The organism is Zobellia nedashkovskayae, assembly GCF_015330125.1.
Lineage (GTDB): Bacteria > Bacteroidota > Bacteroidia > Flavobacteriales > Flavobacteriaceae > Zobellia > Zobellia nedashkovskayae.
This window is the reverse complement of the sequence record NZ_JADDXR010000002.1, coordinates 3,863,993-3,921,663: the sequence shown is the minus strand read 5'-3', so window position 1 is coordinate 3,921,663 and position 57,671 is coordinate 3,863,993. Positions and strand designations below refer to the sequence as shown.

Annotated in this window: 54 protein-coding genes (2 of these 54 running past the window's edge); 33 read left to right on the top strand and 21 right to left on the bottom strand. The window is 35.7% G+C overall.

Features of this window, described 5'->3' with window-relative positions; genetic code table 11:
- The 3 genes from IWB64_RS16110 to IWB64_RS16100 form a co-directional block, all read right to left on the bottom strand.
- Positions 1 to 86, bottom strand: the beginning of a protein-coding gene (locus IWB64_RS16110; RefSeq protein ID WP_226975915.1) for an alpha/beta fold hydrolase. 739 nt of this gene lie to the left of the window's left edge; only the first 86 of its 825 coding nucleotides appear in the window; its start codon is at positions 84 to 86; its stop codon lies off the left edge, out of view.
- A gap of 343 nt (positions 87 to 429) precedes the next feature.
- Positions 430 to 810: a hypothetical protein gene (locus IWB64_RS16105; RefSeq protein ID WP_194534979.1), complete on the bottom strand. Its 381-nt coding sequence runs from the start codon at positions 808 to 810 to the stop codon at positions 430 to 432.
- Positions 811 to 1,094: 284 nt separating this feature from the next.
- Positions 1,095 to 1,865, bottom strand: coding sequence for a hypothetical protein (locus tag IWB64_RS16100; RefSeq protein WP_194534978.1), 771 nt, complete (start codon positions 1,863 to 1,865; stop codon positions 1,095 to 1,097).
- Between the two features lie 315 nt (positions 1,866 to 2,180).
- On the opposite strand from IWB64_RS16100, the gene IWB64_RS16095 reads away from it, so the two are divergent.
- Together IWB64_RS16095 and IWB64_RS16090 are read left to right on the top strand one after the other, a co-directional pair.
- Positions 2,181 to 2,741: a DUF4494 domain-containing protein gene (locus IWB64_RS16095; RefSeq protein ID WP_194534977.1), complete on the top strand. Its 561-nt coding sequence runs from the start codon at positions 2,181 to 2,183 to the stop codon at positions 2,739 to 2,741.
- Between the two features lie 286 nt (positions 2,742 to 3,027).
- Positions 3,028 to 3,369, top strand: a complete 342-nt coding sequence (locus IWB64_RS16090) for a DoxX family protein (RefSeq protein WP_194534976.1) — start codon at positions 3,028 to 3,030, stop codon at positions 3,367 to 3,369.
- 6 nt (positions 3,370 to 3,375) lie between these two features.
- On the opposite strand, the gene IWB64_RS16085 is transcribed toward IWB64_RS16090, so the two are convergent.
- From IWB64_RS16085 to IWB64_RS16070, 4 genes are all read right to left on the bottom strand, one after another.
- Positions 3,376 to 3,744, bottom strand: a complete 369-nt coding sequence (locus IWB64_RS16085; protein ID WP_194534975.1) for a DoxX family protein — start codon at positions 3,742 to 3,744, stop codon at positions 3,376 to 3,378.
- Between the two features lie 200 nt (positions 3,745 to 3,944).
- A complete protein-coding gene (locus IWB64_RS16080; protein ID WP_194534974.1) occupies positions 3,945 to 4,787 on the bottom strand; it encodes a transglutaminase family protein in 843 nt (280 codons plus the stop codon).
- A 52-nt stretch (positions 4,788 to 4,839) separates the two neighbouring features.
- A complete protein-coding gene (locus IWB64_RS16075) occupies positions 4,840 to 5,793 on the bottom strand; it encodes an alpha-E domain-containing protein (RefSeq protein WP_194534973.1) in 954 nt (317 codons plus the stop codon).
- A 10-nt stretch (positions 5,794 to 5,803) separates the two neighbouring features.
- Positions 5,804 to 7,240: a circularly permuted type 2 ATP-grasp protein gene (locus IWB64_RS16070; RefSeq protein WP_194535921.1), complete on the bottom strand. Its 1,437-nt coding sequence runs from the start codon at positions 7,238 to 7,240 to the stop codon at positions 5,804 to 5,806.
- A 479-nt stretch (positions 7,241 to 7,719) separates the two neighbouring features.
- Between IWB64_RS16070 and IWB64_RS16065 the strand changes: the two genes are divergently transcribed.
- The gene (locus IWB64_RS16065; protein WP_194534972.1) at positions 7,720 to 8,580 is read left to right on the top strand and encodes a sigma-70 family RNA polymerase sigma factor; all 861 of its coding nucleotides are present in this window, start codon (positions 7,720 to 7,722) and stop codon (positions 8,578 to 8,580) included.
- A gap of 68 nt (positions 8,581 to 8,648) precedes the next feature.
- Here IWB64_RS16065 and IWB64_RS16060 read toward each other — a convergent pair whose 3' ends face one another.
- From IWB64_RS16060 to IWB64_RS16035, 6 genes are all read right to left on the bottom strand, one after another.
- Positions 8,649 to 9,359 (bottom strand): glutamine amidotransferase, encoded by a 711-nt coding sequence (locus IWB64_RS16060; protein WP_194534971.1) that lies wholly within the window; start codon positions 9,357 to 9,359, stop codon positions 8,649 to 8,651.
- A 48-nt stretch (positions 9,360 to 9,407) separates the two neighbouring features.
- Positions 9,408 to 10,301, bottom strand: coding sequence for a transglutaminase family protein (locus IWB64_RS16055; protein WP_194534970.1), 894 nt, complete (start codon positions 10,299 to 10,301; stop codon positions 9,408 to 9,410).
- Between the two features lie 2 nt (positions 10,302 to 10,303).
- Entirely contained in the window at positions 10,304 to 12,859 is a 2,556-nt protein-coding gene (locus tag IWB64_RS16050) for a circularly permuted type 2 ATP-grasp protein (RefSeq protein ID WP_317171986.1), read from the bottom strand.
- Positions 12,860 to 12,877: 18 nt separating this feature from the next.
- A complete protein-coding gene (locus IWB64_RS16045; RefSeq protein WP_194534969.1) occupies positions 12,878 to 16,210 on the bottom strand; it encodes a transglutaminase family protein in 3,333 nt (1,110 codons plus the stop codon).
- Between the two features lie 407 nt (positions 16,211 to 16,617).
- Positions 16,618 to 17,496 carry a helix-turn-helix domain-containing protein gene (locus tag IWB64_RS16040; RefSeq protein WP_194534968.1) on the bottom strand — a complete coding sequence of 293 codons (879 nt, stop codon included), beginning with the start codon at positions 17,494 to 17,496 and terminating at the stop codon, positions 16,618 to 16,620.
- A gap of 211 nt (positions 17,497 to 17,707) precedes the next feature.
- On the bottom strand, positions 17,708 to 18,508 hold the full coding sequence (locus tag IWB64_RS16035; RefSeq protein ID WP_194534967.1) for a DUF6503 family protein: 801 nt from the start codon (positions 18,506 to 18,508) through the stop codon (positions 17,708 to 17,710).
- A gap of 206 nt (positions 18,509 to 18,714) precedes the next feature.
- Here IWB64_RS16035 and IWB64_RS16030 point away from each other — a divergent pair, with 206 nt between their 5' ends.
- From IWB64_RS16030 to IWB64_RS16000, 7 genes are read left to right on the top strand one after another with little or no spacing between them, the layout of a single operon-like run.
- The gene (locus tag IWB64_RS16030; RefSeq protein ID WP_194534966.1) at positions 18,715 to 19,329 is read left to right on the top strand and encodes a TetR/AcrR family transcriptional regulator; all 615 of its coding nucleotides are present in this window, start codon (positions 18,715 to 18,717) and stop codon (positions 19,327 to 19,329) included.
- 1 nt (position 19,330) lies between these two features.
- The gene (locus IWB64_RS16025) at positions 19,331 to 20,572 is read left to right on the top strand and encodes a TolC family protein (protein ID WP_194534965.1); all 1,242 of its coding nucleotides are present in this window, start codon (positions 19,331 to 19,333) and stop codon (positions 20,570 to 20,572) included.
- A gap of 13 nt (positions 20,573 to 20,585) precedes the next feature.
- Positions 20,586 to 21,479, top strand: coding sequence for an HlyD family secretion protein (locus IWB64_RS16020; RefSeq protein ID WP_194534964.1), 894 nt, complete (start codon positions 20,586 to 20,588; stop codon positions 21,477 to 21,479).
- Positions 21,479 to 22,381 (top strand): ABC transporter ATP-binding protein, encoded by a 903-nt coding sequence (locus IWB64_RS16015; RefSeq protein WP_194535919.1) that lies wholly within the window; start codon positions 21,479 to 21,481, stop codon positions 22,379 to 22,381. Before IWB64_RS16020 ends, IWB64_RS16015 begins: the two co-directional genes overlap by 1 nt.
- Positions 22,381 to 23,109 (top strand): ABC transporter ATP-binding protein, encoded by a 729-nt coding sequence (locus tag IWB64_RS16010; RefSeq protein WP_194534963.1) that lies wholly within the window; start codon positions 22,381 to 22,383, stop codon positions 23,107 to 23,109. Before IWB64_RS16015 ends, IWB64_RS16010 begins: the two co-directional genes overlap by 1 nt.
- Entirely contained in the window at positions 23,106 to 24,212 is a 1,107-nt protein-coding gene (locus IWB64_RS16005; protein WP_194534962.1) for an ABC transporter permease, read from the top strand. Before IWB64_RS16010 ends, IWB64_RS16005 begins: the two co-directional genes overlap by 4 nt.
- Positions 24,212 to 25,333: an ABC transporter permease gene (locus IWB64_RS16000; protein WP_194534961.1), complete on the top strand. Its 1,122-nt coding sequence runs from the start codon at positions 24,212 to 24,214 to the stop codon at positions 25,331 to 25,333. The genes IWB64_RS16005 and IWB64_RS16000 overlap by 1 nt, the downstream gene beginning before the upstream one ends.
- Before the next feature lie 39 nt (positions 25,334 to 25,372).
- Here the strand turns inward: IWB64_RS16000 and IWB64_RS15995 are convergent, their stop codons facing one another.
- Positions 25,373 to 25,786: a hypothetical protein gene (locus tag IWB64_RS15995; RefSeq protein ID WP_194534960.1), complete on the bottom strand. Its 414-nt coding sequence runs from the start codon at positions 25,784 to 25,786 to the stop codon at positions 25,373 to 25,375.
- A gap of 491 nt (positions 25,787 to 26,277) precedes the next feature.
- Here IWB64_RS15995 and IWB64_RS15990 point away from each other — a divergent pair, with 491 nt between their 5' ends.
- The 13 genes from IWB64_RS15990 (at position 26,278) to IWB64_RS15930 (ending at position 38,423) form a co-directional block, all read left to right on the top strand.
- Entirely contained in the window at positions 26,278 to 27,237 is a 960-nt protein-coding gene (locus IWB64_RS15990; RefSeq protein ID WP_194534959.1) for an NADH-quinone oxidoreductase subunit B family protein, read from the top strand.
- A gap of 18 nt (positions 27,238 to 27,255) precedes the next feature.
- Positions 27,256 to 28,848 (top strand): nickel-dependent hydrogenase large subunit, encoded by a 1,593-nt coding sequence (locus IWB64_RS15985; RefSeq protein WP_194534958.1) that lies wholly within the window; start codon positions 27,256 to 27,258, stop codon positions 28,846 to 28,848.
- A gap of 79 nt (positions 28,849 to 28,927) precedes the next feature.
- Positions 28,928 to 29,407 (top strand): hydrogenase maturation protease, encoded by a 480-nt coding sequence (locus IWB64_RS15980; RefSeq protein ID WP_194534957.1) that lies wholly within the window; start codon positions 28,928 to 28,930, stop codon positions 29,405 to 29,407.
- The gene (locus tag IWB64_RS15975) at positions 29,404 to 29,724 is read left to right on the top strand and encodes a hypothetical protein (RefSeq protein ID WP_194534956.1); all 321 of its coding nucleotides are present in this window, start codon (positions 29,404 to 29,406) and stop codon (positions 29,722 to 29,724) included. Before IWB64_RS15980 ends, IWB64_RS15975 begins: the two co-directional genes overlap by 4 nt.
- Positions 29,721 to 29,978, top strand: a complete 258-nt coding sequence (locus IWB64_RS15970; RefSeq protein WP_194534955.1) for a hypothetical protein — start codon at positions 29,721 to 29,723, stop codon at positions 29,976 to 29,978. The genes IWB64_RS15975 and IWB64_RS15970 overlap by 4 nt, the downstream gene beginning before the upstream one ends.
- Positions 29,953 to 31,434 carry a hypothetical protein gene (locus tag IWB64_RS15965; RefSeq protein WP_194534954.1) on the top strand — a complete coding sequence of 494 codons (1,482 nt, stop codon included), beginning with the start codon at positions 29,953 to 29,955 and terminating at the stop codon, positions 31,432 to 31,434. The genes IWB64_RS15970 and IWB64_RS15965 overlap by 26 nt, the downstream gene beginning before the upstream one ends.
- Complete coding sequence (locus tag IWB64_RS15960; protein WP_194534953.1) at positions 31,434 to 31,781, top strand: hydrogenase maturation nickel metallochaperone HypA/HybF; 348 nt, start codon at positions 31,434 to 31,436, stop codon at positions 31,779 to 31,781. Before IWB64_RS15965 ends, IWB64_RS15960 begins: the two co-directional genes overlap by 1 nt.
- A 78-nt stretch (positions 31,782 to 31,859) precedes the next feature.
- The gene (gene hypB / locus IWB64_RS15955; protein WP_194534952.1) at positions 31,860 to 32,555 is read left to right on the top strand and encodes a hydrogenase nickel incorporation protein HypB; all 696 of its coding nucleotides are present in this window, start codon (positions 31,860 to 31,862) and stop codon (positions 32,553 to 32,555) included.
- Between the two features lie 56 nt (positions 32,556 to 32,611).
- Positions 32,612 to 34,873: a carbamoyltransferase HypF gene (gene hypF / locus IWB64_RS15950; RefSeq protein WP_194534951.1), complete on the top strand. Its 2,262-nt coding sequence runs from the start codon at positions 32,612 to 32,614 to the stop codon at positions 34,871 to 34,873.
- Between the two features lie 3 nt (positions 34,874 to 34,876).
- Positions 34,877 to 35,155 (top strand): HypC/HybG/HupF family hydrogenase formation chaperone, encoded by a 279-nt coding sequence (locus IWB64_RS15945; protein WP_194534950.1) that lies wholly within the window; start codon positions 34,877 to 34,879, stop codon positions 35,153 to 35,155.
- 6 nt (positions 35,156 to 35,161) lie between these two features.
- Positions 35,162 to 36,256 carry a hydrogenase formation protein HypD gene (gene hypD / locus IWB64_RS15940; protein ID WP_194534949.1) on the top strand — a complete coding sequence of 365 codons (1,095 nt, stop codon included), beginning with the start codon at positions 35,162 to 35,164 and terminating at the stop codon, positions 36,254 to 36,256.
- Positions 36,257 to 36,265: 9 nt separating this feature from the next.
- Positions 36,266 to 37,327: a hydrogenase expression/formation protein HypE gene (gene hypE / locus IWB64_RS15935; RefSeq protein WP_226975914.1), complete on the top strand. Its 1,062-nt coding sequence runs from the start codon at positions 36,266 to 36,268 to the stop codon at positions 37,325 to 37,327.
- A 1-nt stretch (position 37,328) separates the two neighbouring features.
- Positions 37,329 to 38,423 carry an NHL repeat-containing protein gene (locus IWB64_RS15930; RefSeq protein ID WP_194534948.1) on the top strand — a complete coding sequence of 365 codons (1,095 nt, stop codon included), beginning with the start codon at positions 37,329 to 37,331 and terminating at the stop codon, positions 38,421 to 38,423.
- Here the strand turns inward: IWB64_RS15930 and IWB64_RS15925 are convergent.
- Positions 38,420 to 39,124: an urease accessory protein UreH domain-containing protein gene (locus tag IWB64_RS15925; RefSeq protein ID WP_194534947.1), complete on the bottom strand. Its 705-nt coding sequence runs from the start codon at positions 39,122 to 39,124 to the stop codon at positions 38,420 to 38,422. The two genes, IWB64_RS15930 and IWB64_RS15925, sit on opposite strands and share 4 nt — an antisense overlap.
- Before the next feature lie 351 nt (positions 39,125 to 39,475).
- Between IWB64_RS15925 and IWB64_RS20460 the strand changes: the two genes are divergently transcribed.
- Positions 39,476 to 39,736 (top strand): hypothetical protein, encoded by a 261-nt coding sequence (locus tag IWB64_RS20460; protein WP_226975913.1) that lies wholly within the window; start codon positions 39,476 to 39,478, stop codon positions 39,734 to 39,736.
- Positions 39,737 to 39,943: 207 nt separating this feature from the next.
- Here the strand turns inward: IWB64_RS20460 and IWB64_RS15915 are convergent, their stop codons facing one another.
- A complete protein-coding gene (locus tag IWB64_RS15915; protein WP_194534946.1) occupies positions 39,944 to 41,104 on the bottom strand; it encodes a hypothetical protein in 1,161 nt (386 codons plus the stop codon).
- A 549-nt stretch (positions 41,105 to 41,653) separates the two neighbouring features.
- Here IWB64_RS15915 and IWB64_RS15910 point away from each other — a divergent pair.
- Together IWB64_RS15910 and IWB64_RS15905 are read left to right on the top strand one after the other, a co-directional pair.
- The gene (locus IWB64_RS15910) at positions 41,654 to 43,684 is read left to right on the top strand and encodes a tetratricopeptide repeat-containing sensor histidine kinase (RefSeq protein ID WP_194534945.1); all 2,031 of its coding nucleotides are present in this window, start codon (positions 41,654 to 41,656) and stop codon (positions 43,682 to 43,684) included.
- Between the two features lie 289 nt (positions 43,685 to 43,973).
- Positions 43,974 to 45,494 carry a sulfatase family protein gene (locus IWB64_RS15905; protein ID WP_194534944.1) on the top strand — a complete coding sequence of 507 codons (1,521 nt, stop codon included), beginning with the start codon at positions 43,974 to 43,976 and terminating at the stop codon, positions 45,492 to 45,494.
- Between the two features lie 412 nt (positions 45,495 to 45,906).
- Here IWB64_RS15905 and IWB64_RS15900 read toward each other — a convergent pair whose 3' ends face one another.
- Positions 45,907 to 47,163 (bottom strand): aryl-sulfate sulfotransferase, encoded by a 1,257-nt coding sequence (locus tag IWB64_RS15900; RefSeq protein ID WP_194534943.1) that lies wholly within the window; start codon positions 47,161 to 47,163, stop codon positions 45,907 to 45,909.
- Positions 47,164 to 47,446: 283 nt separating this feature from the next.
- On the opposite strand from IWB64_RS15900, the gene IWB64_RS15895 reads away from it, so the two are divergent.
- Both IWB64_RS15895 and IWB64_RS15890 read left to right on the top strand, forming a co-directional pair.
- Positions 47,447 to 48,139: a nitroreductase family protein gene (locus IWB64_RS15895; protein WP_194534942.1), complete on the top strand. Its 693-nt coding sequence runs from the start codon at positions 47,447 to 47,449 to the stop codon at positions 48,137 to 48,139.
- A gap of 136 nt (positions 48,140 to 48,275) precedes the next feature.
- On the top strand, positions 48,276 to 48,638 hold the full coding sequence (locus IWB64_RS15890; protein WP_194534941.1) for a hypothetical protein: 363 nt from the start codon (positions 48,276 to 48,278) through the stop codon (positions 48,636 to 48,638).
- Between the two features lie 286 nt (positions 48,639 to 48,924).
- On the opposite strand, the gene IWB64_RS15885 is transcribed toward IWB64_RS15890, so the two are convergent.
- Complete coding sequence (locus tag IWB64_RS15885) at positions 48,925 to 49,380, bottom strand: MarR family winged helix-turn-helix transcriptional regulator (RefSeq protein WP_226975912.1); 456 nt, start codon at positions 49,378 to 49,380, stop codon at positions 48,925 to 48,927.
- Between the two features lie 105 nt (positions 49,381 to 49,485).
- On the opposite strand from IWB64_RS15885, the gene IWB64_RS15880 reads away from it, so the two are divergent.
- The 5 genes from IWB64_RS15880 (at position 49,486) to IWB64_RS15860 (ending at position 53,826) form a co-directional block, all read left to right on the top strand.
- Positions 49,486 to 50,460, top strand: coding sequence for a quinone oxidoreductase family protein (locus tag IWB64_RS15880; RefSeq protein ID WP_194534940.1), 975 nt, complete (start codon positions 49,486 to 49,488; stop codon positions 50,458 to 50,460).
- A gap of 9 nt (positions 50,461 to 50,469) precedes the next feature.
- Positions 50,470 to 51,531: a Glu/Leu/Phe/Val dehydrogenase gene (locus tag IWB64_RS15875; protein WP_194534939.1), complete on the top strand. Its 1,062-nt coding sequence runs from the start codon at positions 50,470 to 50,472 to the stop codon at positions 51,529 to 51,531.
- Between the two features lie 6 nt (positions 51,532 to 51,537).
- Positions 51,538 to 51,858: a DUF1330 domain-containing protein gene (locus IWB64_RS15870; RefSeq protein WP_194530527.1), complete on the top strand. Its 321-nt coding sequence runs from the start codon at positions 51,538 to 51,540 to the stop codon at positions 51,856 to 51,858.
- A gap of 301 nt (positions 51,859 to 52,159) precedes the next feature.
- Positions 52,160 to 52,780 carry a hypothetical protein gene (locus IWB64_RS15865; RefSeq protein WP_194534938.1) on the top strand — a complete coding sequence of 207 codons (621 nt, stop codon included), beginning with the start codon at positions 52,160 to 52,162 and terminating at the stop codon, positions 52,778 to 52,780.
- Positions 52,780 to 53,826 carry an alpha/beta fold hydrolase gene (locus IWB64_RS15860; RefSeq protein ID WP_194534937.1) on the top strand — a complete coding sequence of 349 codons (1,047 nt, stop codon included), beginning with the start codon at positions 52,780 to 52,782 and terminating at the stop codon, positions 53,824 to 53,826. The genes IWB64_RS15865 and IWB64_RS15860 overlap by 1 nt, the downstream gene beginning before the upstream one ends.
- Before the next feature lie 168 nt (positions 53,827 to 53,994).
- On the opposite strand, the gene IWB64_RS15855 is transcribed toward IWB64_RS15860, so the two are convergent.
- The 3 genes from IWB64_RS15855 to IWB64_RS15845 form a co-directional block, all read right to left on the bottom strand.
- Positions 53,995 to 55,257, bottom strand: coding sequence for a DUF2130 domain-containing protein (locus IWB64_RS15855; RefSeq protein WP_194534936.1), 1,263 nt, complete (start codon positions 55,255 to 55,257; stop codon positions 53,995 to 53,997).
- Between the two features lie 214 nt (positions 55,258 to 55,471).
- Positions 55,472 to 56,551, bottom strand: a complete 1,080-nt coding sequence (locus IWB64_RS15850) for an HpaII family restriction endonuclease (protein ID WP_194534935.1) — start codon at positions 56,549 to 56,551, stop codon at positions 55,472 to 55,474.
- Positions 56,538 to 57,671 carry the 3' portion of a DNA cytosine methyltransferase gene (locus tag IWB64_RS15845; protein ID WP_194534934.1) on the bottom strand. Its footprint extends 141 nt past the window's final position, so only the last 1,134 of its 1,275 coding nucleotides appear in the window; its start codon lies off the right edge, out of view — the gene reads right to left on this strand; it ends in the stop codon at positions 56,538 to 56,540. The genes IWB64_RS15850 and IWB64_RS15845 overlap by 14 nt, the downstream gene beginning before the upstream one ends.

The following is a 57,671-nucleotide window of genomic DNA, read 5'->3' as shown; positions in this document are numbered from 1 at the left end:
TGATCACAGCCAAATCCATGGGCAAACATAAGCGCCTTTTTACCGTTTCCAAAAACCTTTACGTTGTTTCGTTTCAGTACATCCATAATCACAAGAATATTAATTGGTTTTAATTGTTAAAACAGTTAATACTTCAGCTATAACAGAGATTCTCTCTCTTCCTATTTAGCTTTTTTCAATCTTTTTTCTTCCTTCTTTTCTTTTGCAGTTTTTGCAGGTGCTTTCTTTACGTTCTTCTTAGAGTCTTGACCTTTTGCCATGATTACATTTTTTACTTGTTATATTCAATTCTTAACTTCAACTCAAAATAAATCCTTTCTTAAAACGATTAAATATATTTTGAGGCATCCGAATGGATTCGAAACATTATAGAGACTCTTGCGGAGTCTTGCTTAGCCATTTAGCCGCAATACCATTACTACAACAGCTCTATTCTTCATTTGTACGCAATGCTTCACTTTCGGCGGCCTTTTCACTCGCACTTTTTCTATTCAGAAGTCTATCCGAAACTTTATAGCTTGCTGAGTATTTCAGGTCTGCCTGTTGTTTTTTAAAGTCGGAAAACGCCTTTTTATACCATTTAGGATCGGTCGCCTTTTTTCTGTAATCTTCATTTACTTTTATATCCAAAAAATCCTCGTCTAGCCAAGGTTTCATTTCATATATTCCAATTCCAAATTGTTCAATACGTTCTAAAACTGTTTCAAAATCTGCCTCAGAGAAATACTGTATTGAATCAGAATCAAAACCGTCATTGAGGTTTTTTAAATTCTGAAAGATATTTTGTTCAAGAAATTCTGTTTTTTCCATAGTATACATTCGTGTCTATTGGATATTATCATAGCTGATAAACTCCATATATAGCTAAGATAGTACTCTTTTATTTAATTTTTGAAATTCTCCTCCTTATCAATTTGGGCTTATGTAGGAAATGGTTCAAAGCAAAACTTTAAGTTTACCTATTTTTAATGTTAAAAATAACCAATAAAAAAACCTCCTATACCATACTGATAAGGAGGTTCTAAAACCAATAAAAAAATGAAATTGTATTGAACTTTCAGGAAAGAAGTTTACACTCCTTACTCCAAACTGAACTACTCCACAAAGTTTGGATTAAACCAAAAATCTATAGTCATCGCTTCTGGTCCTTTATCTTGTTTTGGAGGACCACTGGGTCTGGAGCCGCTACCGCCTCCTCTAGGTCCACCACCTTGACCTCCACCACCTCTAGATCCTCCACCAGAACCTCCGCCACCAAAGCTTAAACTGGAACCCCCATCCTCATTTTTCTTTTCAATTTTTGGGGTTACCACACCTATTGAAAATTTAGAAAAATCAATTTCACTATCGGATATGTATTGTTTAGGCATCTTAAGTTCATAACGTAACAACTCTCCTTCTACTTCATAATTATAAGTTATGGAGATACCCAAATTGTTAAGGTCCAAATGAAAATCTTCTTCAAAATCTAGGTTATTATATTTGCCCATTTTTGGCATTTCTTCCACCATAGTTAAAATATCCGGTCCTTGTTGGTCTTCCTCTTCAATTTCTTCACTATTAGGTTTATTTCTACCTGCACCTCTTTGGGGAAGCTTTACTTCGGAAGGGTATAGAACGGAAACGTTCTTTTTTTTCTTTCCCTTTACATCAAAATAAACATAAAGCCCGCGGTGTAACATAGAAAGCATAGTTGGGCGATTAGTGGTACTGAGTTCTACATAAATATTATCAGCATCCATATAGCTATTGTATGTTATATGGTCTTCAATATTTTCTTCTGGTTCTTGAGCATAACTTTCTACTAATGCGAACAACATCATTATACTAAGTGATAATCCAATTTTATTTAAAACAAACCTCATTATTCTGTATTTCAGTTTCTTATGATTAAAAGCAAACCTAATGAATACCCAGATGGTATTTGAATATTATCAGCGAATTGGTCTTTGTTTATAGCCAATGTGGGCTTATTCTAAGTGAAGGATTATAATTTATTTTTTATAGAGGTTGAAGAACAGCTTATTATTTCTATTAAATAAAATTGTAATCTATGTTCTCTAACTTCCTCATGCTAAAAGCAATATGAAAATCGTCTGAGAATTGTGAATATCTATTCGATATTTTGAATTTTTCAGCTGAAGCTTAACCTTATATTTGGTACCCATAAACAAAAAGATATGAGTGCAACTTGGTATGAATGTAAGGTAAAATATAGAAAACTTGATGAAACATCAGGTACACAAAAGGTAAAGACAGAACCATTTTTGGTAGATGCAATTTCGTATACCGAAGCAGAAAGTAGAATTACCGAAGAGATGTCTGTTTACTTGAGTGATACTGAAGAAATTAAGATTACGAATATTAAAGTGGCTAACTACGCTGAAATACACCCGTTCGAGAATTCTGATAGATGGTTCAAGTCCCGAGTGTCTTTAATAGCCTTTGATGAAGAGAGCGGTAAAGAGCGTAAAACAAATATGTATTTGTTAATACAGGCCAATGATGTAAAAGAAGCGTATGATAACACTATTGGCGTAATGAAAGATACCATGGGTGAATATACCATACCTGCTATCTCTGAATCTCCTATTGTAGATGTTTTCCCATACTTTTCTGGCGAGGAAGATGATATGAAACGTTTGGAGAAATTTACAATGTTAAAGAATTCTGTTCCTGTAGACAATAGCATGAATGAAGAATTAGAAATGGCTGACGCCCTTGTTACCGAAGAAGAGTAACTAGTTAATTTTAATATTACAAAAGCCCATCTAAATAATTTTAGATGGGCTTTTATAGTTTGAATAAGTATGTTTTTTAAAGAACAGGATTACGAGATTTCATTAATACAGGTATTCTACGCCTTTTTCATATCTCCCTAGAACTATGGCATTGAAATGAGAAAGGGTGAAGTGATAAATCCTTTAGAGTTCAAAAAAAACTCTAGCCATTCAACCTAATATTTAAATACTGGCTACTTTTAACTTTTTAAATACTAACAAAAGCTCTTTTAGAAACACCACCTGCATGTTAACTATTTTTACTTTTTTCTCCGCTTTATCATTTCTATTTTTTGGTTTTGGGTGCTTCTTTTTACCTCAAATGAAAAAAGAGTTTGTAAGATATGGCTTGGATAAATTTAGAACAGTAGTTGGAGCGCTGCAGCTTGTTGGAGGTTTAGGATTGCTATTGGGTTATTTTTATTCCCCAACAGTACAAACCGCTGCCGCATTAAGTCTTTCTATTCTTATGATTTTAGGTTTTGCTGTCCGTTTGAAAATCAAGGATGGCTTTTTTCAATCTGCACCTTCCCTCTTATATGCCTTATTAAATGCTTATCTCTTTTATAAGTTGATTACAATTATCTAGAAGGAATTAAAATATTGGAAAAGCAATATACAAGCACATCGTTAAAAAGATGAAAGCTGGGAGCGATTTTTTTATGGGGTCTTTTATTTTCAAATGCATTGCAATAGAGCCTAAAAGTAATGCCGCAAGACCCAAAGCAGATGGTTCTCTAAAACTAGGATACCAGATGGCGGCTAATAAACCTAAAGCGAATAGTATTTTTAAAGTACCCACAACAAAACACATCCAAACGGGAAGACCATAAACTTTGAACTCTTCAATAATAGTTGTTGCATTACCACCACGCCATTGTGTAGGTTTTTTATTCTGTACAAGCCATACATTAAGGATGCTCAGTGCTACAATAACTTGTAATGCAATTAGTAAATAGTCCATATTAGTAGTTTAAAGTTTCTTAAATTGATATCTAGTCGTAAAAATAATCCGCATCATACTATTACTATTGCCGATTCAAATTGATTATTAACCGAAAAAAGTTGTAACAATAAATTTGAACAGTTTATGAGGCTCAGGGGTTAGAAAACTAAGTCACTATGATATCTAACTACCCCTAGAAATATTTAGGGGAATTGCATTTATATTTTCTCAATCATCAGTTGTGTGGTAAGTTTAGAACTTGCACTACCCCTAATTCCTCCAGAAACAGGCATTGTATTTTCATAATGAGAACTTGTAGCAATGGGAAAATGTGTATTACCGGTTAGAATACCATGACTAGGATCTAAACCCAACCAACCAATACCAGGTAAAAAAACGTCTACCCAAGCATGTAATTCAAATGCCGGTACAATCATGTCAAAATAATAATAACCGCTTACAAAACGAGCGGCAATACCTTGTTGTCTTAGTAGATTAATTAGCATCCACGACAAATCACGACAAGAACCTCTTTTTATTTCAAAAGTATGTTCCGGTAGAAATGGCGCGCCATCTTCTCTATATTCTACAGTAAAATCTTTATGTAATTGGTTGGTGAGTTGTGTTAAAAAATGAATGGTATTAAATTTTGCTTTCTCAAGCATTTGCGCCCCATAATCAATTAATTCTTGTGAGATAGGTAGACCGTCTAAGTAAGGGAATAATAGTTTTTTCTTTAACTCATCATATTCAAAAGGAAGCTGATTATAGCTTTGAGGTTCTAGAAGAAAATCAAAAGGATTATACGGTTTTGTTTCTAAAATACTCTCTACGGTGATGGTAAGGTTGCTTGTGAGCCCATCAAACCAACAAAAATCTACTACATTATTTTCTTCGTCTTGAATTAATTTACGTCCGCTAGGCGTTGGAACAATAGACATAGAAAACTCATTTAAATCAACATAAGCCGTCTGTCTTGGGCGGAATCTTAAATAATGAGGTTCTAAAAATACTTCCGAATCAAATACATAGGTCGTACTATGGGTGATTTTTAATTTCATATGTCGATTCCTGTTTTTTTAGGGCGTAAAGAATATATGCATTCGTGGGTTTTTATACATGGATTTCTATGTCAAAGAAAGAATTATAAATAGAAGAAGAAATCTCATTTAACCTACGCTGAATGTCATTAAGATATTCGTGCATTCCTTGGCTTATGATATCATTGATATCATCATATTCCAATTGAGATTTTAAAGCACCTAATTGTTTTTGAGCAATATTGCTAAAACCAACTGAACTGCCACATAAGGTGATGAGGGATTTTTCGGCACTTATTAAACATGCTAAAATAGACCTAGGGAATTCCGTGTCTAAAATTAAAAATTCCGCAATACCTGAAGGTGTTAGCTTCCCGCATTTTTTTCTGTACATATCGTACGCACTAACTGACTTTAAAAGAGCAGCCCATTGTATTAAATCTAATGAAGATCCAACCTTTGCTGGAGAATGTAATAGTAAATGGTATTTAGCATCTAAAACTCTAGATGTTTTATCCGCACGTTCTATTACCTGTCCTAATTTCCCAAAATTCCAACCCTCGTTTCTTGATATCGTAGAATCGTACATGCCATATACCAGTTGACATCCGTTTTTTATTTCTGTCAAAAAGCCCCTTAATTCCTTATCATCAAGAAGTTTTTGTTCTAAACCATCCTTTACTAAAAAATAAAGTGAATTTATTTGCTCCCAGATCTCTTTTGTAATTTCAGGTCTTACGGCACGCGCATTTTCTCTGGCGAGCAAGATACAATTGTAAATAGAATTAGGATTCTTTTCATCAAAGGCCAAAAAATAGTTGACTTTGCTTTTTTCTACTTTAGCATTAAGTGATTCATATAATTCCCAATCTCCAGTTATAACCACAAGCGGCTTCCACTGCTGCTCTTCGTTAGGGGGTAATTCTAGCGATAAATTATAATTTACATCCATAAAACGTGCATAATTCTCTGCACGCTCAAGATATCTGTTCATCCAATATATAGTGTTTGCGACTCTGCCTAGCATAATTTTTAATTTATCTGTTTAATACCCAAGTGTCTTTACTTCCACCACCTTGGGAAGAGTTCACAACTATTGATCCTTTTGTTAGAGCCACACGCGTTAACGCACCTGGTATAATTTTAATGTCATCCCCAAATAATGCATACGGTCTTAGATCTACATGGCGTCCTTCAATAGTGTCATCTGTTATAGTTGGCACTCTAGAAAGGTTAATCATAGGCTGTGCTATATAATTTCTAGGATTTTGTTTAATTTTTGTAATAAATTCTTGCTGTTCTTTTTTGGTTGATTTTGGTCCAATTAACATTCCATAACCACCCGATGCATCTGTCTGTTTTACAACTAAATTATGGATGTTATCAATGACGTATTTCCTATCTTGTTCTTCGTCACAGATATAGGTTTTTACGTTTGGCAAAATCATGTCCTCTCCTAAATAATATTTTATGATTCTTGGAATGTAAGCATAAACTGCTTTATCATCTACCACTCCAGTTCCCGGCGCGTTAACCAATGCAACATTTCCTTTTATATAGGCATTAAATAATCCAGGGGTACCCAATAAAGACTGTTTATTAAATACTAATGGATCTATATACTCATCATCCAACCTACGGTAAATAACATCTACGCGTTGCAGACCTTTGGTGGTGATCATATAAACGATATCGTTTTTTACTATTAAATCTTTACCTTCTACCAATTCTGCACCCATTTGTTGCGCTAGATAGGAATGCTCAAAATAGGCAGCATTATAAACGCCTGGCGTTAGTACCACTACAATTGGTTTTTCTTCGTCAGAAAGATATTCTAAGGTATCTCTTAAAGTATGTGTGTAATCATAAACAGGTTTTACCCCTAGTTGGTCAAATAATTCAGGAAATGTTCTTTTAAGAATTTCTCGGTTCTCAAGCATATATGATACTCCAGAAGGGCATCTTAAGTTATCTTCTAAGACATAATATTGTCCGTCACCGCCTTTTATTAAATCAGACCCCGTAATATGACACCAAATATCTTTTGGAGGTTTAAAACCTTCCAACTGTTTCAGATATGAGACGCTGGATAGAATCATATCCTTTGGAATAATTTTATCCTTAAACACCTTTTGGTCATTATAAATATCCTGTATGAACAAGTTAAGTGCTTTTATACGCTGCTGTAAACCCTTTTCTAGTGATGTCCACTCAGAATCACCTATGATTCTAGGAATAATATCTAAATGAAGAATACGCTCTACCCCTTGGTTATCTGCATAGACATTAAAGGTCATCCCTAAAGAGAGTTGAGATCTATCTGTAGCATGTTGTAAACTTGAAAGTTTTTTGTGACTGAGTTTTTCCAGTCGCTCCAGGAACATTTTATAATTAGGTCTGACGATATTGTTTTCATCAAACATTTCGTCATAAAATCCTTTGGTATCATAAGATGTAAAATCAATTTTTGACATAAAAAATGGCGCATTTTCTCCTGTTGAAAAATTATTTTTCACTTAAAAATCAGCTAATAAATAAGAATTAGAAAGGATTAATTGTTATTAGAAAGTCTTGTAAGTACTACCTGTAGTACTATGCCTATTAAACTACGAAAAATATAGTAGAAAAACCATAAGTCCAAGAATAAAATCGTCTTTAAACAGGCGGTTTGTTTATTCATCAGTATATAAGGGGATAAAATATATAATTGTGAATAGTATCATGTCACCAATCCTTATTCATTAGGCTTCTCTTCCACTACCAGTTTATTCGTTTTGCCCAATTCATAATAAGGTATTTTTAAGTTGAGAGTTCATGAATCATACTAAAAATATAATTCAGCCTTTTCAGAAGGGTATAAATTTGAATAATAATCAAAGAATATTGAATTTCATTAGGATTAACGTAATAAAAATTGTATAATATAGATACGAACTAAAAATAAAATAAATATATGAGGCAACTAAAGATCACTAAACAAATTACAAACAGAGATACTAAATCCTTAGAAAAGTACTTTCAAGAAATATCCAAAATTGATTTAATTACCGCAGAGGAAGAAGTAGAACTGACCAGAAGAATACGTGAAGGAGATCAGATTGCCCTTAATAAATTAGTAAATGCCAATTTACGTTTTGTAGTTTCTACAGCAAAACAATATCAAGGAAGTGGCTTACGACTTTCGGATTTGATCAATGAAGGAAATATTGGATTGGTTAAAGCAGCAAAACGTTTTGATGAAACCCGCGGATTTAAATTTATCTCGTATGCCGTATGGTGGATTAGACAAGCTATAATGTCCGCAATTTCACAACATTCGCGAATGGTACGAATACCATTGAATAAGATTGGCGAAATCAGTAAAATTAATCAAGTATACTCTTCTTTAGAACAATCTTACCAACGTCCTCCTAGTGCTATTGAAATTGCCAGAGAATTAGACATGAGTGCTTCGCAAGTTAAAATTGCAGTAAAAAACTCTGGAAAGCATTTGTCTATGGACGCGCCTTTTAAAGAAGGAGAGGGTTCTAATTTATATGATGTTGTAAAATCCAATGATGCGATCAGTCCTGATGCGGGTATGATGATGGATTCACTTAGAACGGACATAGATTCCATTCTAAACACACTTCCAAATAGAGAAAGTGAAATTATAAAGCTTTATTATGGTATTGGAGAGCGAGCACCAATAAGCTTAAGTGAAATTGGTGAACTCTTTGATATTACTCGGGAACGTGTTAGACAAATCAGAGAAAAAGCCATCCGCCTTTTAAGAAATAAATCGCAGAACGAAATTTTAAAAGCATATCTCTAAACATAGAAAATGTTATATAAGAAAGCCGACTTCGAAAGAGTCGGCTTTTTTTATAATTACGTTTTTCCTCAAGTATTTTCTGTTATCCATCTGAAACGTTTTAATAGTTTAGGACCATAAGCTATATCATCAACTTCATTAGTTAACTTTAAAAAATCTCGTCCTTCACTTACCAGTTCATCAGAAAGTTCATTAATGTAAGCTTTAGTGATATTTTGGTCAAACTCAGGATGGAACTGAACGCCCCAAGTACGTTCATCTAATCTAAAAGCATCTATCATACCGGTTTCGTTAACAGAAAGAATCTTGGCTGATTTTGGGAGATCAGATACACTTTGTTTATGGGCTTTATAGACTTTGAAATCAGGTGGAAATTCACCAAGAAGCTTATCTGTTTGGCCTTCTGCAGTTAACATAGTTTTTTCCGAACCAATAACTGTTCCCATACTATTGTATGATACAGTTCCACCAACAAGGGCACACAGTAATTGGTGTCCATAACAAATGCCCAACAGGGGCATTCCATTGTTGTGCGCATTCAGCAACCAACTACACATTTTATTCTCAATAGGCTCAATATCAGTAACCATTGCGTGTGACCCTGTAATTACTATTCCTTTGTAGTTGTTATCTGGAGGCACAGTCTGATAATCTTCAGTCGGATGAATTAAAAACTCACCTTCTTTCAAATTCATATTTGTAATAATCCAATCTTCAAAATCTCGGTATTCGGACTTGATGGAGTTATATGTAGTTCCTGTTTTTAGTATAAGAATCATTGTAGCAGATTGACCAAATTAGAAAGTAAAACAGATAAGTGAATTTCCCTATTGGGCCGCTGCGGCTATATCAACAGCAACTTTAAGTTTGCTTTTACCACTACCGAACACGACACCCTTTAATGGCGGGACATCATAATAATCCCTGCCCCAACCCACAACAATATGCTGGTTTAAAGGAATTTGATTATTTGTAGGATCAAAGTCTACCCAACCAAAAGTAGGTATATAAATAGCGAACCAAGCATGGGAGGCATCAGAACCCACTAGCTTCTCTTTTCCTTCGGGAGGTAATGTTTCTATATAACCACTAATGTAACGGGCTGGTAACCCAATTGATCTAATACAGGCAATGGCTATTTGTGCAAAATCTTGACAAACTCCTTTTTTTTCTCTCATAACCTCGTCAATAGGTGTAGAAATAGTTGTAAACCCGGAATCAAAATCAAAATCTGTATAAATGCGCTGCATTAATTCATAAGCCGCTTCAAAAACCGATCTATTGCCATTAAATGATAGTTCTGCATAATCCTTAATGGCCTGATCTGTTTTGCGGATAAAAATAGACTCTAATATATATTGCTTAGCCTCTATAATTTCAGGATCATTACTATTTAAAGCATTTAAAGCATCATTTAAAGTAACCCCTTTGCAAGAATCGGAAAAAAATGATTCATGTTGTTGCGTATAATCACGTAACACTTTACTTTGGGTGATTACTTTTAATACGGTATGCTGCGTTTGTATAGAAAAACGAGTTAAGTAATTCCCGAAAAAATCTACTCGTTCAGATATTTCCGCAGGCTCAGGAACAACATCAATTTTATAAGACAACAATTGCTGGCCGTTAGATTCCCGAGGCCTTAGGGTTGCTATATTATGACAATAACTAACCGGAGCGTTATATTCATATTTCGTAATATGTGTAATATTGAATATCATAACTAAATTGGAAAAGACTGTCTAACTAATTGATTTTGCTTGGTCGTGTGATCAAAATAAGTTTTTGATATGGATTGGGACGTTTCATAAAGTAAGTCGGATAGTTCCTCCAGTAAATTATCTAAATCTTTTCGTACTACATCATCTTTTGATTCGGATTTTACAAGATCCATTGAATTAGCTAAACGTAATTTTGAAAACCCTTCAAATATATATTTCTGATAATCCACCAAATGATGCATAGAATCTGAGTGAGGTAATTTTGATATATCTTTTTGAATCCTATTAAACATATAGGTTAGTGATCTTGAATATTCCAAATCAAGCATAATCAAATCAATAACATGCTCTATTTGTATATAAGAACGGTAACTATGTCTGTAGATATTTAAACTTTCATGACTAACTAATAGATACTCTAATAATTCATACTCTACTTGTTCATCATACTTTATAGATAATAAAGATCTGCATTTGGTAATTGTTAGTGTACTCTGTTCTAGCTGCAAGCCAATAAAGTAAAGCAACAAACCTTGCTGCACCATTATGCTTTCTTCAATTAAGCCCATAAATGCAATTAAACGGGTTATTAATTGATTGAGCACTTTTATTATTTTGTTTATAGATCTATCAGAATCCTCTTCAAAATTTCTCCATATTTTTTGAATATTCTCAAAAACGCGCCACATATCCGAAGACCAAAGGTTTCTTATGGAATAGTAAGAATTACTGAACATACTAATGGTGTGTGCTAAACTCCCGGAGCGATCTTTATCTAGAATAACGGACAGTATTTCTTTATAAGGATCATCCATTGCAAATTCTCCTTTTTTATTTGCCTTGGAGAATCCCGGAAAGGTTCCGGTTAACTGTGTTACTGCGTTAAAAAGCACCTGTAACTTAACACTATCTGGTTTTTCACTACTATTCTGAACAAGAACCATCTGTTTAAGCACCATCCTTAAAAAACGTGCATTTACTAAGGTACGACCCACATAACGACCGGCCCAATACAGATTTTCAGCAGTAAGGCTGGGCAAATCATTTAAACCTGTAGCACCAATAGATGGTTTTGGTTGCCAGTAATGTGCTTTGGTCTCTTTACTTGCTGCATCTTCCAGTATCCAAAAATCTTTACTGGTACCACCTCGCTGATTGGATACACGAACGGTATCTCTATCCGGAGCAACACGCACTAGACCGCCCGGCATTACCGAATACCCATCTTCCGTAGCAATGGAGAAAGTTCTAGCCACTAAATTACGTGGCTCAATTTTTCCGTTGGTAAGATTTGGAGCTGTAGAAAAACTAATTTTCTCTTGGGCCACGAATCTGTATGGTCTAAGGTTAATTTCTGCTTTTAGCTTTTCTATTTCATCTGGAGTCAAAAATTCCCCAAAATGAATACTCTCGCGATTGGTACGATCTATTCTTTTAATTACGAGGCTAGAAATATTGTTTAAAACATAATTCCGTTCCTTTTCCTGACCACACCACCATGAAGCTATTTGAGGTAAAATAAGTTCTTCTTTAAGAAAATATCTTGCTATGGCCGGCATGAAAGGTATTAACCCAGGATTTTCCAATACGGCACTACCCACAGGATTTATAATTGCCACGTTATTTCTTCGCACGACATCTAGTAACCCCGCAACACCAAGACGTGAGTCTTCTCTAAGTTCTAATGGATCTATATATGCATCATCTACTCTTCTAAGAACAACATCTACTTGTTTTAATCCCTTTAAGGATTTCATCCATAAAAATCCGTTACGAACTACTAAATCATTGCCCTGTACTAATGGATAACCTAGAAAAGAAGCTAAAAAAGCATGTTCAAAATAAGTTTCGTTATGAGAACCCGGAGTTAAAATAACGATGTTTGGATTTTCCCTATTATCAGGAGCAGCATCAACCAACATTTGGTTGAACTCTTGGAAAAAACCAGAAAGACCCTTTACGTTCATTTTAGAGAACATTTCCGGTAACATTCTACTTGTGGTAGATCTGTTCTCTAATGCGTACCCCATACCGGAGGGAGCTTCTGCGCGGTCATTTACGACCCACAAACGCCCATCTGTACCGCGGGCAATATCCGCAGCGTACATAGAAAGTAGTTTTTTAGCAGTATATTTTATTCCTGTACATTGGCGTAAAAAGCCGCGGTGGCCATAAATAATCTCACTGGGTACGATTCCGTTTTTGATAAGATTACGCTCGCCATAGACATCTTTGAGCACTAGGTTTAATAACTCTGCTCTTTGCTGTAATCCTGTTTCAACAAGTTTCCATTCGCTCTCATGCAGTAAAAAAGGAACCGCGTTTAGATTCCATGGTCTATGCAGTCCTTTAGGGTCATTATAAACATTATAGGTGACACCATTCTCTGCTAAAAGCCAGTCAATATCTCTCTGACGTGCATTTAACCCTTCTTCACCTAGTTCCCCCAGACCTTTAAAAAGTTTTGTCCAATGCGGTTTAACATCCATCTTTGGAGTAAACATTTCATCGTACTTATAATCTGTAAAGTAATTACTTAACCACGTTGTTTTTATCACTAGTGCTGAAAATTTGCTTTATTTCTTTTTCCGTAAATCAAGAACATGGGGATATTCTGGGTTTACGGGAATCTCTGAATAGTCAAAAGTAGTTGATGCACCCTTACGTTCTACCATTCTACCCACAAAATTTGTTGTAGCGACTACTTGTTTAGGTTCAATTTCTCCTTGCGTATGACCAAAATCCCAAAAGCGATTAATTCTTCTAGATTCCGCCTCATAACTGTTTACGGGATAATTGTCGTAGGAGAGACCACCGGGATGAGCCACAAAATAAGTGCACCCACCTATAGACTTATTGTTCCAAGTATCTACCACATCAAAAACCAATGGTGTATCTACGCCCAATGTGGGGTGTAAGGCAGACCAAGGTTCCCAAGCTTTATAACGGACACCAGCTACATATTCTCCTTTTACACCGGTACTGTTCAATTGTATTTTTATACCGTTACAGGTTAAAACGTAACGCTCTTCCGTAAAGTTGTTTATCTTAATTTGAACCCTCTCCAAAGAAGAATCAACATATCTTGAGGTTCCTCCTCCTGTCATCTCCTCTCCTAGTACGTTCCAAGGTTCAATGGCCATACGAAGTTCAATTTGCATGGCATTAATTTCAACCATACCATAAAGAGGAAATCTAAACTCAAAGAAAGGATCAAACCAATCTAATTGAAACGGATAACCCGCGTCATTAAGTTGCTCTACAATATCCTTAATATCTTCTTTTACATAATGCTCCAATAAGAATTTATCATGTAGCTCAGTTCCCCAACGCACTAAATTGTGTTTGTATGGTTTTTTCCAGAACCAAGCAACAAGCGTACGCACCAATAACATTTGCATTAAACTCATTTGCGCATGCGGCGGCATATCAAAAGCCCGAAGCTCTAGAATACCTAATCTTCCTGATGAGCTATCTGGGGAATATAATTTATCGATACAAAATTCAGCCCTGTGGGTGTTTCCCGTAATGTCTGTCAACAGGTGTCTAAAAAGCCGGTCCGTTAACCAAAACGGTACCATTTCATCATCTGGGATTTGAGAAAAAGCGATTTCCAGTTCGTATAAATTTTCTAGTCGCGCTTCATCTACACGTGGCGCTTGACTTGTGGGACCAATAAAGGCTCCTGAAAACAAATAGGATAGACCAGGGTGATGTTGCCAAAACGTAAGTAAACTACGAAGCAACTGAGGGTTTCTGAGCAACGGACTATCTGCTGGGGTAACACCACCTAAAGTAACGTGGTTTCCGCCACCTGTGCCCGTGTGTTTCCCGTCCAGCATGAACTTTTCTGTTCCTAATCTACATTTTTTAGCTTCGGCATACAATAATAAGGTGTTATCCGTAAGCTCTTTCCAGTTCTTTGCCGGATGTACATTTACTTCTATTACCCCTGGATCAGGAGTAACTTTAAGAACCTCTAAACGGTTGTCTCTTGGTGGTTCGTAACCCTCTAAAATAACAGGCACATCCAATTCCTTGGCAGTTGCTTCTATACTGGCAATTAAATCCAAAAAGTCTTCTGCAGTATCTAACGGCGGTAGAAAAAGAAATAACTTACCTTCTCTTACCTCTGCACAAATGGCGGTACGTACATAAGGCTGTTTTTCTAAACTTACTTTTTTTGAAGTTGATTTTGTCCGTTGTTTTAGTTGGTAACCATAAGGTTTCAGTTTTGGTTTAGTCTCGAACATTTCTGGTTCTGCAGTAGGTTCAGAAGGTACTTCTGGATCTTCTGGTAATGATCCCAACGGTAATCGTAAACCAATTGGTGAATTACCTGGAATAAGATATAGATATTTTAAACGGAACTCCCATGGATTGGTAATCCACTGTGAGTCTTTGTTTGCTAATGGTAACACATGACCAATAATCTTATCAACACCCTGTTCTAAAATCTCGCCAAGCTTGCGTCTTAAGCCCTCATCGTTTTTAGAATATTTTTTAGGATCAACATCAATCGGTAGTTTTCCTTCTTCACGCATGAAATAATACCCATCTTCATAAGCGGGAATGATACTTGTATCTGTAGTACCTAATTTCTTGGATAAATTCTTTAAAAAGCTGCTGGTTATATCCTCAGGTAATTTATAAGTTTCGGCAAATGAGGCTAACAGTTTAGGGTTGTTCCATACTTTTTCACCATCTTTCCGCCAATGTATTCCTATTAACCAGCGTGGTAAGGGCTCTCCAGGATACCATTTTCCTTGTGCGTGATGCAACAGGCCACCTTTACCAAATGCATTTTTTAAACTTACTGAAAGCTCACTGGCCAATTTTCTTTTATGCTCTCCGTCCGCAGCGGTGTTCCATTCCTTGGACTCCATATCATCTATGGAAACAAAAGTAGGTTCACCGCCCATGGTTAATCTAACATCTCCTTCTTGTAACTGCTCCTCTACTTTGAATCCTAAGTTATAGATAGCATTCCATTGATCCTCCGTATACGGTTTTGTTACTCTTGGTGATTCAAAAATTCGGGTAACTGAATTATTAAATATGAATTCCGTTTCACAAGGATCTGTCAATCCAGATACCGGTGCGGCACTTTCAAAAGAAGGTGTACAGGCCAACGGAATATGGCCCTCTCCTGCCAAAAGACCGGAAGTGGAATCCAAGCCGATCCAACCTGCACCAGGTAAATATACTTCTGTCCATGCATGTAAATCCGTGAAATCTTCTTCTGGGCCAGAAGGACCGTCCAATGATTTTTCATCAGATTTTAATTGCACCAAATACCCTGATACAAAACGTGCCGCAAGACCTAGATGTCTTAAAGTCTGCACTAAAAGCCACGCGAAATCCCTACATGACCCCAATTTTTTATCTAAGGTCTGTTCGCAAGACTGCACGCCAGGCTCCATACGTACTGTATAATTCAGATAGTTGTACAGACCACTGTTAAGACCAATTAAAAAGTCAATACTCCTTTTAGGTGTTTTTTTATCTATTTTATCAACATAGTCCATTAATAATGGACCTGTTTCGGTTATTTCTAAGTAGGGTAAAAGTTCTTTTTTCAATTCTTCAGAATAGGAAAAAGGATATTTTTCAAAAGCTTCCTCAACAAAGAAATCAAAAGGGTTAATCGTTTTTAAATCGGCAATAATCTCAATATCTACGGATAGAAAGTCCGTTTTTTCAGGAAATACAATACGCGCTAAATAATTACCAAAGGGATCTTGTTGCCAATTGAAAAAATGATTCTCTGGTTTTATTTTAATTGAATAAGCTTCAATAGGTGTACGACTGTGTGGTGCTGGTCTTAGTCGAAAAATATGCGGAGAAAGATTAATTCTTCTGTCATATTTATATGTTGTCTTATGTGATATTGATACTTTCAGTGCCATCTAGTAAAATTAAATTCGTTACATCCTAAGATAACTACTAATTTGAGGTTGGCACCTACTTAATTCAAATTTTTATGTAAAAGTCACTAACAATCCAAATTAGAATGACGATTGCTAATATTTTATACGTTAATTGCTCTATTGCTATTTTATTACATAAGAATCTTATTAAAAGGTGTGTTTATGATAAGTCTCTTTACTTAAAAAAATGAAGATTGCATTTTATATGAATAAAATCTTGACAACTTAAGCACTTCTTAGCATTTTCCATTCACGTTTATCAGTATAGATTTTGCTGAAAAAGTAAATATCTTTATCAAGGATATAGTTACACGGCAAAATTAAAGCGGTCATGACTTAATATAGTTATCAATAGGATGCGAAGAATGATAAAAGTGTAACTAGAATTATAATTTTTGTCTAAACTTAAGAGGTGTTTGTTGGGTGTTCTTTTTGAAGAATTTGGTCATATTGGCGGGTTCCTCAAAACCTGTTTTATAACTAATTTCTTTTACAGATAAGGAAGTAGTGACCAAATAACGCTTGATTTCGATAATTACAAAATCATCTATAAAAGCTTTGACAGTTTTTCCTGTGGACTTCTTGACTATGTCATTCAAAAATTTATAGGAAATAAGTAATTTGGAAGAATAATCCCTTGAGCTTCTTGTTTTTGCGTAGTTAGATTCTAGCATATTTTTAAACTCGTTAAACACCTCTAACCATTGCGTTTTAACCCCTACAATGGCATGTTGCTGTTTTACACGTTCTGCCTTTAGCAAAATAATATCAATATATGCGCGGAGTATGTCTGCTTTTGCAAAGTTATTTGGAAGCATATATTCAAAATAGAGTTTCTCAACTACACCTATAAACTCATCATTACCCATTTCTTCTGAGTGAATTACCGGATTTTCTAAATGGTAATTATATAACCTGTTTAAATTGTTGTTTTTCGACAAAAAGTAGTTTTGTTCCAAAAACTGACTATTTAATACAATGCAAAAACCTTTTACATTCTTGAAATCTTCAGTAAAATATTGCACTTGATTTTTAGCAACAAACAGAACACTTCCCTTTTTTAAGTCGTAGAATTTAAAATCAACATAATGGGAATAAACATTCTCAGTGACTATTAAGATTAAGTAAAACTGAATTTTATGCACAGCAAAAGGATTGTGCTCTGTAGTTTTGGTTAACTTTTTATAGGTTTCTCCAAACGTCATCACTTCAATATCCGATTCACTATCAGATTTATAGGTAACCTTAGGTAGTGTTATGCTCATGCTGTAAAAGTAAAAAAAAGTATGAAGCATTAGGTATTCAAGAAATAAGCTCCCGAATGAAAAAATGAATCCTTTGTTTTAAAAGAGTTGTTCAAATTCGTATAAGAATTACAAAAGTCTGATAAAAGTACCTTCAATAAAAACCCACACTATTACGCATAAAAAAAGCCCAATATTGCATTGGGCTTTCATAAATTATGATGTTAGTTTTCTATTTCAAAAGAAAATCTTCTTTCTTAAAACCATTATTGAATTTTATGTCGCTCATTGTGTAAACGCCGGTTTCCATATAGCCTCCTTTTTTGTCTGGCATATAGCTTTTGCGCACCGTAGATAATAAAAGACCATCAACTTTTTCATAAGATAAGGTCATTTTTAAAATTGGCTTATTTACGCCCATTGCGGGTAACGAAAAGAAGAACTGATCTACCAAGTGTGTCTCAGGGTTAAAGTATAGTATAAACTCATCGTTCTGTTCCTTTTTAGTAACATCACTACTATAAGTTAAACTCACCTTATCATACGTAATATCGCCTACTTTTTTCGTGCCCAAGTATTTATAATTACTACCAGGATTCTGCAATTTATACATCATGGCAAACCAATAAAAATTCACTTTACGTAAGAATACAGTGCCACCAATTGCTTTTGGGTCAGTAATGTCTTTTCCTACTAAAGTAAGTGCTGGCTTATTATCTACTAAAGACTGAAGAGCAACCCCCTCCGTACCAGGAAGCACATTAATATCATGTTGTTCATACGAACCCCATGCCTGCTCTCCGTTAAAAATATAACGTTCGGTAGACACGTCTTTTCCTTTAGCAAAGTTGTCATATATAAAATGGTACTCAACATCTTTCTTGGCATCTAAGGCTTTATAGCCTCCATTCTCCCCTACTAAGGCGGCTAATAATTCAGCTGATTTGGTATCTGTGTTTTGTGCGTTTACGGTGGTGGCAATTGTTACTGTTAATAAAAATACAGCTAAAGTGCTTTTAAGTTTTTTATTCATAACTAATTTAAGTTTATTCTGTTTTTAAATTCACGGGTTAGTCTGTATCTATTTTAAAGCTTACAAAAACTTAATCTAGAAAGCGTACCAAAAAACCAAATAGTTAGCTTTGAACCTTATAATCAAAGTTTTAAGTGCTTAAACGATTCGTCAAAACTATTTTTTTGTAATTTTGTTAACCAAATGGTTAAACCGTATAGTTAGTGATGAAAAAAAGTAAAGACGAAAATACCGAGGAGCAAATACTTGAAGCGGCAAAGAATGTATTTCAGGCCAAAGGAATGGATGGTGCACGGATGCAAGAAATAGCGGATAAAGCGGGTATAAACAAAGCTATGCTTCACTATTATTATAGAAGTAAACAACTGCTTTTTGAAGCCGTTTTTAAAAATGTTTTTTCCTTATTAGCGCCACAATTAAATGCTATTCTAAATGACGATTCTTCTATTGAAGAGAAAGTGAAAAATTTCACATTCAACTATATCTCTTTTATTAGCAAGCATCCTTATTTACCCAATTTTATCATTCAAGAATTGAATAGGAATCCGGAGTTTATTCTAAAAATAAAGGACAGTAAAGGATTTCCTAACCTTTCTAAATTTAAGGAGCAAGTAGATCAAGAGGTAGAAAACGGCAGTATAAAACCTATAAGTGCGGAGCAGTTGTTCATCAACATTCTAGCACTTAATATTTTTCCTTTTGTAGCCAAGCCTTTGATTATGGCTTTTTCCAATGTAGATAACCAAGCATATAAACAGCTTATGGAAGACCGTAAAACTGAAGTTGCTAATTTCATTATCAACTCTATAAAGAACACTTAGTATGAAACGTATACTACTCATTCTTATATTATTAATCTCGCTCTCGGCTATTGCTCAGCAAAGCATTACATTAGAAGAATGTTATAATTCGGTGACCCAAAATTACCCTTTGGCAAAACGGACATCACTTATAGAAGCGCAAAACACACTGGAGACGGATGTAATTTCTACGGCAAAATTGCCTCAATTGAGTTTGGATGCACAAGCCACCTATCAATCTGATGTCATTGAAATTCCTATTGCTGCTATTGAGCCTTTAAACAAAGACCAATACCGCGCGACATTTTCGGTAAATCAATTGATATATAACGGAGGGGCAACTGCTGCTTCTTTGGCCATTAAATCTGCCGAGTTAAAATCCAAACAGAAACAGGTTGAAGTCAGCTTGTATCAATTAAGGCAGCAAATTAATCAACTCTACTTTTCTATTCTATTGGCACAGGAAAGCCATCTATTATTAGAATCAAAACAAACGCAACTAAAGGCAAAGCTAAAAGAGGTGAGTTCCGGTGTAAAAAACGGTGTACTCCTACCCTCTTCAGATAAAGTATTGGAAGCTGAATTATTAAAAATAGGCCAACAATTTAAAGAAATAGAAAGCAATAAAATAACGCTAATAGAAACCCTTTCTAGTTTAATAAAAGAGCCTTTGGATGCGGCTACCGAATTTAAAAATCCCCTTATAGAAATCCATTTGCAGAATGAATTAACCCGACCTGAATTAGAATTATTTCAATATAAAAAAGATGAAATAGAAAATTCAGAAAATTTGATTTCCAAACAGAATATACCCAAACTACTAGGGTTTGCTACAGGTGGTTACGGAAATCCAGGATTGAATATGTTGGATAATTCATTTCAACCTTTTTATACTGCAGGTGTAAAATTACATTGGAATGTTTTTGATTGGAATGCTAATCAAAAACAACGGGAATCATTAGCCATCAATAAAGATATTGTAGATAATGAAACAGAAATTTTTAAACTCAACACTACTATTGAGCTCAATAAACAGGAAAGAGAAATAGAAAAGATAGAAGCGATTATAACTTCAGATGAAGCAATAATCATCCTTAGGAAAGAAGTATTGCAGATGGCAGATTCACAACTAAAAAATGGGGTGATTACATCATCGGCATATATCACTGAACTTACCAATTTGTATGAAGATGAAAATACTTTAATACAACATGAAATTCAGTTACAACTTGCAAAAGCAAATTACAATGTTATTAAAGGGTAATACAGATTTAAAAATGAAAAAATACAACTATATATTAGGGTTGAGTATCATTGCCACTACCCTATTTTCTTGTGGTGATTCCAACGGAAAAGCAGATGGGTATGGTAATTTTGAGGCTACTGAAATCACCATTTCAGCTGAAAATAATGGTAAGTTAATACAGTTTGATGTTAACGAAGGTGATGTGCTTCAGAAGGACCAATTTATAGGGTATATAGATACTATTCCGTTAGCCTTAAAACGGGAACAATTAGAAGTTTCCAAAGCCGTTGTCAGTTCAAAATCTAGAGGTGTACTGTCGCAAATAAATGTATTGAATGCCAAATTAAAAAATGGAAACATTAATAAGGATAGAGTTAAGAATCTAATAAAAGATAATGCCGGCACACAAAAACAATTAGATGATGTTGAAGGTGAAATAGATGTTTTGAAAAGCCAGATTAGAAGTATTGAAATACAGAATGCACCTGTTGTGAACGAATTAAAATCCATTGATGTGCAGCTTAGGCAGATTGATGATCAAATCAAAAAAAGTAAAATCATTAATCCTGTAGCGGGAACGGTTTTAACCAAGTATGCAGAACCTCATGAGATTACAACCTTTGGAAAACCGCTTTATAAACTTGCAGATTTAAAAACTATGCAGTTGCGGGTGTATGTTAGTGAAACACAATTGCCAAATTTGAAAATAGGTCAGGAAGTGACCGTAAAAATTGATGATGACACTACTATGAAATCTTATAAAGGGACCATCAGTTGGATTGCCTCGGAAGCCGAATTTACCCCTAAAATAATTCAGACAAAAGAAGAACGCGTTGCTTTGGTCTATGCCCTTAAAATAGACGTAGAAAATGAGGGAAGCCTTAAAATTGGTATGCCGGCAGAATTATGGTTAACTCAAGAATAATGGGTATCTCCGTTTCTAACATATCAAAATCATATAAAACTGTAAAAGCCTTACAGAACATTTCATTTGAGGTAAAGCCTGGTGAGCTATTTGGATTAATTGGACCTGATGGCGCTGGTAAAACTAGCTTATTTAGAATTTTGACCACCCTTTTATTAGCTAATGAAGGTACCGCAACTGTAGCTGGCTTTGATGTGGTTCTGGATTATAAAAAGATTAGGAACAGTGTTGGGTACATGCCCGGAAAATTTTCGCTTTATCAAGATTTAACAGTAGAAGAAAACCTCATTTTCTTCGCTACTATTTTTGGAACTACTATTCAAGAAAACTACGATTTAATACAAGAAATATACGTTCAGATAGAACCTTTTAAAGACCGGAGAGCAGGTAAACTTTCTGGTGGAATGAAACAAAAGTTGGCGTTGTGCTGTGCCCTTATTCATAAGCCAAAAGTATTGTTCTTAGATGAGCCCACTACTGGGGTAGATCCAGTTTCTAGAAAAGAGTTTTGGGAGATGCTAAAACGTCTGCAACAAAAAGGTATTACCATTTTAGTATCAACACCCTATATGGACGAGGCTGCCTTGTGCGATAGAATTGCATTGATACAAGACGGCAAAATTTTGCAAATAGACACGCCTCAAGCCATTGTAAAGCATTACCCAAAGCAGATTTACAATGTTAGGGCAAATAGAACATATCAACTTATAAATGCTCTAAAAGCTTATGAACACAACCACAGTGTGTATCCTTTTGGCGAATTTATTCATTACACCGATCAAAGAGCAGATTTTAATCCGGTTGAATTAAAACGTTATTTAGAATCTAAAAAACTATCTGATATAGTAATAGAAAAAACAAAGGTTACCATTGAAGACACTTTTATGGAACTGGCAAAATAATGAGCAACGACAACGTCATACATGTAGAGGGATTAACCAAAATGTTCGGTGATTTTATTGCTGTAGATGCCATTACTTTCGATGTAAAAAAGGGAGAGATTTTTGGGTTTTTAGGCGCTAATGGTGCAGGAAAAACCACCGCAATGAAAATGTTAATTGGTATTTCTATTCCAACATCTGGTGCGGCTAACGTAGCTGGCTTTGATGTTTTTTCCGAACCGGAAAGCATCAAAAAAAATATTGGGTACATGAGCCAAAAGTTCGCGTTGTACGATGATTTAACGGTAAAAGAGAACATTACTTTTTTTGGAGGTATATATGGTTTGTCCAGAAAAGTAATAAAAGAAAAATCAGATATATTAATTACTGAATTAGGACTTGAAAAAGTAGCCAACCAATTAGTAGGTTCATTGCCTTTGGGTTGGAAACAAAAATTATCCTTTTCTGTGGCTTTGATACATGACCCTAAAATTGTGTTTTTAGATGAGCCTACCGGAGGTGTAGACCCTATTACGAGACGACAGTTTTGGGAGATGATCTATAAAGCAGCCGATAATGGCACCACTGTTTTTGTAACCACACATTACATGGATGAAGCGGAATATTGTGATCGGGTATCAATTATGGTCAATGGAAAAATTGAGGCTTTAGATACACCCAAGAAGCTCAAAGAACAGTTTAAAGCTGATACTATGAATGACGTATTTCTAAAACTTGCAAGAGGATGAAAAGGTTCATAGGCTTCGTAAAAAAGGAATTCTACCATATTTTTAGGGATAGACGTTCATTGTTTATTCTTTTCGGAATGCCTATTGCCCAAATTTTGCTTTTTGGTTTCGCTATTACCAATGAAATCAACAATGTGGATATTGCTATTTTAGACCATTCTAATGATGCTACTACAAAAGAGATTATCAATAAAATAGCTGCTTCAAAGTATTTCAGCATTCAACAGATAATAACTCACGAAGCAGACATTCCTTCTGTTTTTGAAAAAGGACAGATTAAGGCAGTTTTAAATTTTGAAAATGACTTTAGTAAAAACCTGATTAACAATCACAAAGCAACCCTGCAAATAGTTACGGATGCTACAGATCCAAATACGGCAAATACCATAAGTAATTATGTAAACGCTATTCTGCAGCAGTACCAAACGGAATTGAACAAAGGCATCACTACTCCTTACCAAATAGTCTCACAAACCCGTATGGTGTACAATCCCGAGTTAAAAAGCGTATATATGTTTGTTCCTGGCGTAATGACCATTATTCTCATGTTGGTTTCGGCAATGATGACTTCTATTTCTATTACAAAAGAAAAAGAATTAGGTACTATGGAGATACTTTTGGTTTCACCGATCAACCCTTTTCAAGTGATTATAGGAAAGGTGGTCCCTTATATTTTTCTATCCGTTATTAACGCGATTGTCATAGTACTGTTAAGTATATTTATCTTTCATATGCCTGTGCAAGGCAGCTTATTTCTACTAGCTTTAGAAAGCGTGTTGTTTATAGTAAGTGCTTTGGCATTAGGTATTTTAATCTCTACCATTTCAAAATCACAGCAAACTGCAATGATGATTTCATTAATGGGGCTCATGCTACCGGTTATTCTATTGTCCGGTTTTATTTTTCCGATTTCAAGCATGCCAGTACCACTTCAGATCATCAGTAATATTATTCCTGCAAAATGGTTTATCATCATAATTAAAGGCATTATGCTAAAAGGCGTAGGATTGCAATACATATGGAAAGAAACGCTGATTCTATTGGCAATGACTATATTCTTCATCGCGTTAAGTGTGAAGAAATATAAAATAAGATTGGAATAATGAGAACCATTCTATATATCATACAAAAAGAGTTTAAGCAGATTTTTAGGAATAAAGGAATGCTGCCCATCATTTTTGTATTGCCTGTACTCCAACTTATCATTTTATCTAACGCTGCTACTTTTGAAGTTAAAAACATCAAATTCGGCTATATAGATAGTGACCACACCTCTACTTCTAGAGCACTGGTAGAAAAATTTAATGCTTCTGAGTATTTTAATGTGTTGACGGATTACCCATCAAAATCAAATGCTAGTGCAGAAATGTTACTTGGTAATGTAGATGTGGTTCTACATATTCCGCAATATTTTGAACGGGATTTGCAAAAGGAAAAATACATTAATCTAGGAGTTACCATTAATGCTATTGATGGGGCAGCCGCAGGTGTTGAAAATGTATATGTTACCCAAGTGTTACAACGGTTTAACCATCACTTGAAAGCTGATTTACTACAAGTTTCAGACCAAGAGATACAACCTGTAAATATTAATGCGATACCTCTATTTTGGTATAATGAAACTTTGAATTACAAAACATTTATGGTACCCGGCATATTGGTATTGCTAGTCACCATGATTACATTATTTCTTTCGGGAATGAATATTGTTCGCGAAAAAGAAATAGGCACTTTAGAGCAAATAAATGTAACACCCATAAAAAAGAGTCAGTTTATTATTGGGAAACTCTTTCCGTTTTGGGTCATAGGAATGGGGCTATTAACTATAGGTTTACTACTAGCAAAGGTAATATTTCAAGTTCCCATGGTGGGAAGTTTGGCTCTCTTGTATGTATACACCTCTATTTATATTTTGGTGATTTTAGGAATAGGACTGTTCATCTCAAATTTCACGGATACACAACAACAAGCTATGTTTATCGCTTGGTTTTTTACCGTGATTTTTATATTAATGAGCGGTTTATTTACACCTATTGAGAGCATGCCAAAATGGGCTCAAATCGTGACGGAATTCAATCCTATCAGGTATTTTGTTGAAGTAATGCGCATGGTTATGCTAAAGGGTTCTGGTTTTGTTGACATTCTTCCTCATATTTTAAAAACGCTGCTCTATGCCATTGTCATGAATGGGTTGGCAGTATGGAGGTATAAAAAAACCACTTAAAATTGTCCATCCCTAAATTTATATAGCCTTCTTTAATTATCAATCTAACAAACTCTTTATATTCAATGCTTTTAAATGTTCCCAAAGTTTATCTGGAGTGCTATTTATGGCTTCTGCCATAACTAAAAACCGGTGGTTGGCGTTATAATTCAAGGTGGTTTTTGCTTCCTTTTCATAATACTCGGTCATCACACGGGTATTATCAATTTCAGCAGCACTTCTATACTCAGTCTCGGTTTTATCCCTCCAATGACGGCTTGCCATATCCTCTATTAAGGTATACATACTTGCTACTTTTTTATAATCCGCACGATCTACAATGGTCACCTTTATTTTTCTGTCTCCTTTTTCAAATAAAAAATATACATTATTCTTCGTAGGCATAGTTCCGTCTGGGGCAACCTTACTTATGGTTATGGGGTTTTTTCCGCCAAAAGGATCTACTTTAATCACTAATTCTCCTTTCTTATAATTTTCAAATTTGGGTAAATCCGTTTGTAATTGCTGTGCAATAGAGAACTGAAATAATACAAATACAAACAGAAATTATACAGGTTTTCTTTAGATTATAGGTTTAATGCGTTTATAATGAATCTTTTAGGATTTACTCTTAATGTTGTTTTTTTGTTTTGCTAACACTTTAGGTGAAATTATTTTTATTAAACCATTAATTTCAAGCAAAAATTTCAATTACCTACCCTAGCAAAGTTATAGTATCACCTAACAAGCTGTTTATGTGTGTATTAAACCTATAATTTGGGCTGATGTATTTTCAAGTACTTCAAAAATTGTAGGTTTAGCCTTATGATTCACCCTATTTCATTTTATCATATTCATGAAAAATTAAATAATTTATCTAGATTCATTCCATATAATCTAATAAAATTGCTAAATCCATAACATATTCATACTTTAAAAGTGTTAAATTAATAATCTCATAACTTATGGCAAATGTACTATGGTTACAAGGAGGCGCATGTAGTGGAAACACCATGTCCTTTTTGAATGCCGAAGAACCCACTGTGGTTGAACTCATCACAGACTTCGGATTAAACATTTTATGGCACCCCACCACTGGGTTACAGATCGGGGACCAAGTTCAAGACCTATTGAAGGATATTATTTCTGGAAAAGTACAGATGGATATTCTCGTTTATGAAGGTTCCATTATTCAAGGACCGGACAACACAGGTACAATGAACTTTTTTGCTGACCGACCGATGATGGATTGGGTAAAAGACCTGTCAAAAGTAGCTGGTTATGTAGTGGCTATTGGTGATTGTGCTACATGGGGCGGCATTAATGCGGTTGCACCAAACCCAAGTGAATCTACCGGTTTGCAATTTCTTAAAAAGAACAAAGGCGGTTTCTTAGGTGCTGATTATGTATCTAAAGGAGGCTTGCCCGTAATTAACATTCCCGGATGCCCGGCCCACCCTGATTGGATTACTCAAATTCTAGTTGCTATTTCTGTTGGTAGAATCGGAGATGTTTTAATTGATGATTATCACAGGCCTAAAACGTTTTTTACAAACTTTGTTCAAGACGGCTGTACCAACGTAACCAATTTTGCCCAAAAGGTTGATGGTGGCTTTGGTCGTCGTGGTGGATGTCTCTTCTATGAAGTAGGTTGTAGGGGTCCAATGACCAGAGCAAGTTGTAATAATATTCTTTGGAACAGACAATCTAGTAAAACCAGATCTAATCACCCTTGCTTAGGTTGTACCGAACCCGGTTTTCCTCATCATGATCTGAAAAAAGGAAGCGTTTTTAATACTATGAAATATCTAGGCACCTTCCCGAAAGAAGTTCCCGAAGGAAGAACCAAGTTGGCCTATTATATGGAGGCAGGTTTCCAAAAAGTTATGCCTACCAATAAACCGATTACGGAAACCTCCAAATAATTTAAAACATTCAATAAAATGTCAATTACAGAATTAAATATTTCCCCAGTAGGACGTGTGGAGGGCGATTTAGATGTAAAAGTATATATCGACAACGGTAAAGTTACCCGTGCCCATACACAAGCTGCAATGTTCAGAGGTTTTGAAAAAATTATGGAAGGCAAAGACCCACAATCAGGGCTTATTGTTACTCCTAGAATTTGTGGTATTTGTGGAGGTTCTCATTTGTATTGTGCTTCTTCTGCCTTAGACACTGCTTGGGGGACGAAGTTGACTCCTAATGCTCTTTTGTTAAGAGCGATAGGGCAAGCCTCTGAAACGCTACAAAGTATCCCACGTTGGTTCTATGCCATTTTTGCTACAGATTTAGCGAATAAAAAATATGCCGATAAACCTTTGTACAAGGAAGTAGTTAAACGCTGGTCTGCTTATGTTGGTGAAACCTTCCAAGTAGGATTGACCGCAAGTGGACTACCGGTTCAGATATATGCCTTATTTGGTGGTCAATGGCCACACTCAAGTTATATGGTTCCAGGAGGTGTTATGTGCGCGCCAACATTAAAGGATATTACAAGAGCTCATGCCATTCTAACACAGTTTAAAAATGATTGGTTAGAACCTGTTTGGTTGGGTTGCTCTATTGAGCGATATATGGAAATCAAGACTTGGGACGATATGTTAGATTGGGTTGATGAGAACGAGTCACAGAAAAATAGTGATTTAGGCCTATTGATCAGAGCTGGTATAGAATTTGGGCTGGATAAGTTTGGCCAAGGTGTTGGCAAGTTCTTGGCAACAGGAACGTACTTGCATAAAGACATGTACAACAACCCAACAATTGAAGGTAGAAATGCAGCTTTAATTTCTTCAAGCGGATTCTTTGATGGTGAAAACTATCATGAATTTGACCATATGAAAATAAGCGAGCACGTTAAACATTCTTGGTATAAAGACCAAGAAGATGGTCTTCATCCATGGGATGAGCCATTGCCTACACCAACAAAATCACAAACATTGCATGACAGTAATTTTGATGAAAAATATAGCTGGTCAAAAGCACCTCGTTATGATGGTCACGCTGCTGAAGCAGGACCGTTGGCCCGTGTAATTATGAATGCTAACCCAGCAAATAAAGATCATCAGATTCAAGACCCTTTGTTTGGGGATATTATGAAAAAGCTAGGACCAAGTGTATTTACCAGAGTACTAGCACGAGTTCATGAAGCACCTAGAATTTATAAGTTCATAGAGCAATGGTTGTCTGAAATAGATTTAGATGGTGAGTTTTACATAAAACCTGTAGAAAAAGATGGCAAAGGTTTTGGGGCGACCGAAGCTGCACGTGGCGCCCTAGCCCATTGGATCGAAATAAAAGATGGTGTTATCAAGAACTATCAAGTAATGGCGCCAACCACTTGGAATGTTGGTCCACAAGATGGTGATGATAATCCTGGGCCTATTGAAACGGCTTTATTGGGTACATCTATTGAAGACCCTTCAGATCCCGTAGAAGTAGGTATTGTAGCAAGATCTTTTGATTCATGTTTGGTATGTACGGTACATGCTCATGATGCAGAAAGTGGTGTTGAGTTATCACGATTCAAATTATAATATATAAAAAGTAATTTTATTTAGACTTTCCTAAGGACAACCTTAGGAAAGTTTTCACTTGTACAGAAATCAAATTTATATGAAGACGGCAATAATGGGTTTTGGAAACCCGGTACGGAGTGATGACGCAGTGGGTATCTATGTAATTGAACAACTGCGTAAAAAATTAGGTACATCTGAAGACATCAGTATTTTTGATATGGGAACAGCTGCTTTTGAAGTTCTCTTCGGGCTAAAAGGGCACGATAAGATTATTCTTGTTGATGCGGTTTTAAACAGTAATGAACCTGTGGGTACTTTATTTAAGGTTCCTGCAGAAGAAGTTCTAAAGGCCCCCCAAGAGGATCCCTTGGTTTTTCTTCATGGTATGAAATGGGATCAAGCGTTATCCTATACCAAAAAGATATTACGAGAAGAATATCCAGAAGACATTCAAGTGTATTTGGTAGCGATAGAAAACACGAAATTGGAAGTAGATTTAAGTGATGTCGTAAAAGATGCCGGAAATAAGATTGTTGAACACATCTTGGAAGATTTAAAACTATCAGTACCTACGTGAGCTCTAAAATAACCTTAAAAACTTCACATATTAATTTGGACTCTGAATTGATTGAACCCATTTTTGGGGAAATTCATTATGCCTATGTTACCTATGTAAAAGAACAAGGGAAAATTTTAATCACTCCCGTCTCAAGTCAGTGGTTTGTTAAAATGTATAAACCAACTCAATTTCTATTAAAATCACGTAATTTAAAGGGTGATAAATCCCTTGCCGTACGAGAGATACTTATTGATAATAATTTGAATATGACCGATAAGGATTTGGAGTATGAAATTATTGATAAAACCAATTTGATAAAGGTGAACATTTCATGACGAAACAAAAAAACAATTGGCTTTTAGATGCTGAAGTGCAATATAAGGTTACTCCAGTAAAAGGCCGTTGGGAAGTTTCGCTACTCTTTATCAATACCAAAGATCCCAATCAAGTTTTAATTCACACTATTGGAAATTATAGAACAGAACGCCTAGCTGAGATTTATGGAAGAAGCATGCAGCAAACTGCGGCAAAAGACGCACGAGGCACACAAAAAGTAGATAAAGATGCTTACGATATTAACAACAATTAAGGCTTTCCATAAAGTTCAAGAAGCAATTCTAGCTGTAGAAAGGCTAGATGAATTGGTTACGGTAGCTAAGGAAACAGGTACTTATAAAGATTTAAAAATCTTGATAATAGACGAGGAGGAAATTACAATTCCTTTGGACTGGTATGATTTGGAACCTCCTTATGTGTTTCCTAAAATACCGTTCACGCGAGAAAATCTTCTTGCATTAGTCTATTATAAACTAGGGAATCATCAAACAGCTTTTGAATTTGTTTCAGAAGAATCTATGTTGTACCATCACCTCTTAATAGCAACGCACTTGCATTTTGGTTATGAAATTTCAACCAATATGATTGATTTCTGTTACAACACCTCCGCTCACAATTGTGCAATTCTAAATTACTATGGTAATACAGAAAACCTACTAGAGTACAGTGAACTGAAAGAATTGTTTTCAAAAGCATTAGCGCAAGCAGATAATGATGAAATCAAAGTATTTACAGCAAAACACTATCTAAATTTATTATTAGATTTACAAGAGTTGGAGCTCGCCAAACAATTTGCAGAAGAACAGCATAAGATTGCCTTATCTGATAATGCAAAAAATGCTATGAAGACCCATTTAGCAGGAATTTTAATGGCACAATTACAAGTGCCTTACAGCTCTAGAAAGTTAGATGAAGTTCATGAATTGCAACTTGAATCTATTACACATTTTGAGGAAAAGGGATTGAACGTTCAAGCAGGTATGCTCTTGGTTGATGCTGCAGAAGTTGCCAATTTTAAAGAAGATTTTATTGCTTCCAAAGAGCTTATTAATAGAGCAATTCAGTATTTCAAAAAAGAGGATATTCCTGAATTCTTAGGAGAAGCAGGATATAAAAAAGCTATTCTTCTATACACTTGGTCAAAGAATGGGAGTCCTCAATATTACAAAGCCGCTATTAATGCTTTTCAGGATGTTTTGAAGGTTTTTAAACGAGATACACATCCTCAGAAATTTGCAGATGTACATCACAACCTAGCTTTGATTTATTCTGAAATTCCTGTAGGCTCAGATGAAAAACCTATGTGGACGGCCTTTTGTGCCTCCTCTTTTAAAGAGGTTTTAGCGTTTTACACCAAGGATGAACATCCGTACGAATATGCAATGGCAAGTCATAATTACGCCACAGCATTAATGCATTTTCCACCGGCTAAAATTCATAATAATTTAGAAAAGGCAGCAGGTCTGTTTAACGAAGCTCTTGAAATTCGTACGGCAAATGATTATCCATTTGAACGTACTTTGACTTTGTTGAATCAATTAGAATTAGGTTGGCTTACACACAATGAAGATAGCTCCGAAGAAGTAAAAAAATACACGGAAATGAGATCCAAAGCTCAGGAAGTCAAAAACTTAATAAAAGACGAAAATTTAATTTCTCAGGCAGAAGATCATTTGAAGGAACTGGAAAAAGTAAAAAGTTTAATTTAATGCACGAGACATCTATTGTAAATAGCATAATAAGGACTTTAGAACAAGAGTTTGAAGCTGATAAGTTGAATAAAATGAAGGGTATTTACCTGAAAGTTGGTGTTCTATCTAATATAGAACCACGCCTTTTACATAATGCCTATAGTGCTTATCACTTATCAAATCCTGGTTATCACCATGTAGAATTGCATATTGAATCTACCAGTCTAAAAATAGAATGCGAAGTCTGCAACCATATTACCAATGTTCAGAACTACCGGTTTATTTGTGAGAATTGTGAAAGGCCCAGTAAGAATGTTATTCAAGGTGAAGAAATGCTAATTCATAAAGTAGAATTTGAAGATTGAGCCCTAGCTGGGTTAGTAGATATAAAATATAGATTTAAAAGATTTTCGAGTCCTATCGGCTCCTAGAAAAAGAAAAAAATGGTAGAAAAATCAACAAGAGCAGCACGTGGTACGGTGCAATGTGAAAACACCAACATTCACTTGCTTAAAGCAAACGATTTTGTGGCAAATATTATAAAAAAGGAAATGGCCAAAACCGGTACCCTTTTAATAAATATCACATCTTCTGCAGGTAGTGGAAAAACTACTTTAATGGAGAAAACCGCAGAAAAACTAAAAGATAAAATAAAGATGGCCGTTATGGTCGGTGATTTAGAAACGGAACGGGATGCAGACCGAATTCGGCAAACAGGTATTCAGGCTTTACAGATTGTAACTGGTGGAATTTGTCATTTGGAAGCACAAATGGTTCATCAAGTACTTGATCAATTTAATTTAGAGAATATAGATTTACTTTTTATAGAAAATGTGGGTAATTTAGTTTGCCCGTCTTCATTTGATTTAGGTGAGGATTACCGGGTAACCCTAATGGCAACAACCGAAGGTGATGACAAGCCTAAAAAGTATCCAAAAATGTTTTTTACGAGTGATATGATGTTGGTTTCAAAAGCAGATTTATTGCCCTACGTCCCTTTTTCTGTGGAAGCAGTAATCAAGGATGCCCGCGAGGTAAATCATGAAATAGAAGTACTTCAAATTTCAGCACTTAAAGGCGAAGGCATTGACGAATGGTGTGATTGGCTTTTAGAAAAGATACAATTGAAGAAAGGATAGGCATCTACAAACAGACTTCACAAGTCCTACCTCCTTGCGAAGGCTAATTTTATCACATGACTAAAACCTTTCAAATTACAATTTCAGGTCAAGTGCAGGGTGTCGGTTTTCGACCTTTTGTTTATGGTCTGGCAAATGAATTTCAATTGAAAGGTTCTATTTGTAATAACCAGGATGGCGTATTAATCCATATAAATTCATCAAAAGCGAAAGCGACAGCATTCTTGGCGGCTATTCTTATAAAAGCTCCTAAAATTTCCATTATTCAATCGCATTTCATTTCAGAAACCACCTTTAAAAATCATGATGATTTCAAAATAATTCCTTCAGGAACAAATCATCAAATTAACACTCCTCTAACCCCGGATTTCGCAATTTGCGAATCTTGTAAATCTGAAATAAGAGATGTAAACAATAGACGATTTGGCTATGCCTTTACCACCTGTACTAATTGTGGACCACGCTATGCGGTTACAACAAAATTTCCTTTTGAAAGGTCAAACACCACAGTGTCTGCTTTTGCCATGTGTAATAATTGCAAAACAGAATATGCCAACCCTTATGATAGACGGTTTCATTCACAAACCAATAGCTGCGAAGGATGTGGAATTAAACTGAAACTTTCAGCCGCAGACGGAAAACTTATAACCACGGATTCCTCTGAAATTATCAAAAAGGTTTCTGAACTTATCTTGTTAGGAAACATTATTGCTCTCAAAAACACTAACGGATACATGCTGTGTTGTGACGCAAATAACAAAGAAGCCATAGAGCGGTTACGAAAAAAAAAGCAGCGCCCAACAAAACCCTTTGCACTACTCTATCCTTCCATTGAAAAAATCAAAACCGAATTTGAAATAAACAAATTTGAAGAACAAGCGCTGACCTCTTCGGTAGGTCCTATAGTAGTTTTAAATCCAAAAGAAAGCCTTCAAGATTTAGAAAAAGAAAGTATCGCTCCGGGACTAAACCAATTAGGAATAATGCTCCCCTCATCAGCTTTACTTAGCCTTTTGATAGATGAAGTAAAAATACCGCTTATAGCCACGAGTGGAAACATGCATGGTTCTCCTATAATTTCAATGGAGACCGATTCCATTGAAAAACTATCTAAAGTTGCTGATTATTTCCTTCACCACGATTTAGTAATTTCCTTTCCACAAGACGATTCAGTAGTCCGCTTTGCTGGTGAGCAGCAAATCATATTAAGACGTTCCAGAGGACTTGCTCCTAATTATTTGAAAGCATCATTTTCCAGTAATGAAAGAATGATTGCCATGGGTGCTCATTTAAAAAGTACGTTAGGTTTCGCGCCTAATACAAATACGTACATAAGTCCGTATTTTGGAAATCTAGATACCTATGATGTTTTAACCCGTTATCAAGAAAGTATAGCAAAATACATTGCTCTTTTTCAAACTCAGCCGGATGTGGTTCTAATAGATTCTCATCCACAATATCAAAGTAGTATTTTAGGATTGGAACTTGCCGCAAAATGGAATGCTAAGTTAATTTCAATTCAGCATCATAAAGCTCATTTTACAAGTGTTTTAGGAGAACATGGCTTGTTTGAATCCAAAGAAAAAATACTAGGGATTATTTGGGACGGTACAGGCTTAGGAGATGATAATGCTATTTGGGGTGGCGAATTTTTCACCTATGAAAATAAAAAAATAGAACGCCTTACCCATTTTGAATATGTAGATTGGATGGCGGCAGATAAAATGGCTAAAGAACCACGTTTATCATTAATTAGTATACTTCCGAAATCTGAAAGAGAACTGATCAAACCAAAATTTTCAGAAACAGAATGGAAAATATATAACAAGATGTTAGAAAATAATAATCTAAAAACCTCTTCCGTAGGTAGACTGTTTGATGCTGTTGCGTCCCTTTTGGATATTATTGATAAAGCTACCTATGAGGGAGAAGCTGCCATGCTTTTAGAGAATATGGCTAAGAACTATAAAGGCAATGATTTTATTGATTTCCTGGTTGATGTAGACTTCGAGTATGTTCCCGTTAAAACCTTGATTTCATCAATTCAGAAAGCAAAATCAGAAGGTATTTCTACATCACGAATCGCGAATAGTTTTATTTATACCCTTGCTTTGATTATTCTAAAAATAGCTAAGCAAAATGCGTACAAAACAATAGCCTGTAGCGGAGGTGTTTTTCAGAATTCGATTTTAGTAGAAAAACTGTCGCAGCTATCGCAAAAACAAGGGATCAAGTCAAAATTTAATCGTATATTGTCTAGTAATGATGAGAACATTTCGTTCGGACAATTATGCTACTATCATCATATTAAAAACTGAATTATGTGTTTAGCAATTCCAGGTAAAATTAAGAGTATTGAACTACAATATGACGGTAGGGTACGTATGGCTAAAGTCTCTTTTGGCGGTATTACCAAAGAAGCTAGTTTAGAGATGCTCCCCGATGCAGATATAGGTGATTATGTATTGGTTCATGTTGGTGTTGCTATTAGTAAAGTAGATGAGGAAGAAGCACAAAAAACATTCAAATATCTCGAAGAGATTGGCGAACTAGGAGACCTAGAAGATGTAGATGAGTATTTACCTAAAACCGATAAATAGCGAACTATGAAATATATGTCGGAATACCGTGACCCAGAGTTAGCAAAAAAAATTTTAGAAGAAATAAAAAGAACCGTTTCCAGACCTTGGTCTATTATGGAAGTGTGTGGCGGACAAACACATAGCCTTGTGAAAAACGGTATTATTGAAATGTTGCCAGATAAGGTTACTATGATTCATGGGCCTGGTTGCCCGGTCTGTGTAACACCTTTAAATCTTATAGATAAAGCAATATATCTTGCCTTAGAAAAAGGAGTTATTCTTTGTTCTTTTGGAGACATGCTCCGTGTGCCGGGTTCCCAAAAAAACCTGTTGGAAGCTAAAGCTGAAGGCGGGGATGTTCGTATTCTATATTCTCCTTTAGAAGCTGTAAAAATTGCAGAGGACAATCCCGATAAAGAAGTAGTTTTCTTTGCCGTTGGTTTTGAAACTACAGCACCGGCAAATGCCTTATCTGTTATTCATGCCTACCGTAGAGGAGTTAATAATTATTCTATTTTGGCATCTCATGTATTGGTTCCGCCGGCCATGAAAGCAGTGATTGATGATGAAGAAAGTAAAATTGATGGATTTCTAGCGGCAGGTCATGTATGCACCATTATGGGAAATTCAGAATATTATCCCATATCTGCAGCATATAAAGTGCCTATTGTTGTTACCGGTTTTGAACCTTTGGATGTTTTGCAAGGTATTTTGATGGTCATCCGGCAATTAGAGCAAAGTAAATCTGAAGTTGAAAACCAATATGCACGTATTGTTCGTGAAGAGGGTAACCCTGAGGCTCAAAAAGTAATTAACGAAGTATTTGAAATTCGAAATCAAATGTGGCGAGGAATTGGTGAAATTCCCGATAGTGGATATGGCGTTCGTGAAAAGTATGCCCAATTTGATGCCACGCTTAAATATAATGTTACCATAGAAGAGGCTCCAGAAAATCCTTTATGTATCTCGGGTCAGATTATGAAAGGTATTAAAAAACCTTTTGAATGCACTCAATTTGGCAAAACCTGTAAACCTACTAATCCGCTAGGCGCACCCATGGTTAGTAGTGAAGGTGCCTGCGCGGCATACTACCACTTTTCCGGTCTAGTAGAAGCTTAATAAATCTAAATGTCAGAGAAAAATAAAATACGCATGCAGCTACAATGCCCCATGCCCAAACTTGAATTTGATGTTATCACTCTGGGTCATGGAAGTGGCGGTGTACTTACAAATAAACTTTTAGATAGCGGGGTTTTTGACTTACTCAGTAATGAAATTCTTGATGAACGTCATGATGGTGCTTTTATAGAACTAAATGGTAAAACTGCATTTTCTACAGATAGTTTTTTAGTCTCTCCCATCTTTTTTCCTGGAGGAAATATAGGTGAATTGGCCATTAACGGAACAATCAATGATTTGGCTATGTGCGGTGCTACTCCCAAATATCTTTCATTAAGTTTTATTATTGAAGAAGGGCTTCCTGTAAAAGAGTTTTGGGATATTCTTGTAGCTATAAAATTTGCTTGCGAAAAAGCAGGTGTACAGGTGGTTACCGGAGACACCAAAGTTGTTGAAAAAGGAAAGGGTGATAAAATATTTATCAATACTTCCGGCGTTGGCCCTATACATCCTAGAGCCAACATTAGTGCTAAAAATATAGCTATAGGAGATAAAATTATTATTAGTGGAAATATCGCTTCCCATGGAATGGCTATTATGTCTGTTCGCGAAGGTTTAGAGTTTGATTCTGAAATAGAAAGTGATACGACCAACCTAAATCATTCTATTATAAAATTAATAGAAGAGTTTGGCGAAAGTATTCATTTACTAACGGATCCTACGCGAGGTGGCGTCGCAACGGTACTCAAGGAAATTGCTCAATCCTCAGAGATTGGAATTGACTTATCTCAAAGAGATTTTCCAATAGACGAACAAGTAGCAAGTGCCTGCGAATTATTGGGGTTAGACCCTTTGTATGTTGCTAATGAAGGTTTATTTATTGCCTTCGTTTCCGCATCAAAAGCAGATGCTCTTTTAGCTGTATTACAGCAAGATGAAAATGGGAAAAATGCTCGAATTATAGGGAGGGTTGTAGAAGAACATCCCAAACAAGTGATAATGGAAAGTAATATCGGCGGTAAACGGGTTATAAGTATGTTACCTGGAGAACAATTACCAAGAATCTGTTAGTATGCAATTTGAAACACTAGGTAAACACGTTACCGATTCTTATATTTTTAAAGGTTCAGAGCAAATACCTTTCTTGGCACCAAGAGGAGTTTTTGTAGCCAAAAACCATTTATTTGTTTCTGATACCGGTAGAAATCGTGTTTTTATTTGGAAAGATTTACCCACGTCAGAATTCCAAGAACCCGATATTATATTAGGTCAGCCCCATGTTTCTGAAACGGGTAGAAACTCAGGTGGTAAGGTTACCGCAAATACTTTGCAATATCCTTCTGGCATATGGAGTAATGGCAACATTTTAATTGTGAGTGATGCTTGGAATCACCGTGTCTTAATTTGGCATGAGTTACCAACACGAAACGGACAACCAGCGGATGTTGTTATTGGTCAACCCGATTTCACTTCAAACGAACCCAATGTAAAGGGTATTGGAAATGACCCAACGGCAAAAACTTTAAACTGGCCCTACGGTGTATTCTCAGATGGAAAAAGCCTTTGGATTGCAGATACTGGAAATCGAAGAATTCTTTTCTATAATGAAATTCCGAAAACGAATTTTAAAGCTGCCGCTAAAGTAATCGGAAAAACTGATTTTACCACTCGTGATTATGAGAACAATGAACCTATTTGGCCCTATTCCGTGAAAGTAAATTCTAAGAAACAAATGGCTGTCTCGGATACGCAATTCTACCGAAACCTTATTTGGAATAATGCTGATGAAGCTTTGTCAAAACCAGCAGATGTTATCATTGGTCAAATAGATTTTGATGCTTGTGGACAGAACCAATTTGGTTTATTTCCCAGTTCCAAATCATTAAACTGGACGTATGATGCTTGTTTTTATAAAGATGGCCTTTTAGTAAACGACACTGGAAATAGTAGAATATTATGGTTTGAAACCATTCCGCAAAGCAACAATGAAAAAGCAACGGCTGTAATTGGAAAACGCGATTTTAAAACCGGGAGCGAAAATAAAGAAACGATGCACGGAACTTCTAGTTCGTTATACTGGCCTTTTTCAATAGTGACTCAAGAAAATAAATTGATAATCGCAGACACTGGAAATCATAGAGTTATCATAACTACCTTAAAGTTTTAATACCCTAAATACAACCAGTAGACACCGATTAGAATAGCAAAAACTCCACCAGAAAGACGAATGGTTTTATAAAGCGATTTACTTTGCCCTTTTGTATAATTCGTGATTTTTCCCAACAGAAAGGTATATATCGTCATGGCTAAAACAGTACCTAATGCAAAGCCTAAGATATACTGCATACTATCCAACTGATTTCTAAACCCAAGTACTGGTAACAAAAGCATAAAATGAGCAATTCCAGCAAGACCGTGAAGAGTACCTATCCCAAAAGAAGACCACATGTTTTGTTTTACTTTTTTAGTATGCGCATGAGAATGTTCCAATTTGCTAGTATTATGTTCGTGTTCATGAACATGAATATAAGGTTCCTTTCCATCATGAACATGAGGATGTTTGTGCCCTTTATGTTTAAAGAAGATGCTAAAAAATGCCCAGATTCCTACAGCTATTAGAACAATACCTACTAATTGCTCACTATGTTCAGATATTTTTTCTAAAGGAATATACTCTTTAAACAAAAGAAATAGCATGCCAATTAGTAGCATTCCCGTTAGATGTCCAAAACCCCAGAACAACCCAATTTTCCAAACTTTACGCTTGGTTTCAATAGCTAAGGGCGTAACTGCAGCTAAATGATCTGGACCTGAAATAACATGTAGCACAGAAGCTGCAATACCTGCAAATAGAGGAAAGCTAACCATGTAGTATATCAATTGCTTTTAAACCTTCTTGCTTTATCTCTGCAATATCAAGTGAAGAATGATTGTGCAAATCTTGAAGATTCATAAATGTTGGTATGAGAATTATTTTTATTCAATATAGTAATTTTATCAAACAAAATTCTGATTATTTGCAGCTACTTTTAACCAAAAATTAGGTGGTGTAGTAAGGAATTATTTGAAATAATAAGATTTTACTGCTTTTTCACCCTATGGATAATTCTCCTGTTGGTGATAACAGTTGGCACACGCACAGTTAATAGTGCTGTATCCGAAGTCATATTAGCACATAAAGGGGTGTTGGTATTTGACGTCTTTAAACGATATTGATAGTTGTTTTTAGCTATACCTGGCTTTTTAACCATTAATGTAGTGGTTTGTGTTCCAAAATACGCAGCACCATTTGTGATGGCATTAAATGTAGTCCCGTTGTCTTTACTTAGCTATCATTGGTTGGTGCTACTTCTTTACCAATTGCAATATCCACTCCTCTTTCAATCTATGATTAGGAACATCAGTTTGTTCTCCCCTATTGAGCGCATGCCAAGATGGGCGCAATTTATTACGGATTTAATATCAAAAAGTACTTTGTAGAAGTCATACACATGGTTATGCTTAAGGGGTCTGGTTTTATGGATATTCTCCCTCACCTACTAAAAACCTCGCTTTTTGCTATTATTATGAATGGATTGGCAGTTTGGAGATACAAAAAGACAACGTAAATCTATTCATCATCAATATTTTGTAATATCTCCAAATGAAATCTTTTTTAAAGTAGAACGCCAATATTAAAACCTTTTCTTAGTCTTCAAGTAAAGTCTCCAAATTCAATGTTTTTAATTGCTCCCAAAGCTCTTCTGGCGTAAGGTTTATTGCTTCTGCTTTTACTGTAAACCGCTGGTTAGAATTATAGGTAATAAGTGTCTTTGCCTCCTTTTGGTCATAATCAGTAATCACCCGTTTATCACCTATTTTAGAAGCGCTCTTATAGCCTGTTTCATTTTCATCCCTCCAATCGCGACTAGCCATGTCCTCCATTAAAGTAAACACACTTGAAGCTTCCTTATTAGCAGCGCAATCTACAATGGTAAGGTCTATTGTTTTCTGACCTTTTTCAAAAATCATATTTATATTGTTCGTAGTTGGCAAACGCTCTAATTCTTTACCGATTTCAAAACTGGCCCTTTTTAAATTTCCTAACTTCTTGGGTAACCAATTTTCATATTTTACCTTTGCAATTGGCTTAAGTATCATAAGTTGCTGCTCTTTTTCCAATAGCTCATCATTTGCCCAGTAGTTTAGATACCAATGTATACTGTCCGGAATTTTATCTACAGATTTAATTTTTATGATTTTTGGCAAACTGCCCTTTTCTGTGCCATTATCCCACTCTTCCATTTCTTCCAAGGTAGTGGACACTAGATTCCATCCTTTTGAAAACTGAAGGTCATATGTGGTTATTTTATCAAAACTGTAGGCTCCCTCCCATTCCGTTTTTTCTACACAAGTTGTATTTGCACTAGTTTCCGAATCACTAAATACCCAATATAGGGTCGTTCCCAGTTGATCTTTTCTATGCTCTTGGTCCTTTTGTGTCGAAGGTATTATGCTTCCTACACGTTGACCATATTTATGTACGTAGATATAATCTACTTTAACCAATTTTGCATTATCATTAGAGGAAACTGCATCAGGGTCCTTACAAAAAGAACCTCCTGCCATTTCTTGAATTGATGTCATGTACATATCACTATTTTCTATGGTATCTAGGTTCATTTCGGGCCAAGTAAAATGGATGTTTCCATCTTCGGCAACCTTGCCTACCGTTAAAGGATTTTCGTATCCAAAAGAAGCGACTTTAATTTCTATTTCCCCTTTCGTGTAATTTTCTATTTGCTGCGCAATACAGACTTGAAATGACATATATACGAATAGGAATATTACTGATTTATTAGTATTCATTATGCTTATTTTATAAATTAAACCATTATTAATTAACATGTTAAGATAGTAATCTTACAATTAGTGTTTAATTTTTTCTTTTGTTAACATCTAAGCGTATTTAATTTTTATTAGCACTCAATTAACGACTGCCAATTACATAGTTTCGTCTCCCTCTTAAAAATAAGGTATAAGGTTTTAGAAATTAATAGGTAATTCAATTTAACTATGTTTAAAAATAGCCAAGAAGAGTTGGGAGCCGCGTAGATAGGAGTTATAATATTTTATCATTCCATTTGTACCATTGTCATGGGACATTTTAATTAATATAAGATTTTTTATTATTCGCTACATATTTTATTTAATTTTCACTTATATAAAAGAAAATAACATTTTCATAGTCAGTTTGATCAATAATCCTTTTAAATAATAAGAAGTTGACAACACCTTTTTATAATGTTATAGTCGTCTAATGTTATAATTAATCTAAAATTAAACAGGCCAATTAAAATCTGCCTAATTCAATATTAATTAATGAAGTACTCTATACTTTATAAGTTTCGTTGTATAATGCTTCTTATTATAGCATTCTATGCATCTTCTTATACTTCTATTCCAGAGCATACGTATAAAGAAGACTTGGCAGAACTTAAGCGAATGAAAGCGGCCAAAAATTTTAGTGCAGAAAGTGAAAAGTATATAGATTTACTTATTAGACTTGGAGATGATTCTTATTTATATGTACCAGATAGCACAACAGTTTTTCTAGATGAAGCTTATGAATTGAGTGAGAAACTAAGCTATTTTAAAGGACAGTGTGGTGCATTGAATGGTTTAGGAAATTATTATACATTTAATGGCAATCTAGATTTAGCTAATGAAAAACTAAAAGAATCTCTTGCTATAGCAAATACCCACAACTTGTTAAATGAGAAACTTGATGCTTTAAACCTTATAGGACTTGCGCTATGGCAAGAAGGGAAAAATGGAATAGCTCTTACCAAATTTCTAGAGGCGTTGCCAATTGCTGAAAAGGTTAATGATGTTTATATGATGGGGGCAATTTATGATAACATTGCCTTATTGTACGACGATAATAAAGACTATGATACGGCTTTATTATTCAATGAAAAATCACGTCAAATTAGTATAAAAAACAATTTAGATATTGCTCTGGCCCAGACATTACTAAATATGGCTGTAATGTATAATAAGCAAGAAAAGTATACTATAGCCAGTAAAAATGTGGATCAGTGTATAAACATTTTCAAAAAAACAAATCATTTTGATTGGTTAGGATATAGCTATCAGGAAAAAGGAAGTATTATTCTTAATCAGCATAACTATAAAGAAGCTCAAGAATGGTTTAAGAAATCTTTGAAAATTTTTGATGAAATTGATTTGAATATTGGTTATGCTAGAACTTATATGGGTATGGCAAGGTCTTATTTAGGACTCTTAGACTTAGACAAAGCAGAGAATTTTGGTCTTAAAGCCCTTAAAATATCCGAAGAACTAAAAGTATTTACTGATCTAATGGAGTCCAATTTAGTGTTGTCCCAAATTTATCATGAAAAAGGAGAACCCTTAAAAGCATATGAATATTTAACCGAATATTTAAGATTATTTAAAAAGTCTTCTGCAGAGAATTATCAAAAAGGACTGGGGGTTCTTAAAAGTGAAATAAAATTTGAAAATCAAAAGAAGTTACTAATCCAAGAAAATAAATCAGCTATTGCGCAACAGAGGCTATACATTTTTGCGGCATTTGCAGCATCAGTGGTATTGGCAATTTTTCTAATATCCTTAAATAAGACACATAAAATTCAAAAGAAGCTCAATAAGCAATTACAAATAAAACAAGAAGATTTAATTAAACGTGAATCGGAACTGCAGGAGGCTAACGAGACTAAAGACAAGCTGTTCTCGGTTATTGCACATGATTTAAGAGGTCCTATAAATTCATTTCATTCCTTACTAAAATTATATGTTGAAAATGGTTTATCAAAAGAACAAATCGACACAGTTTTACCAAAGGCCCTCCACAATATACAAGGGATATCGGATATGCTCAACAATCTCTTAATATGGGGTAAAACACAATTGAACGGAACTATAATTAAGCCAAGTAATGTAGATTTAAGAGTATTGGTTAATGAAAACATTGAACTAATGAAGCCCCTAGCAATTAAAAAATCAATAACCCTATTGAACAATCTTCCTGAAAATATCATAAGTTTCAGTGATCGCGATCTTATAGATATTGTACTAAGAAATTTAATAAGTAACGCTGTAAAGTTCACTAACGAAAATGGTAAAGTGAACATTAATGTTGTTGAAATGAGCCATAAATATCAGATTGAAGTTAAGGACAATGGGGTTGGTATGGCGCAGGAAAACCAATCAAATCTCTTTGATAAGAACCATACCAAGACCTCCCATGGCACCAATAATGAAAAAGGTACGGGATTAGGTTTGTCCCTAAGTAAAGAAATGGTAGAAAGCAATGGCGGTACCATATGGGTTGAAAGTGAGTTAAATGTAGGAACCTCCATCTTTTTTACGGTTCCATTTAGGTCTCAAAATAATGATGGTGTATAGAACATAACCCTGATGCTGCTCAGCTGTAAGCCATAAAAAAAAGTTACTACTTTTTAACCCTATTCGTAATTCTTCTGTTGGCGTGAACTTCTTCTGCTTATGTGTACGCACAGAAAACTAATATTTACCACAACTATCCAAATATCTATCAAACAAAAGCGTGGAACGGGTAAAACGAACCAAAACATTCACAAATTAAAACGTGTATATTTTACAATTGTTTTTTTTAAACGTATTTTGTACCGTTGAATGTATCCTACATTCGTATATGAACTTACCTTAAGTACCCATGAGTTATCGTAAATATGTTACTTATTTTTCCTTTTTATTGCTACCTTTTTTATTAAACAGTCAGGATGATAAAACAGCAAGCGAAACCGCCCAAAAACCCAACATTGTATTTATAATTGCAGATGATGTTAACTGGGATGATATTGGCCCATACGGTCATAAAAATATTAGAACACCTCATTTAGACCAATTGGCACAAGACGGTATGTTGTTTACCAATGCCTTTTTAACCACAAGCTCGTGTAGCCCAAGTAGAACCAGTATTATTTCTGGACTGTACCCGCATAATACGGACGCAGAACAATTGGCCTGGCCATTACCGGAAGAGAAAAAGACTTTTGTTCAAGAGCTAAAAAATGCAGGATATTGGACCGGTTTGGCCGGAAAATATCACATGGGTGAATATGTAAATGATGATTTTAATGTATTGTGGGAAATGCAATGGAATGACAACATTGGATTAAAAGGTCTGGACAGAAGATTAGTTGGTGATGGTAGTGGTTGTGATGATTGGATCAAGCTGTTGCAAGAAAGACCAAAAGACCAGCCTTTTTTTACGTGGTTAGCCTCTGCTGATGCCCACAGACCTTTTTATGAAGGTATTATTGAGAATCCACACGGACCGGAAGATGTGATTTTACCGCCTTATGTGCCTAATACCGAAGGGGTTAAAAAGGACTTTGCTCTGTACTACGATGAGGTTTCTAGAATGGATGAGTATATCGGTAAAGTTGTGGCGGAATTAGAAGCGCAGAACGTAGCCGATAATACCATTATACTTTTTGTTTCGGATAACGGAAGGGCTTTTCCAAGAGATAAAACTACGTTATACGAAGGTGGAATAAAAACCCCTTGGATTATAAAATGGCCTGCAAAAATTAAAGGCGGGCAAACCAATACAGAATTGGTAAGTGCTGTGGATATAGCACCAACTTTTATGCAAATGGCAGGATTGGAACCCTTACAGGAGTTTGATGGCTTTAGTTTTATGCCCTTGTTGGAGAACAATGATATACCGATTCGTGATGAAATATATGCCGAAGACCATTTTCATGATTATGAAGATTATACCAGAGCGGTACGTACCAAACAATTCAAATACATCAAGAATTACTATGCAGATTTGCCGAATACGCCTTCTGCGGATATTATTAGAGGATTAGGGTGGCAAAGCATGCTTGAGGAAAAAGAAAAAGGGACGTTAAACGAGGCACAACTTAAATGCTTTATAGCCCCTAGAGATACCGATGAACTTTTTGATATCATTAAAGATCCGTACGAACTGAATAACTTGGCTAGTAACCTAGAATATAGTAGCGTATTAGAAGACATGAAATCTAGATTGGAGAAAATAAGAACGGCCACCAATGATATACTTCCTACGGAAAGAACTCCAGACGATTTCTTCAGGGAAACAGGATTACCTACCAAATATCGCATACGTCCAAGACCTTCTAAAGCAGTGTATATGAAAGCCCGTGCAGAAGGTAGAGTTTTGGTGAACCCAGATTTTAAGTGATGCTGGTAAAAAGTGCCTAAACCTTGTTATATAATAATTAAAATGGAAGGTATTTCTAAATGTTCTATTGTAAAATAAATACTTTACGTTATAGGTATGGTCATTCTTAAATGCTACAAGCTCCTTATCTAGTTTTTCACCAATTGCAATATCCACTACTCTTTCAAACCTATTAAAAACAACGCTCTATGCTGTTATCATGAACGCAGTAGCAGTTTAGAGGTATAAAAAAATAGCATAGTTTACACCAAACCTGAAAAAGGATACTTCTGTTCTATTTCTGAAGATTAGAATTAATTCCAATTGGCAAAATAATTCTCATGTATGAAAACTATTGAAACAAAAAAAGCTTCGATATTTCTACCAAAGCTTTTTACAATTACCAACTAAACAAAACTCAAATAATTCACTTCTATAAGCCCAATGCCGTCATTGCAGGATCGTCTATCTCAAAGGCATACACACGCCATGGTCTATTTATATCCGTAGTTTGCCATAAGACCTCACCATTTGCATTTACCTCCCAAATGGTTCCGGAGCCTTCTGCGATCAATGTATTGCCATTGCTCGTACGCACAGCGCCACCAATGGTTAAGCTATATAAATCCGGATCCGTAAACTCCCATATAACTGCGGGTTCGTTATCTTGGCCAGCTACCAATTGATAAGGCGGACTTAATTGATACTCAACAATAGCAGATTGCCCATCGTATATATTATTAGCGAAAACCAACATTTTATCATCATCAAAAAGGTTAGGGTAATGCACTCGGTTTAAGGTTACATCTCCAATATTATCATATGCAAGCGGATTACCGAAACGATATACTAAATCACCTCCTAAACCATAATCTCCACCATCGCTTGTTGCTGCCTCTTCTGTAGTTGTACTGTGATCTATTACCCAAACTTCACTGTAATAGTTAATGGTTATATACAAAAGGTCATTTGTTTCGTCTAAAGTTAGACCGTTTGCATGCGTAATATCACCATCGTCTTGACTGCTGTTGTAGTTAATATTTATTTTATTAGGATTATCTACTACTACCCCATAATTATCTTTAGTGCTATCATTATCTTGAACTACATGATCTGTAAAATGCCATTCCCAAACTATCTCTTGAGTAAGCGGATTCATTTCAACCACAGCATCCGGATAAATGTCAAAGTTTTCCGAAAAACCCATTTGAATTGCATCATCGGAATCTATTTTTTCCCAAACAAGAAAAATGATATTGCCGTTTGAAAGGTAATTGACATCATGATGGGAAATATAAGTATCACTCGAATAAGTGAACTCCCAATCCGTAGTCTGATCTGCATTGATCTTTATGAATTTACCACCATAACCACCAAAAGTAATTCTGGCATTATTGGTCTGTTGAATAGCCACTAAACTACCATCACTTTGTAATTCCGCATCATCACCCAAAGGGTCAATATCCCATTCAAACAACGTATCACCATCATGGTTGATAATTGAGACCCCGTCATCTGGATCAATTGCCATTATATACGTATTGGTATCAATACCACTACTGTCTTCCGTAGTGTCCGTTTCATCTTCCGTAATGCTGGTGGTATCTACATCATCACTGCTACAAGAGGATACAAGTAGAAACAGAATCAATAACGAGGCATAGCTGAACTTACTTTTTAATTTCTTCATTTTAATCGAATTTTAGGGGTGTTATTCTTATGAAGCACAACCAGGCCGTGCCTTACATTTGTTTCATTAGAACATAAAACTAGCATAGAGTTTAAGACTAAAACTGACTTTTCAGCCAATGGTGAGCATCACTCTGTATATGAACCGTTTTAAACTGCGAATAAAATCGGGTGTATGTTGTACCTTAATTTATAGTAAGAAACCTAGGTGAAAAAGCTTAGAATACAAGGATTTAAAAAATCGATATCTTTGGGAAACGCATTTGAATAAATACACCAACGCAATGGCAACCGAACCTTATATTATCATTAACGGTCACAAGCATGTACGCTACCAAGAAAATGTACTCTCCCAAAAAGAACTGCTAAAACAAAGTCAGGCACTCTATTCTCATTTGAACAAAAGACGATCGGTTCGGGAATATGCGGATACCCCTGTACCTAAGGAAGTTATAGAGACTTTAATAAAAACAGCTTCAACAGCTCCTTCTGGTGCCCATAAACAACCTTGGACATTCTGTGCGGTCTCCAACCCTGCCCTTAAAACCAAGATTAAGGAAGCTGCCGAGGCCGAAGAAAAGGAAAGCTACGAAAGCCGAATGAGCGACCGATGGAAGAAAGACTTGCAACCGATGGGTACGAATATGTACAAACCTTTTTTAGAGATTGCTCCTTGGTTGATCATTGTTTTTAAAAAAGTGCATGACCTTGGTGATGAAGGCGAAAAACTGAATAATTACTACGTAAATGAATCTGTGGGTATTGCCTGTGGCATGCTTATCACCGCTATTCATAATGCAGGTTTAGTTACGTTGACCCATACCCCAAGCCCTATGAATTTCTTGGCGAAGCTATTAAACCGACCCAGTAATGAACGTGCTTTTTTATTATTGCCCGTAGGCTATCCAAAATCGCCGACCTACGTGCCGGATATTAAAAGAAAGTCGTTAGATGATGTTGCGGAGTTCTATGAGTAATGTCTGAAGGTTTCATAAGCCGCTTGTAACAGTGTCACTATTTTTACGGAATGAGCCCGGCGAAGTGGCTACGAACGTCTATTTTCCGTGATATACATAAACTACATATATAAATACATCACATTAAACGGGAAAAATGACCAAAGACGAATTATTAGGAAAAGAGATGAGCAACCTCTATGCCATAGCGAAACAGGTAAACCACTATTTTAACGGGAGCGATATCAGTTTTCTAGAGAGTAGAATGCAAAATCTATTAAGCAACTACGTAAAGTTTAGTTGCACACATGAGGAACAGACGTCCGAAATGCTCCGAAAACTTCATGTGAACCCTGGTAACACCATAGATTCCATTGTGAATGAAATGACAGAAAATCTGGACAAAATCGTTAAAAGCGACCTTAGTGATTCGGTAAAACAGTTGAGCTACGAGCTGTCTCTGAACCGACTTATTTCATATCATAGAGCCAATATTGAAAATATTCAGCATTTGTTGTAAATAAAAAATATCTGTTAGTTCCGCCGGAGCCGTTTAATATTAATCCGCTTTAGTCAAACGCTTATTTTACAGTCACGTCACAGATATAGACTATTAATCTTTAGCTTTAATTGTAATATTTTAAATTACACTAATACAAATACTTAAGCTCACATATAATTCTATAAAAGTAATACTTCTTATTAATTTTTTAGTATCGTCCTATCCAAATCTTTGGTTGTAATTTTAGAGGTAATAAAGGATGTCGTTACGCGAAGTTTCGGAATTTTAAGAGTAGCTAAATTGCTCAGCTTATAACGTCCTTCTCTAGCGAAGTATTTTTCTCTAAAAGAAACTGAATCCTATCCATGAGGTTGGCAAGTTCTACAGTCTCTTTATTATCTAGATTGCTAATATTTGAGGCTACTAGTTCCGTAGAACGACTATCCAGTTTTTGATATTCCGCTCTTCCCTTTTCGGTTAAGTTAATTACGTACGCACGTTTGTCCGTTGCGGAGCGTGATTTTGTCAAAAGGGAGTTAGAAATCAATTTTTTGATTACCCTGCTCAAATATCCCTCGTCCAGCTTCAACTTTTTATTGATTTCCGTTGCCGTGGTGTTCGGTGTGGCATTCACTTCATTGATGATGTGTGCTTCCGTAAGCGTAAAACCACTCTTGACTACGGTATTCTCCAATAGCCCTATCGCCCTAACATAATATCTATTGAATGCCCGTATCCGATCTATCGTTTCTAATCTCATAATCCAAATCTACATTAATTACTTGCTTTTGTCAAGTATTAATTTTTATATTTGCCTAAAGCAAGTATTTTATATTCCCTTTATAATTAATCCGAAAACAAGAATATGGCAAAAGCTATTCAAATATCCAGTTATGGTGCTCCAGAGGTATTAAAATTAACAGACCTCTCTCCCATCACACCTAAACCAGATGAAATAGTGATTCGGCAAACGGTAATCGGTATTAATTTTCATGATATTTATGTACGTTCCGGATTATATAAAACACTCTCTTTACCAGGAATTCCTGGAATTGAAGGTGCCGGCGTCATTACAAAAATTGGCAGTGAGGTTACTTCTTTTTCTATAGGCGACCGTGTTGCGTACATTACTTCCGGTTACGGCGGTTATGCTTCTGAACGAAGTCTTCCTGCAGCTATAGCTGTCCCCATTCCCGACGATATTAGTGATGTTACCGCTGCCTCGGTCATTCTTAAAGGGCTAACGGTACAAATGCTTGCGAATAAAGTGGCCCGGATTCAAAAAGGTAATGCTATTCTTGTTCATGCTGCTGCAGGCGGTGTAGGTCAGCTTTTGGTTCAGGAAGCAAAAAACAGGGGCGCAATGGTTTTGGGTACAGTAGGGTCCGATGTCAAGGCCGAAATCGCAAAAAATAAGGGCTGTGACCATATTATACGGTACAGGGAAGAAAATGTCTATGACCGCGTTATGGATATTACCAACGGTACAGGCCTGAGAATCATATACGATAGTGTTGGGAAAGATACTTTTTACGATTCACTGGCTTCCCTAGATTTTGGAGGTCATTTGGTGAATTTTGGACAATCATCAGGACCTATCGAAAATTTTGAGGTTTCTATGCTGGCCAAGAAATCCGCTACCCTTTCCCGTCCTATGATTTTTCATTATGTCCGCAAACGGCAAGAACTTTTGCATATGAGCCAGACCCTCTTTAAGGCAATTGAAAAGGGCGACATCAAAACTACCGAACCACTTCAAATGCCATTGAAAGAGGCTTCGAAAGCACACGAGCTCCTAGCCTCTAGAACACTCACCCAATCCATTGTACTCATTCCATAAACTAACAATATGTCCGTTTTCAACCACAAAGATTTTAACGCCCATGAGCAAGTAATATATTGTCATGACGCCAGTGTGGGCCTACATGCCATAATCGCCATACATAATACCGCTTTAGGCCCTGCAGCGGGAGGATGCCGCATGTATCCCTACGAAACCTATGACGATGCACTTACAGATGTACTTCGTCTCTCAGAAGGCATGAGCTATAAAAATGCCATCGCAGGACTGCCATTGGGCGGCGGCAAATGTGTTATTATTGCCGACCCCAACACGCCGAATAAAAGGCAATTGTTACGGGCGTTCTCAAAACATGTCCAGCATTTAAACGGAAGGTATTGGACCGCTATTGATGTAGGTGTCGGTCCTGAAGATGCAGATGTATTAGCTGAAAATTGCGATTTTATATTTGCCAGGGCAAGCCAATACCCTACTGGTTTCAACCCCTCTTTGTTTACCGCTTTTGGTGGATTTACAGGCATCAGAGCCGCGGCAATGCACCTATGGAACTCTACTGATCTATCACAAAAAAAGGTCGCTATTCAAGGGTTGGGAGCCACAGGAAGAGAATTATCCCGACTTTTGCATGAGGCAGGTGCACAATTGGTGGTGGCAGATGTAAATCAAGAAGCGGTGGATTTTGTTGTGAAAGCCTATGGAGCAACGGCCGTTTCCCCTAAAGAAATACATACTACCGAAGTAGATATTTTTGCTCCCTGTGCTATGGGTGCCATTATCAATGATGCTACCATCAATGAAATAAAGGCCAAAGGCATTTGCGGACTTGCCAATAATCAATTGGCTACCGCTGCACACGGAAAACAGCTTATGGAATTGGGAATTACCTATGTACCCGATTATGTTATCAATGCCGGTGGAATGATGGGTGCGGGATCTAGAATATTCTCAAAACCTACAATGGAAGACTCCAAAGAACGGGTTTCGGGTTTATACAATATCATCTTAAACCTTTTGAAAAAAGCGAAAAACGAAAAACGACCGACTTCTGAAGTGGCGGACGAAATTGCCAAAGACTGGATAAACCAAGCTAAGACCAACACAAATAAATAAAAACCTATGGCTACCTATGTAATTGCAATGATGACTATTCATGATTTTGAAACCTATCGAAAATATACCGATAGAACCCCTAAAACAGTGGAGAAATACGGAGGTAAATTCCTAACGCGTGGAGAAGCGGTTTCTACGGTAGAAGGAACACCGTACAATGATAGAATGGTAATTTTAGAGTTTCCTAATAGAAAGAGCGTAGATGATTGGTTTGCGGACCCTGAATACCAAGAGGCCGTAAAATACCGTCATGCTTCTTCTACAATGAATATGCTTTTAGTACAGGATGGTGGAGAAAACACTTTAAATCCCGACCCAAAAATTTAGGGTTTAAAGGTTCGGTTTTAGTAAGTTGATATCAGCTTAATCTACTTTTAACACCTTTCCTGAATACCCGGAAAACTTAGCAACCCTTGCAATACTTGCTATGTTAAAGTAAATTTTGATACATTGTAATTTCTAAATTGGTTACGGTTTTATTATTAGTAACTTGCCCTATTTTTTTGATTAGAACAGAAATATGTAAGATAATACAACTCATAAATCACTGTTAATTACTACTTAACAATATCACAATTAGCATTTGTTTTATTCTTCGCCTTATATATTTACGACTTAAAATCAAGAAATGATAAAACATCTACCCTTATTTCTTTTTTTAGGTTGTACCCATTTACAGGCCCAAAAGAAAGAACCATCAGAATTACCGGAATCTTTTTTAGACCGTACAGAATTCAAAGCAAGTTATTTTGGCAACCTCCTATGGAACAACGGAATTAACGTTGGTACCGAATACTTGTGGAAAGAGAATTCAAAGGTCAAAGAACGCAAAAGTGGCAACAAGACCATCACACATCAATTTTTACTGAATGGTAATTTGGGTGTTACCACCAATTTCTTCAACAACACAAATACGGGACTCTTTACGAACTACGGACTTACGTGGCGCAGAACAAATCATAAAGGAAAACAGATTAGTGTGGAGTTCAACCCTTTGGGCTATTACCGCTCATTTTTACCAGAAACGTACGAAGTTAACGGAGATGATGTTGATAAAGTTTTCTTAGCAGGCAGAGGGTATTACTCACCTTCACTCTCCATTGGTTTTGGAAAACAACGAAAAGGCAAAAAGCTCACAGGCCGTTATTTTAATGTAAACTTTTCTGTACGTACAGACTATAACGCAGGTTCTTTACCGGTGGTTTCTTTAGAATATGGATACCGTTTTAATTTTAAAAAGAAAAAATAATGCTAAGAACTACTCTAACCCGTATAACACCACTTCTTCTAGTAGTTGCATTATTTAGTCTTTTCTCTTGTTCTTCTGATGATGCGATAGATAATTTAAGTGAAACCTTTTTTGTGCGTCATGAAAATGCGGATATGCCCGCTTATGTTCATGGGAACGCTACAGAAAAAACATTCCTGATTGTATTGAATGGAGGTCCGGGAGGTTTTGGTTTAACCTACAGGACAGAAACATTCATAGAAACAATTGAAGAAAAGTATGCCGTAGTGTATTTTGACCAACGCGGTTCTGGTGTTTCCCAAGGCAAGTATTTAGAAAAGGAAGTGACTGTAGACCTAATGGCCGAGGATGTTTTAGCTTTGGCAAAGGTGATAAAAGAAAAATATGGAGACGATTCTAAATTAGTTTTAATGGGCCATAGCTGGGGAGGCACCTTAGGTACCGCTACCCTATTGAAAGGTCAAGAGGAGTTCATTGGTTGGATCGATGTAGATGGGGCTCACGACCCTAAAGGAATGTATTTGGAATATATTACCAACCACGCAAAAATAGCAAACGAACAAATAGTTTTAGATAATAGTGTTGACTATTGGGAAACGGTGTTGCAGTTAGTTGATAACGTTTCGCCTACTTATAACGAAGATAATTTTTTTGATTTAAATCGTGAAGCCTTTACAGCAGAAGAACAACTGGCTGAAGATGATATAATTAATGAGGAAAATTGGGAAGATGAAATTGGCGTTAACTACAACGTATTCATGGCCCTATGGAACTCTGGTCAAATTCTAAAAATATTGACAAACAACGGACTTTGGGAGGATATATCTTATACCGATAGACTTTCTGAAATTACCGTTCCATCTTTAATTATTACCGGAAAACATGACTTAATAGTTCCTACTAAATTTGCTCAAGAAGCGTTTGACAATATTGGGTCAGAAGACAAAGAGTTGCTAATTTTTGAACGATCAGGACATAATCCTATGGCTAGTGAAAAGGAACTGTTCGCAGCGGAAATCCTAGAGTTTATTGGTAAAATAAAGTAGTTGACTTAAGACTTTTTATAAATACAACATAACAAAATCCAATGTTAAATTGGGCTTTGTTATTTTATACATCTGAAAAACTAGCGTACGACTTTAAAAACTAAAGCCATAGAAACCCTAATTAAAGGTAATTCTATGGCTTTTTTAATTACTTAATTCCAGACGTTTTTAAAACAACTCATCCTCATCGCCACCCGGTAATTCCAATGCTTTAACCGATTGTATGGCGTTTCCGGCAATCCCTTTTATAGAGCCGTACATATCTATGGTATTCGTAACCACTTTCTCGATTTGCTTTTCACGCTGCTTCCAAATACGCTGCATGGAGCGTTTCTCGCTCTCTAAATCGGTTTTCATCTGGGTGAAGCCTTCTACTATGGCTTCTACCTGCATTCTAAAGGTATTACCTGTTAGAAAGGTGTACAGCATATCCATTTTATCTCCTTTGTTTTCTTGGGAACTAATGGCCGTATCCAGTTTAACAATGGTTTCCCTTAAAACGGCGCAAAGGCCTTTGAATTCGTCATAATTACATATCCAAATACCATCTCTCAGACCCATTCTATCCATACCGGAGGGCATAACCTCGGTAACCAAAACGCCAATAGTAGCGCCTCTATCCCTAATATCCGCTTTGAACTTTTCTATCCAAGTAGGCTGAAAATCTTTGGTACGTTTACTTTCGTAATAAATGGACCCGCAATTTTGTGCGGCACGGGTATTCACAACCTGAATACAATCTCCGCCTCTAGCGCCTTTCTTAATTTCTTCTATTGAGTCTAACGGAAATTGAGCCGCCAACCATTCCTCAATGGCCAGTTCTTGAACTTCGCCTTGCAATTGCATAGAACCCTGCTCTTGCTTACGTTTCATTTCCTCGGTAAGCTTCTTTTGGTCTTCTAATTGCTTTTGCATTTCTTTAAAACGCAATTCGTTTTTATCTTCCTCGGATTTCTTGATCTTCTCTTTCTCTGCAATAAGAATCTCGTTCAATTTCTTTTGAGATTCTGCTTCTGCAATCTCTTTAAGCTCGGATTTTTCGCGTTTTAGCTTTTCAATTTCGGCCTTGGTTCTATTGAGCTCTTTAATTTGCTCAGATTTCTCGTTCAGTTCCTTTTGTAAAGCATCAAACTGTTCAGACTGTTCTTCTTTTAATTTGAGCTTAAGCTTGGACTCTATTTCTTTCTTGCCCTCTTTTAATTGATTTTCTAAACGCTCTTGAAAAAGCTCGTTTTCTTGCTTTTTCTTCTCTTGAAACTCTGCTTTTTCACGCTTCAGTTTCTCTTGCTCAAATTCGTAACGTTTCTTTTCTACGGCAATTTGAGACTGATATTTTTGTTTGATTTCTTCTTCAAGTTGATGCGCCAAAATATCTTGTACATCTATTGATGTGCCGCAGTTTGGACATTTTATTTGAGTATCTTCTTTCATGTATTCTTTTAATTCTCTAAATATTGGTCTTTACCAACCTTTCAAAGGTACTATTTACTGTTCCTAAATCATCATTTGTAGTTTAGTATCCAAACTAGAAATAGGGATTGGTAATTAGTTCAGCTAAGGCAGATGGCACAAGAGAATGCATTTTAAACCCTAGATGTTCAATAGGTTTTATGTGCAAAACTCATTTTAAACTCTTTGTCTTTCATTACGCTTTAATTTGAAAATTCAGTTTTACGAAAGACTCTCCACCTTCCATATATACTGAACCATAACCCATTTTAGAACCTGATGGATTATCTAATCTTGAAGAATTTTTTAAGTATTGTTTAAACTTGTTAAAATCAATAAGATGATAACAAAGTACTTGTGCATCTGGCTTAACAATTATTATCCCTCCGACAACATCATATTTACCAGACCAAACAGCTTTGGAAGTCATACCTAGAGCTGCTTCAACCAAAAAATTAACTAATCTATATTCATAAAATCTATGACCCTCAGTTAAATCATAGTTCATTGGGTTATCAATTTTTAATTTATCAATAACCTCTGTAATTTTTGTTATTTTACTTACATACTTATCCTTCACAACATGCGCAATAATCTCTGGCAAATCACTATCTATTACCTGTAAATTAAGCTTAAATGTATTATCATCATAAGATGCGAAATTAACGTTATAACCTAAGTCATTAAGTCTTGCAATTCTTTTTATATACTTGTGTCCAGTTTTTATACTATTGACATCAATTAAATCGGCTGCAGAAATAGGATTATTAGAAGAATCCGTAATCCTATAAGTGATATTTGTAGTTTTATTAGCATTAAACAAAGTAGGATCACTCCCTAAAAATGATTTTATACTAAATTCTTGTTGAGATCTAATCCCGTGAACAGGGTCATAAATTAATATGTTTATATCTCCCTTACCTAAGGATTTGTCTGCTACTTGGGTAAGATTTAATTTTTGAATTTTGTCTATTAATTTTGAAGAAACACCTGTTTTTCCAGAAATATCAGAAACTAATTCATCAGCAATTTCTTCTGCTTTAGATTGCGGAAAAGATAAAATGATTTTATTAGTATTTCCATCAATTAAATTTATGGAAGCATTTTTTTCAACTTTAAAAATTAAATTATCCCCAGCATCCTTTCTATTAATATTTAGTATTTCTACGAAAGAATCTGTTTTATTTAAATATTCATCAGCCGAAAATAATTTTCCATCAGAAAGTAGCCGAAAAAATGTGTACAATTCACTCCATTCTCCCTTATTTCCTTTCATGATTTAAGGTTTTAAGAATTTGTTTCGCAGTTGCTTGAATTGCTGGTACCGCAACAGAATTACCGAACTGTTTGTAAGCTTGTGCATCTGAAACAACTATTTTAAATTGCTCAGGAAATCCTTGTAGTCTTGCCCACTCACGTGGCACCATCTTTCTTATGCCTTCCCTATTAACTTCACCTTTAATATGAGTTACTGGAGTAAAATTAGTTAATTTGTCATCCAGAATGAGATTTCTTTCTCTACCCATACCTCCGCAAACTACAGCATTGGCCGTTCCGTCATTTGGAATAATTTCATATCCAAATCCATTTCCTTTACTCTCATGCCTAGCTCTGTGAGCACGTAGTGTGTCAATATATGTTTCTGATAAATAGTATTTTACAGAAACTTCGTCCGGCTCAAGTATATCTTCTATCACTTTGGTTTTATCTGTGGCCTTTGGGTATTTAAACTCTTCAATACCTAAATCCTTTCTAAAACCAACAATGAAAATTCGCTCTCTATTTTGAGGAACTCCATGATTCTTTGCATTTACAACCTCTGGCTCAGGCACATAATAGTTTAGTTCATTTCTAAGAACATTTAAGATGGTAGCCAATGTTCTGCCTTTATCATGACTTCTAAGACCTTTTACATTTTCAAGAAAAATAGCTTTGGGTCTTTTCTCTTTAATGATTTCTGCAACATCATAAAATAGCGTTCCTCTTGTATCTTCAAAACCACCTCTTTTACCCGCAATAGAAAAAGCTTGACATGGAAATCCAGCACATAGCACATCAAAATCATCAGGTATGTAACTTTTGGTTTCTTTTTTTGTAATATCTCCAAAAGGAACCTCGCCAAAGTTAGCCTCATAGGTAAGCTTGGAGTACTTATCCCATTCACTTGTAAAAACACATTTCCCTCCTAAATTTTGAAGAGCTAATCTAAAACCTCCAATACCAGCGAATAAGTCAATAAACTTAAATTTTGGTTTTTTAGGCTCAGGAAACGGGACATCATTTTTAAAATTAAAAAGATAATATTGTAATGCTTCTTCAGCAGCTTTGCTAGTAACTTCTACCTTAGGGTTTTTAAGTACTAGAATATCTTTTACAAATTCTATAGCATCATCTTT

Coding starts and splice junctions, on each gene's coding strand:
- IWB64_RS16040 (WP_194534968.1), bottom strand. CDS start 17,496: ATGAGCATAACACTACCTAAGGTTACCTATAAATCTGATAGTGAATCG.
- IWB64_RS15865 (WP_194534938.1), top strand. CDS start 52,160: ATGATAAAACATCTACCCTTATTTCTTTTTTTAGGTTGTACCCATTTA.
- IWB64_RS15960 (WP_194534953.1), top strand. CDS start 31,434: ATGCACGAGACATCTATTGTAAATAGCATAATAAGGACTTTAGAACAA.
- IWB64_RS15905 (WP_194534944.1), top strand. CDS start 43,974: ATGAGTTATCGTAAATATGTTACTTATTTTTCCTTTTTATTGCTACCT.
- IWB64_RS15915 (WP_194534946.1), bottom strand. CDS start 41,104: ATGAATACTAATAAATCAGTAATATTCCTATTCGTATATATGTCATTT.
- IWB64_RS16080 (WP_194534974.1), bottom strand. CDS start 4,787: ATGAAATTAAAAATCACCCATAGTACGACCTATGTATTTGATTCGGAA.
- IWB64_RS15850 (WP_194534935.1), bottom strand. CDS start 56,551: ATGAAAGGAAATAAGGGAGAATGGAGTGAATTGTACACATTTTTTCGG.
- IWB64_RS16045 (WP_194534969.1), bottom strand. CDS start 16,210: ATGGCACTGAAAGTATCAATATCACATAAGACAACATATAAATATGAC.
- IWB64_RS15930 (WP_194534948.1), top strand. CDS start 37,329: ATGCAATTTGAAACACTAGGTAAACACGTTACCGATTCTTATATTTTT.
- IWB64_RS16105 (WP_194534979.1), bottom strand. CDS start 810: ATGGAAAAAACAGAATTTCTTGAACAAAATATCTTTCAGAATTTAAAA.
- IWB64_RS16020 (WP_194534964.1), top strand. CDS start 20,586: ATGAAAAAATACAACTATATATTAGGGTTGAGTATCATTGCCACTACC.
- IWB64_RS15980 (WP_194534957.1), top strand. CDS start 28,928: ATGAAGACGGCAATAATGGGTTTTGGAAACCCGGTACGGAGTGATGAC.
- IWB64_RS15990 (WP_194534959.1), top strand. CDS start 26,278: ATGGCAAATGTACTATGGTTACAAGGAGGCGCATGTAGTGGAAACACC.
- IWB64_RS16100 (WP_194534978.1), bottom strand. CDS start 1,865: ATGAGGTTTGTTTTAAATAAAATTGGATTATCACTTAGTATAATGATG.
- IWB64_RS15925 (WP_194534947.1), bottom strand. CDS start 39,124: ATGGTTAGCTTTCCTCTATTTGCAGGTATTGCAGCTTCTGTGCTACAT.
- IWB64_RS15870 (WP_194530527.1), top strand. CDS start 51,538: ATGGCTACCTATGTAATTGCAATGATGACTATTCATGATTTTGAAACC.
- hypB (WP_194534952.1), top strand. CDS start 31,860: ATGGTAGAAAAATCAACAAGAGCAGCACGTGGTACGGTGCAATGTGAA.
- IWB64_RS15895 (WP_194534942.1), top strand. CDS start 47,447: ATGGCAACCGAACCTTATATTATCATTAACGGTCACAAGCATGTACGC.
- IWB64_RS15885 (WP_226975912.1), bottom strand. CDS start 49,380: ATGAGATTAGAAACGATAGATCGGATACGGGCATTCAATAGATATTAT.
- IWB64_RS15945 (WP_194534950.1), top strand. CDS start 34,877: ATGTGTTTAGCAATTCCAGGTAAAATTAAGAGTATTGAACTACAATAT.
- IWB64_RS15985 (WP_194534958.1), top strand. CDS start 27,256: ATGTCAATTACAGAATTAAATATTTCCCCAGTAGGACGTGTGGAGGGC.
- hypD (WP_194534949.1), top strand. CDS start 35,162: ATGAAATATATGTCGGAATACCGTGACCCAGAGTTAGCAAAAAAAATT.
- IWB64_RS16065 (WP_194534972.1), top strand. CDS start 7,720: ATGAGGCAACTAAAGATCACTAAACAAATTACAAACAGAGATACTAAA.
- IWB64_RS16010 (WP_194534963.1), top strand. CDS start 22,381: ATGAGCAACGACAACGTCATACATGTAGAGGGATTAACCAAAATGTTC.
- IWB64_RS16025 (WP_194534965.1), top strand. CDS start 19,331: ATGAAACGTATACTACTCATTCTTATATTATTAATCTCGCTCTCGGCT.
- IWB64_RS16070 (WP_194535921.1), bottom strand. CDS start 7,240: ATGTCAAAAATTGATTTTACATCTTATGATACCAAAGGATTTTATGAC.
- IWB64_RS15880 (WP_194534940.1), top strand. CDS start 49,486: ATGGCAAAAGCTATTCAAATATCCAGTTATGGTGCTCCAGAGGTATTA.
- IWB64_RS15900 (WP_194534943.1), bottom strand. CDS start 47,163: ATGAAGAAATTAAAAAGTAAGTTCAGCTATGCCTCGTTATTGATTCTG.
- IWB64_RS16085 (WP_194534975.1), bottom strand. CDS start 3,744: ATGGACTATTTACTAATTGCATTACAAGTTATTGTAGCACTGAGCATC.
- IWB64_RS16005 (WP_194534962.1), top strand. CDS start 23,106: ATGAAAAGGTTCATAGGCTTCGTAAAAAAGGAATTCTACCATATTTTT.
- IWB64_RS15860 (WP_194534937.1), top strand. CDS start 52,780: ATGCTAAGAACTACTCTAACCCGTATAACACCACTTCTTCTAGTAGTT.
- IWB64_RS16030 (WP_194534966.1), top strand. CDS start 18,715: ATGAAAAAAAGTAAAGACGAAAATACCGAGGAGCAAATACTTGAAGCG.
- IWB64_RS15855 (WP_194534936.1), bottom strand. CDS start 55,257: ATGAAAGAAGATACTCAAATAAAATGTCCAAACTGCGGCACATCAATA.
- IWB64_RS16075 (WP_194534973.1), bottom strand. CDS start 5,793: ATGCTAGGCAGAGTCGCAAACACTATATATTGGATGAACAGATATCTT.
- IWB64_RS15910 (WP_194534945.1), top strand. CDS start 41,654: ATGCTTCTTATTATAGCATTCTATGCATCTTCTTATACTTCTATTCCA.
- IWB64_RS16000 (WP_194534961.1), top strand. CDS start 24,212: ATGAGAACCATTCTATATATCATACAAAAAGAGTTTAAGCAGATTTTT.
- IWB64_RS15890 (WP_194534941.1), top strand. CDS start 48,276: ATGACCAAAGACGAATTATTAGGAAAAGAGATGAGCAACCTCTATGCC.
- hypF (WP_194534951.1), top strand. CDS start 32,612: ATGACTAAAACCTTTCAAATTACAATTTCAGGTCAAGTGCAGGGTGTC.
- IWB64_RS16060 (WP_194534971.1), bottom strand. CDS start 9,359: ATGATTCTTATACTAAAAACAGGAACTACATATAACTCCATCAAGTCC.
- IWB64_RS16015 (WP_194535919.1), top strand. CDS start 21,479: ATGGGTATCTCCGTTTCTAACATATCAAAATCATATAAAACTGTAAAA.
- IWB64_RS15875 (WP_194534939.1), top strand. CDS start 50,470: ATGTCCGTTTTCAACCACAAAGATTTTAACGCCCATGAGCAAGTAATA.
- IWB64_RS16095 (WP_194534977.1), top strand. CDS start 2,181: ATGAGTGCAACTTGGTATGAATGTAAGGTAAAATATAGAAAACTTGAT.
- IWB64_RS15965 (WP_194534954.1), top strand. CDS start 29,953: ATGCTTACGATATTAACAACAATTAAGGCTTTCCATAAAGTTCAAGAA.
- IWB64_RS16035 (WP_194534967.1), bottom strand. CDS start 18,508: ATGAATAAAAAACTTAAAAGCACTTTAGCTGTATTTTTATTAACAGTA.
- IWB64_RS15970 (WP_194534955.1), top strand. CDS start 29,721: ATGACGAAACAAAAAAACAATTGGCTTTTAGATGCTGAAGTGCAATAT.
- IWB64_RS16055 (WP_194534970.1), bottom strand. CDS start 10,301: ATGATATTCAATATTACACATATTACGAAATATGAATATAACGCTCCG.
- IWB64_RS16090 (WP_194534976.1), top strand. CDS start 3,028: ATGTTAACTATTTTTACTTTTTTCTCCGCTTTATCATTTCTATTTTTT.
- hypE (WP_226975914.1), top strand. CDS start 36,266: ATGTCAGAGAAAAATAAAATACGCATGCAGCTACAATGCCCCATGCCC.